Below are 57,671 nucleotides of genomic sequence, written 5' to 3' on the forward strand. Positions count from 1 at the left end.
CGATCATCCGCCATCAGGCTGCGCAACATTCGTGCCTATGCTCATGCCCTCGTCAGCGCTGCAGGCCCGCTCCCGCCCTCGATGCCATCGCCGACGTCCTCGGTCGCATCACCGTTGCACCGGAAACGAAACCGCGCCGCTCGATGATGGCTCCCTCGGCCGGCGAGGCTGTCGGCCTGCCTGCGAAAGGGTCGTTCACTGCGTTTCATCCCCGTGCCGGCCAAGCGGGATAGAGCGCCTCGCATCTCTGGAGACGGCAGAGCGCCGCGCCGGTCCGCCAGTGCCGAGTCTCACCCGGTCAGTGTCGGCGGCCGCTCGCCGTCCCGGATCCAAGTGGCTCGCGGAACCGGTCAAAAGATGCAAGAATCGTGATAAAGGTCTCGGCGACGGAAGACGAGACCGGCGAAGCAGGATGAAGCAATGCTGAACACCGATACCCGCCAGGCGAACTGGCGGCGCGCCAATCCGGCAAAATACGATGCTCACCTTGCCGTGCAGCGCGCCGTGAAGGCAGGCGAACTGGAAAAGCAGACATGCGAGGTCTGCGGGCTCGAAGCGGTCGATGCCCACCACGATCAATACGACGAGCCCTTGAAGGTTCGATGGTTGTGCCGGCGCCATCATACCAGGCTTCACCACTATGGCGAGGACATGTTTCCGGTGCGGGATCGTCCGTAACAAGAGGCGCAACCGGGTCGGGGAGGACCCGAGCCCTCCCCTTGGATATCCGATCAGGCCGCCTCCCGGCTGGTCTCGGCATTCGGCTGAAGCGCGTGAAGATAGTTAACCGCACGCTGGGCATGCGCGGCTGCGGCGAAGATTGCGCGCTTGTCGGAGCCGAGGATAGCGGCCCAACTCTGGATGTAGGCGGCGTGGTCGGGACGCGGATCGAGTTCCGGCACGATCCCGAGATCGGCGCAAATCATCGCCGACCCAAGCTCTGCCACCATTTCCTCGAAGGCCCTCTCCCGGCGATCCTTGTGGTAGCGACTGAGGTCCCTGTTTAGCCGGCCAGGAGCCGAAGTCCAATGCAGAGTCTCATGGGATCTGATTGCGACCATTGAGGCCATATCCCTGAACAGTTCCGGCCTCGGCAATTGAATGTGGTCTGTGGAGGGGGAGTAATACGCCTTGTCGCCGCCATATCTAACCACTGCGCCTGTGTTATCCAGGAAACGATCCGCATGTTCGATGCGCTCGAGCGGTTTCGCGACCGGTTCCGGACGACGGTAGTAGTGCTCCGGCAGGGCCTCTATTTGATCGCAATTGAAGACAGTGTATGCCTTCAGGAACGGGACATCGCGCTCGATCTCGCCGCCGCTCGCATCCCTTTCGGTCCTGGTGAAGCGGCTGGCATAGACGACGGTCGCGCCGCTTTCGCCTTTGCGCACGTGGGCGCCGAGCTCATTTGCCTGGCGCAGCGTCATCCATGTCGCCGACTTAAAACCGCTGGCGACGCTCTCGGACCAGAGAAGCAGGACATTCAGGCCGGTATAGGGTTGGCCGTTATGCCGGAGCGGCCGGCTCACGCGCCCGGTCAGATTTTCAGCCCTCCAGGGCCTGACCCAGGGACGCACACCCTTCTCAAGATCGGCAACAATCCTGTCGGTGATGCGCGCGTAAATGTCCGTGCGGATGTGTTCCGATTTCCTGCTCATGGTTCATACCTCCATTTGAGGAGGCCGCGCCGATCGCGGCCCCGTCGCGAAGGGCCAAAAGCAGGAGCGACCGGGCGGCAAGCGCACCGGAACGGCCGGAACGCATGTGGAGGACGGTGACAGCCGTTGCGCCTTGCCGCCGGCTCCTGCAGGACCGGCGCACGGGACGGGCCGCGACCGGCGGATCATTCCGATCTTCTTTTTTTTTCTCTCTCTCTCTCTCTCTCTCTTCACCTGCCTCCTTGCGCCTTGCGATAAGGGCCAAAGAAATAGGCCGCCTTCGGGAGAAGACGGCCTCGATGCGGATCGGGATAGGGCGGAGCCGAAGCTCCGCCGGTACGGCCTCAGTCGAAGGCGGACATCTGCGCTTCGGCCGCCTTGCGGTCGAGCCTGTCGCCGGGATTGTCGACCGGCCGGTCGAAGGGCTTCCACGTCTCGCCGACGATCTGCTCGTAGGCGGCAACCGCGCCTTCGGCAGCCATCCTCAGTGCATGGGCCTGAATGCCCATGTCGGCGGCAAATTCACGCTTGCGTTGCGCGTTGCTGTCATAGCCGACCGGGCCGAGATCGTCTTCGCGGTCGTCGCCCGCCCCTTTGGCGGTGGCGTCGCGCGCCTCGGTGACGGCGCGGGAATAGAACTGTCCGGCGCCATGGGCCGATCCGACATAGGCGCCGACGATCCGCTGGAGATGGATCTGCATCGCCCGTTCGCCGAGCCCCTCGGAGAGACCGGTGGCGGTCGCGACGATCAGGCGTTCATGCATGTCGCGGATACCGTCGCTGTCGAGGATCGCGGTCCCGAAACTCTCGGCGATGCGGAGCGCCTGGCCCTCGTCGGGGCATGTGAGGCGGACCATTTCGAGGGTGGCGCCCTTGCGGAGCTGGACCACGCGCGCTGAAGGGCGGTTGGCCGGGCGGTTCGTTTGACGGGAGGTGCTTGCGGGCTTTGCCATGGCAGTTTCCTTTTCTGGCTTTCCGAAGCGGTTCCGGCCCCCTTGGCCGGTCTGCCCTTCGGTGCGGTCGAAGAGAACCTGCGCCAGCCGGGCGGTTCAGGGTCCGGGCGGGCCAGATCGAGCAAAGACGGTATGCGGGCAAGCGGGACCAACGGTCCTGTGCCGTTCCCGCGTGCCTGCTTTGCGACGAGCGGCATGACCGGCCGCCTCGCGGCGCGCAAGCGGCCTTGAACCAGACGGGCGCCGGTTCAGACCGCAGCAAAACCGAAGGGCAGACCGGAGAGGCGGCCGTGTCCAGATGCCATGGCGGACAAGGAAGCCAGCCATGCGAGCGCTACACCTCGTCATCCCCGACGCCGGCCGCGCCTTGTGCGGGCGCCGCGGTCGCAGCGTTCGCCGAACCAGCGCGGGGGCAGCCGATAGGACTGCAGCCAGGTCGGGCCATGGGAATTGCGCAGACCGCGCAGGATCCCGCCATCGTCATGGGGTGCCCCACCCATCCAGACATTGTTCAGAACGCTCTTCCAGCGCCGGCCGTGTCTTGCGGCATAGGCCTGCAGCGCCGTCTGCTGCTCGGGTGTGAGTGGCGGAAGCCGATCGCGCTTCGGCAGGCGCCGCCGCGTTTCCGGCACGCCCTCGGCACGAGCGACTTTCGCGGCAATCAATCGCTTGAGCTCGGCCACACCGGCGTCGAGGCAGGCCTTACCCTTGAGATGATGGAACTGCCGCCAGAAGGCGGCGCGCTCCTGAGATGTCGGACCGATACGGGCCGCGCGTTCGAGATCTCCGATCGTCGCCATGGCGCTAGACCTCCCCCCGGGTTTGAGGCTGAGGCTTTGCGGCGCAGAGGCTTTCGCGAAAGACGCCGATCGCGGCCTCCTGTCGAGCGAGCTTGCGGGAGAGTGCATCGATCTCCGGCTGGCGCTCGGCGGTGATGGCGGCGAGATTGGATCGATAGCGGGCGAGGAAGGCGTCCGGTTCGGGCGGCCTGCCACGGCGATATCTCGGCCGGCGAGCTCCAAGCGACGGGATCAAGGCCGTCATTTTGCGGATGATCTGGCGCTCGATCATGTCGAGCTGGTGCCGGGTCTGCCGGCAGGCCTCTTCCATGCGGCGCAACCGCGCCTGACGATCGATGGAGGGGATCATGGCGTGCTCCTCCCCGCCCATGTGACGAAGCTCGACCGGCGGTCATAGGCAACGTGCCGCGCCTCGTCGATGACGAAGCCGAACCGCCCGACCTGGTATTCGGTGGACGCAACCAGGAAGCGCCGTTCTTCGACATGAGCATCACGCCTTCCGCCGCGCGTCGCAATCACCTCGGTCATGCCGGGATGATGGTCGGAGTGAAGTGCTGATATCACGACCCAGTCGCCGGCATGTTCGCGTTCGAAGGCGCGCCGGTCCTTCACATGAGATTCACCAGCCGCAAGGACCGTGCCGGTGATCGCTTCCCAGGCATCGGGCTGCCAATCCTTGAGCGTTGCTTCCGCCGAACGCCGCTCGATGCTGGTGAAGAGGTCGGGAAAGGTGATGGCGACGGCCGCCCAGGACGAATCTTCCTCATAGAACCCGTCCTGTGAACGAAGCAGCGGATGGACTTTTTCGTTCCGCTCTGGCGAAAGCGAGAAGCCGCCATGGCCTGCCGTGGTGTGGGCAACAACGCCCTCCGCATAGAGCGTGGCCCCTTGCGACGGTCCCCACGGCGTATTGCAGGCGATGCGCACGGTCCGGCGTGCGAGTGCTTGAAGCTCGCGACTATGCTCGGCCTGCTCGATCATGCGGGCGCTGAAGGCGGCCTCATCCTCGATCGAACCATGGTACGAATAGAAATCGTCGCGGCTGAGCGCGGCAAGCGGCCGCGAAACGCGCCAGGCGCTCGCCAGCAGATGCCGGCCATCGCGGGATGGCAGCATGGCGAAGACGAGATCGCCGACGCGCGCAACGGCCATGCCGTCAGCGGCGCGGTCGAATTCCACGTCAGCAATCTTGTCGGTACAGACCTTGCGAGTTTGCGAGGGGATGGAGATCGGATTCATGGTGCGGTCCTCCGGTCATCAGCCTTTGCGTCTGCCTCGTCGGGCGTCACCGCCTCGAGCACGGCGCTCGGGTAGCGATGCGACCGCAACCAGGTCTCGGCAGCCTGCCGGTCTTCGGCGAGATGGAGCAGCTCGCGCGCTTCACCGGCGCGGTCGAAGATGCGCACCGCGCCGAGCGGCGGGCGCTCGAGGACCTTGAAGGTGAGATCGGAGTCGAGCCCGAAGGTCCGGTGGAGGGTGACGAGGATCATGGACTTGCCGCCGATGTCCTCCTGATGGAGCGTGAAATAGCCGGGCGACGTGTAGCTGCCGAGCTTGCGCGGCCCTTCCTCGCGGATGAGCCGGCCCTGGCTGTTTCTGGTTTGCCAGGCGGCGAGCTTCTTATGGAAACGTTCCGGCGGGCGGGGCTTGCCGTCGGACCAGGACACGAGTGAGCCGATCGGGGCGAGATCGAAGATCAGGGACGCAGACATGAGAAAGCCTCCAGTTCGGGTTCTGCGGTTGATGGAAACGAAAGCGCCGCCGGGGCAGCCGGCGGCGATCGTCATTCGGGAGGGAAATGCGGTCGGGCTATTCCGCCGCGATGCCGTAGGCGGCCTCGAGCTCGTCAGGCGCTTCGTTCGGAGCCTCGCGGGACGGGTCGTCGGTGTCGACGGCAGGGGTCGGCGCGGTGTCAACTCCGCCGGCACCACCATCGGCGGCGCCATCTTCGGCGTCGAGCTCATCGGCATGGCCGATCAGATCGGCGATCTCGCGCGGGTCGGGCGCGAACAGCGCGGCAGGGTGGATGAAGGTCGCTTCGCCCTTGAAGTGCTCGACGAGCGCCGTCCGCGTGTCGCGCACCCGCGGCTGCGGCTCCAGGCTGACCTCCCTGGCTGCGGTCTCGAGCGCCTGCCGCGACAGGCACAGGAGAAAGTCTTCCGTGCCCATGTTCGGAAGGTATCCGTCCGCGCCGATCGCCGCGCCGGCAATGCGCGAGACGACACCGCTGTTCGACATGCCGCGCCGGCACGACAGAACCTCGACTAGCATGGCGCGCGCAGCAACCCGCACCGTCTGGAGGTCGAAGGAGAGGCGTCCGTCCTGGTCGAGGAGTCGCGCCGCATGGCGCTTGAACCGCCTGGGACCGAACACTTGGTCGTTGGCGCCGGAGTCGACCCGGACATTCATGCCCGCGAAGGCGAGCACGAGCAAGGCCATCAGCGTGTCGTCCTCGATCGGCGCGCGGGCCAGCGCCTCGTGCAGCGCGTCGGTGCGGAAATCGCCGATCATGTCTTGGCCCTTCTGGGTGACGTCGGGGCGGGATTTGGCGGCTGCAGCGGCATCATCTCCGTCAGCGGTCGCGTCACCGTCCGCCGAGCCGGTTTGGCCCTTGGCCGCTTTCGGCTCCGGCATGCGGTAATGCACGCTCTGCACCTTGCCGTCGCGGTCGAGATAGAGGCCGGTGTGGTCGCCCTTGCCCGGCTTGCCGTAGACGCGTTCGGCCTTCTTCGGCAGTTCCGGCTGGCCCCAGCTGTTGACCTCGACGATGGCGCCCTTCTTCGGCAGGTTCGCCGTCATCCATTCCTGCTGGGCGCCGAGGAACGCCTCGACATTGGTCGTGTAGCGATTGTCCTCGTCGGCCGGACCGAACAGGTCTTCAGCCCACTCGATGCCGTAGGCCTGCCGCAGGTCGTCGCCGAAGCTCGCGTCACGCGCATACATGCGGGTCTTCGACAGCGCATTGGCGATCTGCCACCAGGCCGCGATGTCGCCCTTCTTCGGCTTGTTGGCCTTCCAGACTTCCTTCTGCTCGTCGATCGAAGCGGCGGCGATGGTGCGAAGCTGCTGTTCGTTCGGCATATCGCCCCTGGCCATCTGGTCGAGCATGGCGGGAAGAACATTGGCGAGCAGGCGAAGTTTCCGGATCTGGCGAACCGGCAATGCCAGCGCCATGGCGATCGCCTCCTCGGTCCAGCCCAGAGCCGCAAGCCGTTCCGTGCCGCGCCATTGGTCGATGGCGTTGAGCGGTTCTCTCGCGATGTTCTCGATCATCGAGCGCATCGCGCCATTGTCGTTGGCGGCATCGGTCACCAGCACGTCGATTTCCTCGAGGCCGGCGGCGATCGCCTGTTTGACGCGGCGGTGGCCGGCCTGGATGATGTAGCCGTTGCCGCCATCGGTTTCGGGCGAGATGACCGGCGGCTGGATGATGCCGACGGCCTTCACCGTCGCCAGCAACAGCGCATCGGCCTGCGGCGAGGACTTCGAGCGGCGGGCATCGTCGGGATTGTCCTTGAGAGCGCGCGGGTCGAGTTTGAGGATCTGCATGGGACCTGCTCCTTTAGGGGTTTCGGGGCGGCGATTGCCGCTCTTCCTGTCTTCAGTTTTTCCGAAGACACTTCCCGGACCGCGAAGCGGGCTTTCCGGTGCAACTGCGCGCGAGCGGCCCTGCCGTGACGCGCAAGCGGGGCTGACAGCCCTGCGCGGCGCGCGCGGCCGGGACGAGGAGCGGGCGGTTGAGCGGTCACGCGTCACCGGCAAGATCGCTTTGCGACCGGTTTTCCCTTCTTTTTCTTTCCCTCTCTTCCATCCCAACCGCTCACGAGCGGCACAAGGCCACCGATCGGCGCACACCCGACAGGAAGATTGTCGCCCGGCGGTTGAAATCATCGCCTTGAGGATGGCAAAAGAACGCGGGCTGATTGCATCGAGAATCACCCCCTCACGGCTCGGATTGTGCGTCTGCGCCATCGGTGATCGCTTGAGAAGGAGATGATGAGGATTGTCTACCAATGGCGATGGCATTGGGCGAAAGCGCGAGCCTCGTGATTGCGCTTCAAGCTCAAGGCGGCCCCTGGGGCTTGCGCAGGCCTACGTGACCATGATGACCAACCAGATCCTTGGCAATCCGCTTGAGGGCGAAACGCCGACGGCCCGCGTCAAGCTGATCGGTTTGATGACGCTGATCGGCGTCCTGCACAGCGAAGATCCAACCATCACGCTGACCCGGATGATGGAATTGACCGGCCTCACCAGGAGCGTCCTTGCTCAGGACATGCACGCGCTCGTGCAAAGAGGGCTTCTGATCGAAACCATGGGGAACAACTCGATGGGGCGCGGATTGGCCAGGCAATTCCAACTATCGCCTGCCGTCATCGAGACGCTCGGCATGATCATGGGGGAGCCGATCCGAGATGGGAGATGAATCCGAGGAATTATCGAAGACGCTTGCCTGGACCTGCGGCATGATCGAGGACTGCCAGCGTATTGCCCTCGCTTACTGCGAGGCGCGCGACCTGGTCGCCAGCATCCCGAAGGATAATGGCGACGCGAGACCACGTATCCTCGCCTGCTTCGCGCGGTCCGATGCCTATCGCGCCGAAGACGACATTGCCTGCGTCGGCTGGATATTGACCGCGATCCAGGAGCGGGTGAACGAACGCGACCTTCGCGACTGGCGCCAGTTGCGTAAGGTCATCAACAAGGCCATCGAGTTGTTGCCGCTGCGGGAAGCCACGATGCATTGAACGGCAATGTCAGGAAGAGCGGCGAACGCTCCGGTCGCGAATGCGTTACCTGGTTGGAGATGAGCCTGAATTCGGCATGGGCAAAAAAAGAGGGCCAGCGGAAGCCGCGGCCCTTGAAGTGTGAAGGTCAATAAACCTCCAGAGGGGAACAGCTGGTGCGGCGGAACTGGGAGGAGCGACCGCCATGTGCATCAGCTATCATCACAATGCCTGTTTTATGACCAATCGCAAACCACTTTTTGTGCAACGCAGCTATGCAAATGCTGCGGCGCATTCAAAAGTGCGTGACGCGGCCCTTCAGGCCGCTTGCAGTTCAGCACGCGCGTCGCCTGCAAGCGCCTCCTCCACCTCCCGCAACGCCTTACGCTTCTCCGCCAGTTCGTCGGCGAAGGCGAAGGCGCCACCTTGCCGCGACTGGTAGGAGGAAAGCCGCCGCTGGTACTCCGCCAACCGCTGGCGATAACGTTCGCGCTCCTCCTCGAAGCCGTCAAGCGCGTGTTCCAGCCTGGAGATGGCGCCAAGCGGCGTGACGGTGACGGCGAGATCGATCTCTTGGGTCGCGCCGGTGCGCTGAAGCAGGGTCTGGTAGTGGTAATTGTCACCCCGGCCAAAACGTTCGCCCTCATAGATGAGATCGAAGCCGCCGATCGAGGCGATGTGATCCTCACCTGGCCTCTGGAGCTGGACGAGGGTGAGGATTTCCTTCATCAGCGCGCGGCCGGCGTCCTTGCGCTCCGAGAATGGCCTGCCTGTCATCATCATCGCGAAGGCGTCGCCTGACGTCGGAACCAGCCGTTCGATGTCCTGGCTGATTTCACCGATGCGGCGGGTCGCCGTTTCGATCTCGCGCTCGGCGTCGCGGATCCGCCGGCGCACGGCGAAGAGGTCGTCTTCATGGGCGGCCCGCAACCGTTCCAGACGCGCGATATCGGCCTCGAGGCCTGCCTTCTGCATCAGCCGCTCGTCGCCACTGGCAATCGCCTTTGCCATGGCGAACTGGTTGGCCTGGCCTTCGTTCAGGTCGTCCAGCCGGCGGATCGAGGTGTCGCCGGAAAGCGCCGCCGCGATGAACCGCGCCTTTCGTTCGTTGTTCTGCCACATCGTGGCATCAAGGCTGCCTTGCGTGGCGTAGGCGTAGATATCGACCTCGTCATGCTGGTTGCCCTGACGGACGATCCGGCCCTCGCGCTGCTCGATCTGCGAGGGCAGCCATGGCACATCGAGATGATGCAGCGCCTTCAGCCTGAGTTGCGCATTGACGCCTGTGCCCATCGTCTCGGATGAGCCGATCAGGAAGCGGACCTTGCCGGCGCGAACGTCGCCGAACAGGCGCTGCTTGGCCTCGGTCTTCTTGAAGTCCTGCATGAAGGCGATTTCGGATGCCGGCACGCCCATGCGGATGAGCTCATCGCGGATCCAGCGATAGGCTGAAAATCCCCTGGTCTTCTCGACATTGATCGTGCCGAGATCGGAGAAGATCATCTGCGCGGCGCCCGGCAGTTCGTAAGGCTTGCCGTCCGGGCGGACATAGCTGTTCTCCGAGGTCTCCTGCCAGATGCGATGCGCGTTGCGGATCAGGAGATTGAGCTTGTTTTCCGGCTCGTCATCCATGTCAGGCGTCACCAGGCGCAGGTCGATCGCTGCATGGCGTCCGTCGGTGATGACGGAAAGCAGGATGTCGTCACCGGGCTCGGCAGGCCGATCACGCTCCTCGATCGCCTTGATGCGGGTTTCTAGGATCTGTTGATAGGCCCTGAAGGCTGGCGTCGGTGCGGCGGTGAGGATCTGCCGCTTGGCCGTCGCGACGTCAGGCACCTTGACGTATTGCCTCAAGTCCTCCGGCATCACCACGTCGGCAAAGGCGCGGAACATGGCAATCAGTTCGGGGACGTTGACGAAACTGGCGAAGCGGCTTACCGGCTTGTATTTGCCGGATGGCTGAAGCTCCAGTTCGGTGCGTTCATCCCCGAAGTTCGAGGCCCAGGCGTCGAACTCATGCAATCCGCGCTCGCGCAACGCCTCGTAGCCGAGCAAGCGCTGGATCGAGAACATTTCTCCGAGCGTGTTGGTGATCGGGGTGCCGGAGGCAAGCACGAGCGCCCGGCCCGGATTCTTCGTCTCGATAAGCCGAGACTTCACATAGAGGTCCCAGGCTTTCTGCGAGCCGTTCGGGTCTATGCCCTTCAGCGTCGACATGTTGGTGGCGAAGGACAGCTTGCGGAACTCCTGCGCCTCATCGACGACGATCTGGTCGATGCCGATTTCGGAGATGGTCAGCAGATCGTCCTTGCGGGTAGAAAGCGCCTCCAGCCGCTCAGCCAAACCTTCCTTCAGACGTTCGAGCCGCTTGCGCGAAACCCGGTCCTCATCATCGACCCTGGTCAGCAGATCCTCGTAAAGCTCCAGCTCGTCGTGGATCATCTGTTGCTCGAAGGCCGAGGGAACGCCGATGAACCTGAAGGCAGAGTGCGTGATGATGATCGCATCCCAGACCGCCGTCGCCGCCCGCGACAGGAAACGCTGGCGCTTGTCTTTGGTGAAGTTGGTCTCGTCAGCGACGAGAATGTTGGCCGACGGATAGAGCGCCAGAAACTCACGCGCCGCCTGCGCCAGGCAATGACCGGGAACGACAAGCATTGCCTTGGCGATCAGGCCGAGCCGGCGTTGTTCCATGATGGCGGCTGCCATCGTCATGGTCTTGCCGGCGCCGACGGCATGGGCGAGATAGGTGGAGCCGGAGGAGATGATTCTCCAGATGCCGCGTTTCTGATGCCCATAAAGAGTGAAGGCGCCTGAGGCGCCGGGAAGTTTCAGATGGGAGCCGTCGAATTTGCGCGGTGCGATGTTGTTGAAGCGGTCGTTGTAGACCCGCGCCAGCCGGTCAGCGCGATCCGGATCTGACCAGACCCAATTCTGGAAGGCTTGCCTCATCCGCTGGAGCTTGTCGCGGGCCGCTTCTGTATCGACGACATTCAGCACCCGGCGCTCGCCGCCTGTATCCTTGATCGTGTCGAAGATCTGCGGCACACGGCTGTTCAGCGCATCGCCGAGCAGTTCGCCGGCATGGCGGCGGCTGGTGCCCCATTCCGAAGTGCCGGTGGCGCTATAACCAAGTTGCCGAGCCTCGACCGTCCATAATCCCAGTTCCGGCATATGATGAATGCGGATCTCCGCCCCCATCATCTCCTTGACGAAGGCGACGACATCGGACGCCGGAATCCACGGCGCACCGAGGCGAGCGGTAATATCGGATGGACCCAGGTCGGCGGGCTGGACTTCCTGTAGCGCCGCGACATTGCGCCCGAAAGCCGGATCAAGCGCAGCCGCGGCTTGAGCAGCAGCAAGCTTGGTGCGGACCGGGCCGGAGAGATAGGCGTCGGACGTTTGCCACGAACCGTCGGTCGGATCGCAAAAGATCGCATCACCCAGTTCGGCAATAACCGCTTGCGCGTCACGATGCAGGAGTTCGGCGATATGCTCGATGTCGACGCGGCCGCGCGCGTTGAGCACCACGGCCAAGGCATCAGGCGCGGACATAATCACCGGGGCGGCAGGAGGCGAGATAACCCGTTCGGAAAAGATCGGACCGGGACGGGCGGTATCGGTTTCGAGGTCGTAATCCTCGATGGAAGCGACCAGCCAGCAGTCAGGATCATCGCGGAAGGGCTGAAGGTTTGGCTGGCGATGGGTTTCGCGCACCTCGACGGTCTCGGCATCCTCCGAGATCGACACCGTCGTGTGGTTGATTGGGCCGAAGTCGCGAACGAATGATGACCAGGCAATGCGGAGCCGTACCTGCAGATCCTTCCACGGGCGATCCTGCTCCTGGGCCTTCAGAACCTCGCGCACAGCATCCCGGACAGGGATCAGCTTTTGGATGATGCGGACATGCTTTCCGGACAGGCATTCGCCTGTCTGCCTCACGGCAGACCGCCCCTTGCGGACCTTGATCGGAACCGGGGAGCCGTCGACCATCTGCATGAGACCATGCCTGGCGTCGATGAAGAAGCTTCCTTCGCGGACCTTTTCAGATTGGCGACGGAGATCTACGACCTCCCCGAGCTCGTCCTCCAGTTCGATGTCGATTGCGGACGGCTCGCCGTCGTAGCGATCTTCCGGCAGGAGCGAGATGGCGGCATTCAGCGCCCCTTCGAGATCGACGCCGGCGCGGGGACGGCAGGTATAGGTCTCGCCGAACGGTCCGGAGGTCAAAGTGTGCTCACCCAGCACGAAATCCGGATGGCGCACAAACCAGCGATTGACGCGGATGGCGCCTTCGTCCTCCGTTGCAGAACGGACTTCATCGACGTCGAGCCAGGAAAGATCCGCCTCGGGCTCACCGGCCTTGCGTTTGCGCAAGAACAGGATGTCGGTCACGACATCCGTGCCGGCGTCGCGGCGGAAGCTGCCCTCGGGCAGGCGGATCGCCGCGATCAGGTCGCCGGATCTGGCGATATGCTCACGGGCGGCCGTATCCGCCTTATCCATCGTGCCGGCACTGGTGACGACGGCGGCGAAGGCGCCGGGCTTCAGGAGATCGATGGAGCGTGCGATGAAGTAGTCGTGCAGCCGCAGACCAAGCGGCCGGTATTGCCGGTCCGAACGCACACTGCGATCGGAAAAGGGCGGGTTCCCAATGACAAGATCGTAGACGGCTGAGAAGTCCGTGCGCGCGAAATCCCCCTCGATGATCCGCGCCTTCGGCTGCAGCAGCTTGACGATGCGTGCGGTGACGGGATCGAGTTCGACGCCGCTGACATGCGCTTTGTCACGATAGTTTTCCGGCATCAGCGCCGGAAACAGGCCTGTGCCGATGCCCGGCTCCAGAATGCGGCCGCCGCGCCAGCCCAGGCGCTGCAATCCCGACCAGATCGCCCGGATGATGAATTCCGGCGTGAAGTGGGCGTATTGCGTGCAGCGGGCAAGGCTCGCATAGTCGCGATCGGTGACGGCCGCCTCCAATGAGGACCCGAGATCGTTCCAGCCCTCGCGGAAATCCACCTCGCCCGGCCGTCGGAACATGGTGTTGGCGAGCTCGCCGGCGCCGAAGCCGGTAAAGCGGGCAAGTTTCACTTGCTCCTCGCGCGTCGCGGGGCGCTCCTGTTTTTCGATCTCATCGGCAAGCAGGATCGCCGCGACGTTGGCCTTGGCTCGCTCCTTCCAGGATGCGGCGAGACCGCGATCCTCGCCGTTGTCGAGATGGAAGTTGCTACGGACGCCGTGTCCAGGAGGAACCGCATTCTTTCGCGGCGCTGCGCGCGCCATCGCCGGGGCGGGCGCCGCCGGCGTAGGATCAGGATCGTCGTCGTCATTGTCCGGTTCAGGGGCGGTTCCGGCGGGAAATCCGCCGAAAGCGGTGACACCGAGGCCAAACCCGGAGGACAACCCGCTTGAGCCGAACATGTCGAGGGTGAAGGGGTCATCATGCGCCATAAAAAATTCTCCTGTTTGAAGGCGCGCGCCGGCTTGCCCGCCGGCAATGCAGGCGGTTCGGTCGCACGAGATTGGATGGGGAAGGGAAAGCGCCGTGGTCAGCGGCCCATCAGGCGGAGAGACAGGGACGTATCGTCCATGGTGATTGTCAGATGCGTCGCGTCCGGCGCGGCGGCAGTCAGCCGTTCGAGCTCAACGGCGTCGATGAATTCGACCCCGTCATCGCCTCCAAAATATCGGCGCTTGGTGTGCCAGTAGTCGGGATTGGTTTTCGGATTGCATTCCTCGGCATAGACGACGAGCGGGCGCTGGCCCTCGGCGAGTTTGCCGGAGGACATCGCATAAACGCCCTCGTCGCCGACCAGCCACAGGCCGGGTCTGGCGTCTGTTTCCGGCGATATTCCCTGATAGGGAACGCGATATCCGCCATTGGCCCTGGCGTCGGCATGGCCGCACTCGAGCACGGCGCGAATGTCGGTGATGGAGAAGGTGAACATGGGTCTCCTTCCTCACGCCGCGATGGCGTCGGGCAGGTAACGCAGATGCACCGGCAGCTTTGCCGCGATCTCAGCGTCGGTAAGGGTATCCAGCAGCTTCAGCGTCGTGCCGCCTGGCTTGGCGAAGAACATGACCGTGCGCTTGCCGCGATCGGCCTCCGGCCAACGCTCGCTGGCATAGCCGCGATAATCGTCGGCCGTGCTCGACCAGATATGCTCGAGACGCTCCTCGCGCGTCATCGCGCGGACGGGACGGGATTCGCGCTCGACGATTGCGGCGCGCATGCGCTCGCACGACCCCTTGTCGGAAAGGTCGCGATACCCATGGAAGTGCCGGATTCGCCCGTCGATCGACAGTGTGAAAAAGATGCTGGTGATCGAGCCGGTGAGGAATTCGCGCATGGCGAACATCTCGCCGCGCATGAAGAGCGGCGGCAGGATCTCGAACATATAGTCATGTTCGCGCTCACCGATCTCGAACCACTCGCCGCGGTAAAGCGCGCCGTCGTCGCCCTCCCATCGGTTCGGGCGCCCCGCATGGCGATCGAACATGCGGAACATCTGATGCCGGTCGGCGATGCCCTGGAAGACTTTGCAGATGGGAGAGAGGGTCATGAGCGGGCTCCTTTTGGCCTTCGTCGGGGCGAAAGCGCGGCGGAACCTCATGGTCGCCATCTTCTCTTCAGCCCTTCCTGACCCCTCCCCCCAGGCCGCCTCTCCGTCCGGACGGGTCAAGGGCCGGCTTCAGCCGGGCGAAGCTTCACCCTTGACGCGGCCGGCGGGCATGCGGCAGGCCTCTTCCGCTTCTCTCCCTTTTCCACGTCTTCTTTTCCTTCTCCCGCGCCCTGAGCGCGTCGTTCCAGTCCTCGACCGGCGGCATCAGACGCAGCCAGTCGCAACCGGCCGCATCGGCGATGTCGCGCAGCCGCGCGGCGAAGGTCTCGCCCTGGTCGTTGGCGTCCGTCGCGGCGACGAGCCGGGCGGCGGGACGTGCGGCGAGCATGCGTAGCGCGGCATCTGTTGCCGGCGACCATCCCCCGCCGGTACTGAGATATTGACTGCCTTCCCGTGCCCCTTCAAAGGCGGCCAGGCTCATGGCGTCGATCGCCGCCTCCGTCACGCACAGTCGCAAGGCGCCTATTGGACCGAACCGGAAGAGGACCTTCGACCCGCCGGTTGCAAAACCACGCCAGTCGGGGCCACGTTCCTCCCAGCCGGTGACGACACCGTCATCATCGACATGGGCCGCCCACATGCTGCCATGCGGGCCTTCCCGCAGCACGTTGAGCCGCATGGCGTCGCGAATGATCGCCTCGGACAGGCAACGCTCCTCCCGCAGATAGCGCCAGGTCATGGAGCCTCGCCAGGGTTTGCGGCGTTGCTCCCATCGGTCCTCAATGGATCTGAGGGACAAGGGCGCGTCCGCGGATCGGGTCCAGACCGGCTCCCTGGACACGAACCCGACCAGTGAGGCGACGCGGTCAAGTGCATCGACGAAAGCGACGCCGTCGAGGTGTCCGGCGAGGCTGAAGACGTCGCCCTTCGCGTCGGAAAGGGGATCGAACCATCCCCGCCCCTCATGGATGACGATGACGATTTCCGCACCGCGCCGGTATTTGAAGGCTCTGCGTGTGCTTTCCTGCCTGTCCACCGCAAAGCCCGCCTGCTCCAGCAGGGCGCCGCACGGAACCCGGTCCCTGAGGTCCTCCAGCTCTTCTTTTCTCATTCGTTTGCCGGCGCTCCCGCGTCCGCCTTTCTTGTCCGATTTCTCTTCCCGCAGTTTGCGGGACCGCCTGCCCCGGGCCGCGAAGAGCAAAGGAGGCAAGGGCGCGCCTTGGCAATCTGCAGATCTGTACCTTCACGCCGACAGTTCGTGCCAGGCGCGGCGAAGCCTCCCTTGCCGCCTGCCGCTCGCAAGCGGCACCCAAAAAGGGAAATGCCGGCTCAATGAGCCGGCCGGCGATCGTGCGGGTCGAATTCGTGAATGATGTCGAGATCGTCGTCGGCGTCGATTTCGTCGCTGACGACGACGCCGAATTCATCGCCGGACCTGAACAGCGTCACCGGGACCATGAGGGTGCGGGCAAGTGCGAAAGCCTGAGACTGAGCGAGTGCAAGATCCTGTGCCATGTGAGAAACCTCCGTCCGGAGCAGGCCGATCCCGCTCGATGGCTCCTCGAAGGACCGGGGACGGTCGCGATCACCGCGAAGGCAAAGCCGAGTGGCGGCAGCTTGCTAGCCGACCCCGACAGAGGGTTGATCGACGCAGATCCGGACCTGGTCCAGGACGCCATCATCTGAGAGCGGGATTGGTTTGCTTCGGATGGCCGGGTGGAGTTCCGGCACAGTTGCTCGCTCGCGGCACAGCTATCGCCCGAGTGTTCTCCATTTTCCGTCATGCAGCTGTTCAGCCGCGACCGGCGGCTTCCTGATCGGCGATGGCCTTGAGGACCTCGAAGTCCATCGCGGCGCGCGGCTCGATGCGGGCGACTTCGCTGGCGACCTTGGCCCAATGCCAGGATTCGGCAACGTTTCTCTGCGCCCGGCTGCGTGCAGCTCTCGGCTGCGCTTCATAACAGGCATTGACCGGATCGGTTGCTGCCAATTGCCTGGCGTCTTCCTGCCAGCGGCGGCGGATTTTGCGGCGGCGTTCGATCCATTTGCCACAGTAATCCGATCATCGCCGACCCCGCCGCGACGCCAGAAGATCCGATTGGGGTATCCAGATCGCAGACGCGTCGTCGCCGAACGGCACGGCGGTTCCCTCGAAAACGCATATGCCGACCCACGCGCAGATGACCGCGTCGAGCATGTCTTCAAACGCCTTCAACTGCCATGATGGAGCCTCGAATTGGGGTAGCCGCAATATCTCGGATGCGCCTTTTATTTCCAGGTCGAGGCTGGCGACGATCGCACGCCAGGTTTCGAAGAGTTTGTTGCGCCGGCTGACGGGGGTTTCCATTGGCCAATAGTTGCGCGTCTTCGCCTGCTTGTAAGGCAGCCGCTTTTCGGCGCGCATCAGTTCGACCAGGGCGGGATGCGGGTAGACTTCCAATAGGCCCGGCGCGCTAACCTCTCTCGTCAACAGTCCGTACCCGCGGTGCCCGAAGCCGCTCCTGAAGTCGTTGCTGATCTTGCCGGGCCTACTCGCACTCGGTGTGTGGGTGCTGCAGTGACGGGCGCCGTAAGCTGCCGAAACCAGATTGTCCGACACGCGCCGCGCTGCGATCGGCTCACGAGACAGAGGCATATCCACAGCAACGAGATCGACAGGCGCTCCAGCGATTTTTCCAGCTGCGGCGAGAAGAGCCACGGGTTCTGCGATCGAACCTGAAGGGCGGAACGTGGAGATCAGCCCCTCGTCGGCATGGGCCAGGAGGTGACGATAGGACGGTCCCGCGAAGATCAGGCGCCAATCGTCGCCCATGGAGGAAACCAGCGCGACACCGCTCGGCTGTGTCGACGTCCAGGCCGCATCAATGCCCACAATGGTCGTCATCGCCTCCCGACTATTCAAGCCGCCCGGAAGCGATCGAACGCCGTCAAATATTTGACGGGCAGGTCGGCGTCCCAGCGATAGATCTCTGTCCGAAGGAAATGCAGTTCCTCGTCGTGCTTCTCTTCCGGTAGTTCAACCCACCAGGATTTCGGGCGCCCGTCGGAGCCGTCCGACCAGCGGTAGCCGCGCGCCTTGAGATGATCCTTCATGTCGAATGGGGAATTCTCCGCATAAATACGGACCCGTGACCGCTGGCTGGCTTGATAGAGCTCCGCAAATGGCGTCGCGGTGGAATCAAGCGGTGTCTGCCCGAGCACTTCCAACAGCGCGAAACAATCGTCGACAGCACGATGCCCGTCGTGAAAATATCCTGACTGCCCAGTCAGGTAACCGAGCTTGCTTCCCTCGAAGCCACGTGCCGCCCAGTCGATCTCGGAAACCGAACAAGCCCATGCCTTGTTGCAAAACATCGGCGAGAAGGCTTCGCAAAAGGGCCGATCGAAACCGGCGTTGTGAGCAATGATCATGTCGGCCGGCTCGATGAGGGATTTGAGGCGGGTAACGTCGATCACCTGACCGGCGACCATGTCATCGGTGATGCCGGTCAGGCGTATGATGTCGGCCGGAATGGGAACGGTTGGCTGCTGAAGTCCCCCATAAACGCCGGTGACATCGCCAATCTCGCCCGCGTCACTGAAGGTGAAGGCGATTACGCCGATTTCGATGATTTCGTCGGTGCGGTAATTGAGGCCTGTGGTTTCGGTGTCGAGGATCACGCCCTGCCGTGGAAATTCGGGCCGAGCACGCTCAACAACTGATCGGGGCGAGAGCCTTCGCAGAATGCGATAGTTGCCGGTCGCTTCCAGATGGCAGGCCATGGCCTCGTCATCCGAACCGAAGCCGCCCTGCCCCCTTCCAGCAACAGCCTGCGGTTTGGTCACCTTCGTGGTAGCCGGCAAAACAGCAGCTGCAAAGAAGTCGAGTTGCGAGGTCATTGTATTCCGATCCGATTGCGGCATGGCCGGCGCACAATACGCATCGGCATAGGCGCAAGCAACGACGCCCCCGATCGGGTGCACGTCGCACGGAGCCTGCGGTCGAGGAACTGCGGACAAGCACTATTCAAAGCAAAGAACTACTTTGGGTACTGACGTCGAAATCGTAGGATGCCGAACAACGATTTGACGCTTTTGAGAACAGCCATGAACAATCAGCCGCAACAGCCGATCCGAGAACATCATTTTTATGTCTCAACCGCGAAATTCCTGTTCCACCACCCTCAACACGGCATTGTGGCTGTCCGCGATCCGATACGACTGACGGACGCTAAACGGTATGGGCTGTGCCCCATCGCACTTTACGGGCTCACCGTTGCCGGCCTACCAATCCGCTGGTTGACATTCTCCACGATGGAGAAGCGCAAATCATTGCGCGACGTGCTGCTGACGGCATGGGGAAACGCCGAGGGTTTACGCGGCCTGCCAGATGTTTTGCGTGTAAACCGCTACGTGGAACGGGCCGACCCATCATTGGCGAGGGATATTGCCAAGTTCGGGATCCGGCTTGAGGTTGCCGACCCCAAGGACAAAGCGGCTCCGGCATCGTTACGCTCGGCTCACGATGCCTCTCTGTGGTTGTCGAAAAGGCATAATCCGGTCGACCTGTCTGTGGCCACGTCCGTCGAAGCCCTTTGTCGTGATGCACATGACGATCACGATTGGCGGGCAGTCAGCGGCCCTCGCGGGCTTGGCAATCGAAAAATCGAGGACAACATCGAGCGGTGGCTGGGACTGCCGATGCGACCCCCGGCAGACATTCTTCCCGATAACGTGGAGTGGGAAGCCGGTCCATGGCTGTCGTCCTGGGAAACCTCACTCCCACCCGATCGGCCGCGCTATTTCAAACACGACGGATTTACCGGCAGGATGTGGCTGTATTCGGGAGAGGACCCATCGGAAGACGTCGATGACGATGACGACATCCCAGCCTACGACGAGTATGACAACGTAGCGGAAGTCGCCAAGAACCTGGTCGCCTGCTGGCCCAATCCGCCGAAGGAGATCGCTGCGGCCACTGGAATCACCCTGCGCCAGCTCCAGTGGTTTATCTCGGAGCGTTCCACCCTCGACAGGTCGGCGCGCTTCGACCTCGAACGCCTGTTGGGCATCGAATACGACGAACGGATGGGCGGCTACACGCCTGCGGGGCCCTATGTCCTTATCGCCAGGAAGGCTCAGGCGCTCGAAGCGGTCTATCAGGAGATTTCCGGCGGCGGTGATGCCTGTCCTTGCGAACTCGTTCCCGCCCAGGGACAGGCCGACCCGAGCTGGAGATACGTCTTGATCAATGCGTTTGGGACGCCGCCGACCCTTGTCATGGCGCCCCGTGGCGAGGCGATCACGGACCGCCTTCCCGACCTGATCATGAACTACGAGGGCATCCGGCCGGTTTCGTCGGCCTTTTATCGCGACGTGGTCACGACCTGCGCCCGCGCTTGCCTGACACCTGGGGCCAATGCGCGGGAGATGCGGGATTTTGCAAAGCGCTACGAACGGGAATGGGTCGATTGCGCATGGCTGCCGGACTGAATTTGCTAGTAGTGCGTGAGCCCTGATGTCTGATCGCGTTCAAACATACCGGCCTGGATTCTTTGCACGGTTCCTTCCTCAAGGAAAATGGAAGATGACGCTGACCGCGTCCTCGCCCGCATCCATACGTCTTGGAGTCGGCGACGCTGTTAAACTTCCCTGTCTGGATGTCGTCGCCATTTCCGTGTGCAAGGCATTGCTATGGCACACCGTCGAAGTCCGGTCGCGCGATCGGATCGATAACCTGTCCTGCCTTGGAGAAGAAGCCGCCACACAGTTGGCGGCCGATCTACACAGCTTCATCAACAACCACCTCTTCGCATTGATCGGCGCAGACATTAGTCGATTGAGCGAGGTGGATACCAAACTGCGGGCGATCATTGAGGGTAACCGACAATATCTGGCCCAAGCCGACCTCGGCCGGGTCATTGCGGGCGTGACCGGTGACGCCGCCGCAGCGCTCTCGCATCCTCTGTTCGATCTGGAACTGATGCCGGCCGCGCTGAAAGCAGCACTCCCCCCGTCCCTCGCCTTCATCACCGATCCGGATGTGCGTCATCGATACAATGACGCGTTCGTTTCGGCAGAACTGCCGAGATATCGCTCGTTCTTCGACAATCTGGATGACCGATCACTGTCCGACCAACAACGTCAGGCATGCATTCGCCTGGAGGACAACAATCTCTTGGTCGCCTCAGCCGGATCGGGAAAATCCGCCACGATGGTCGGCAAGGTCGCCTATGTCCTCGACAAGCAGCTCTATCGGCCGGAAGAGATTCTCGTGCTCGCCTTCAACAAGAGCGCCGCCGACGAGCTGCAAGAACGGATATGCAGGCAGCTCGCGATCGATCCGGGAAATCCGGAATGCAAAGTGACCACGTTTCATGCGCTGGGTCGCGGCATTATCGAAGAGGTCGAAGGTCGGCCGCCGCAACTTGCCGATTGGGTTGAGCACCCCGCCGGCGAAGCGAGAATCATCGAACGGATCATTGAGGAACTGCTGCGATCAGATGCAGAATTCACCGATCTCTGGGTCAACCTCCTCGTCCTTCATCCCAAGGCGGATATCCCGGTCGACGTGTTTGGTTCTGAGGCTGACTACGAGCGCTATCTTTCGGTGCGCCGGCGGAAAGGCAATGCGACCATCGGCACGATTGCCGGGATCCATGTGAAGTCGCTCCAGGAGCAGACGATCGTCAACTGGCTGTGGCTCAATTCCGTCGAGTTTGAGTACGAACGCCAGATTCCGATCGAAGAAAAAAACGGACAGATCCGGTACGTCCATCCCGACTTCTATTACCCCGCAAGCAAGACGATCCACGAGCACCTGGCTATCAATGCCGATGGCTCGTCACCCTTCACAGACTATGTCACCCATGCCGAAAACAAGCTGGCCGCCTACCGAAAGGCCGGGATGGACATCTTTCAAACCACCTCGGCGCAGGCGAATAATGGAACGCTGATTGCGGAGCTCGAGGCAGAGCTTGCAAAACGGCGCATTCCGCTCGAACGCAAAAGCTACACGGCGATCGTCAAAGCCCTCGAGCCTGTTGTCATCAAGCACTATCACAAGCTGATTGCCGTCTGCATCAAGCACATCCGCGCCAGCCACCTCACTCTGGACATGCTGCTGGAGCGGGCCAAATCGCTCCACGACCGGACCCGCGCCAGGGAGTTTGCGCAGGTCGTCTGGAAGATCACCGAGACCTATTCCCGGAAGCTGGAAGAAGCCGGCCGCATCGACTTCGACTCGATGATCGTCAATGCCACGCAGTTCGTGGAGACCGGGCAGTATAAGAGCCCCTATTCCCTGATCCTCGTCGACGAGTTCCAGGATATTTCCGAGCCGCGCGCCAAGCTGATCAAGGCGCTGAAGCACCAGAAGCCCTTCACCAAGCTGTTTGCCGTCGGCGACGACTGGCAATCGATCTATCGCTTCGCCGGATCGGACATTACGATCTTCACGCAGTTCGATGCGAATTTCGGGGCGAGCTGGCAAGGCCGTTTGGAGCAGACCTATCGCTGCAACCAGCTGATCGCCGAGACCGCCGCCAGCTTCGTGCAGCGGAACTCCGCCCAATTGAAAAAGTCGGTGCGCTCGACACGTCCGGCGATTGCGCGATCGATCCGGGTCGTTCCGATCGATGGTGATCGAGACAAGCCAGATTTCACGGACGCCTGTCACCGACTGCTGAAGCGGCTCGACATCTTCCTTGGCGGGATTTCAGGGCAATGGCGGAGCGACGGGCGCGAGAAGCTCAAGGTCATGGTGCTGTGGCGCTACAACCAGCTTGAACCGTTCAGGGGATCCGTGCCAAGATTCGACAACATCGAGGTTTCTGGACTGTCCTTCCATCGCGCCAAGGGGCTTGAAGCCGACTATACGATCCTGCTTGATGTCAGCGAAGGTGATTACGGGGTGCCAAGCCGGATCGAGGACGACGAGCTGCTCAACCTGGTCATGCCGCAGCCTGAAATGTTTGAGTATGCCGAGGAGCGCCGCCTATTCTACGTTGCGTTGACACGCGCAAGTCGTGGCGTGTTCCTGCTCACGAACAGCCGTGACCCATCCAGATATATCCGGGAGCTTTCGGAAATCGCCGGGGAAAATCTGCGTTTCGAGACCGTCGATGGCGGTCCGCTGCATCAATGTCCCGCATGCCGCGTAGGTCAATTAGTCGAGAGGAATGGTCGCAACAACAGCCGCTTTCTGGGGTGCAACCAGTATCCCGGCTGTGACCACACGCAGCAACTTAATCGACGAAGCGCCGAATGACCGGGTCTACGTTGCCTGCACGGCTGCGCGACGCCTGCAGTCGCTCTCCCAGAGGTTGATCGTGTCGCCCGGAAACAATTGCTCTACCGGCGCCAGGTCGCACGATACCGAACGCGTTTCGCGTCGAAAGTTATGCGCCCGGATTCCGGTCCAGAAAAGCGCCAATGCCCTGTCGGCGGTAAAAATGGCAGGATGCTCCTTAGGAAACAACGCCAGAAGGTGAATCAAGATCTCAAGCGAACGAACATCCGCGAGCGCGTTGTACGCGTCCTGCTCAGAGTATCCTTCCCGAAACTTCAACATCCTCTTTGCGGGGCTGCCAGAGTTTGGAACCGCCACTGCACTCAGTGCCGCAAGGACGATGAGAGAATAGCGGGCCACACCGTAGCGATCGGCCGCATCCATCACATCGGTCCATCTCTTGTCGAAAAGCCTGCGGCTCGTAGGAGCAGTGAGGAAAGGCGCGAGATGAAGGAGGAAGTTGCGTTTTCGCTCAAACCCTGCCCGGGTGTCGTCGATCAGGCCCAGAGCGCCCCTCAGACTGTCGCTGCCGACAACGAGCTCTGCCGTCGGCAGCGCTTTGCGGAGAAAGGCCATCACCTCCGTCAGCTGCGCTTCCACAATCGGACGATCTGGAATACTCCGGTCATTGCCTTCGATCGCGTATAGAAGGGGGTTAAGTCGCACCTCCTGCCCGGCAAGCAAGTCCAGAAAGTCCTGGCCCGCGCCGATAACAGAGCCTTCCTCGAAACGTCCCTTGATCTGGCTGATGACATTTCTATCCGGCAGAACCGTAACGCCTGCATTGGCGAGCGCGAGACCAGACGGAAGCCACCCGCCACGCTGTAGGCTGATGACCATCGAACTATGAGTGCTATCGAGCACTGCGTTTCCGCGTGCCAGCCCATTGATCTCTACCCCTTCGATGTTCGTCTCAAGAATTCTAGCGAACCGCCAATTGAGCGGGACGGACAGAGGTTTATGCAGTTGCGCGCCTGCCAGCTCGTCGTAGTTCAGCGGTTCCAGCTCCAGGCCACCGACGCTCACGGAACGAGGCGGCTGACCGTCTTGCCCATCAAGCTCCACGAATTTCATGATAAGGCCTGCATTTGCGGGGTTGGGCGTGGACTTGTCAGACACGACCCCGGTCATCTACTCGCCGCCTCGAATTTTTCGAGCAGGCATGTCGCCAGGTTCGGGCCTTCCAGGTAAAGGCCGATTTCGTCCAGCGGGTTCTCCTCCAACCCCGATTGCGAGCCCCAGTTCAAGCTGCTGACGACGATATGGTCCTTGTCCCACGCCAGGAACTTGGCATGCAATTGCGGCTCTGGGACGCCGGTCAGCACGACGAGGCCATTCAGACGTTCGCGGTGTTCCGCGACATGCCCGCGTTTGACCGGCCCGGACCGCCGCGAGTAGTACACGCGCACGTCACTCAGTCGCCGGCCTGCGACCTCTGCGGGGTCGAACAGGGCCGGGACCATATTGGCTCCGACCTTGTTCGTACAGCAGATGAAACGCTCCTGGGCATCGTGCGCCGCAACTCGCAGAAGGCGCTCGTGGTCGTCGGCCCGAAGAATGGTGAGCCGGGCGGCCGGAGGAGCGGTTTCCGAAGCCGCTGAAAGTCGGCTACGCTGGCGCCGCAGTTCCGACGCCATGAACAGGAGCGTTTCCACGGATCGGCTGGCGCCGGAGAGTTTGGCGATGATCTCGCGGAGAAGATCCATCCCGGTCGCGACAGCGTTGTTTTCCCTGAGCTCCACTGAAACCTCGACAGCCGAAAATGGCGACGACAGCCAGTTGCAGGACCCCATGACCGCAATTGCGCCACCATCGCCGTCATCGGCGAGGATGAACTTTGCATGGCTGCCGACAGGCTCTCTCTGTACCAGCAGGTAGCCTCTCGTTTGCCGAACTGCCGATAGCCGAGTGTAGAGTTCCTGCATGGCTGCTGCATGCTTAGCGCGGTCGAGCGACGTTCCGAAGAACAGGTGGCATTTGACCCCGCGTCTGCAAGCCTGCTCCAGGGCCTGCCATATCCTCTCGCGCTTCTCTTTGCCTTTCTCATCTGACTGCGAGGCGACAAAAGTTGAAAGGACAAAGATATGGGACTTTGCAGCGCCCACGATTTGCTCGAAGCGCTGCAAGTGCTGTTCAGACCCAACGACAAGCTGGTCAGTGGCAAACGACGTGTTGATCACCACGGGCTGGCTGACTGGCGGTGCGGCGGTCGTCGGCAAGATGCCGGTTTTTATCGTCGCCGTTAGCGCTTCCACGAGCTGGTCACTTGCCCCCTGTGGCAGAATCCCGTCTTTCACATCATCGAGATTGAGAACGAGGAATTTTCGCTCCAGGAATGAACTGTTGGCCTCCACACCCCGAAGCCACTCCCCTGGGCGAAGTGTACCGGCTGTGAACTGGCTGACACGCTGCATCATAGAATAGTCCGTCTCCGGCACTTCGTCCGCGGGAAAAGCGACAATCGCTCCACTGGCCGGGAGCTTAGACACGGGAATCGTGTCCACATCTCGCGTCCTGAAGACCGATTGCCCGACCTTTTCATAGACGACACTGATACCGATTTCGCGGTCCGCGGTCCGTTCTGGAAGCGCGCGCCCGGCGCGAATGAAGCCATGCCCGACACTGCTTGTCGCGAGCACCGGCTGTGGTGAAAGCCGGACTTCAACGAGGCCGAATTGCATCAGACGGGCGACCGTTGAGCTCACAACCTGTCGCGGGATTTCCAGGTGTGCCGCAACGGCATCGATTGTTCCCGGATCGCGATCAAGCGACAGCAGCACCATTTCCTCGATAGGGCTCCAGCCCCACGTGCGCTGAACGATGCCCGGCGCACGATAATGCCATGCCGGAATGTAGATGTTGTTCATCGGGAGAGCTTCCCATTCTCATCGACCATGACGATGGAAGCGCCCATGTCACCCCCCGGAAACTCTGTCTCTGCAAGCCGCGCGATTCCGTCGAGCATCCTTCGCAAGAAGCCGAGCTCGTCGTTCAGCCCGTCCGGATCGATTCCGTTTACGGTATTGCTGATAAACCTCCGGCTGGTGGCAAGTATCAGCTTATGCTTGGCTCGACTGAGGAGAACATTTAGCCGCTGCGGATTTTTGATGAATCCCAGGGCTCGCGTGCCAACGAGCACGTTGTTTCGGACAAGGCTAGCGACGATCACGTCCGCCTCACCCCCCTGAAAACTGTCGCTCGTATAGAAGAACTTTCCATCTCCGCGCGGGCTGGCGAAGCCAAACAGGGTCTTCTCGGCCGTGTCGATCTCGGGTTTGAGCAAGCGCTCGAAATGACTAACTTGGGCGGAGTAGGGCGACAGCACCGCCAACGTTGGCCGACGCCCGTCTGCCGACACGATTGGTCGCAGCCTTTTCATGGCGCTCACGATCGCCGTTGCCTCGGACTCGTTGCGATACGAGCGCTTGATCTTCTGCTCGAATGCCCGGCGTTTGACGACACTCAACGAAGGCATGTCGAGGATGACGATAGGCGAAGCGGGGAACTCTTCGACAGTGTCCACTGCCTTCTTGCGCTGTTTCACGCGCTCCGACGAAACGAGTTCTCCTTTGTAAAAGGTATCGGAGACAAGCTCGCCGATTGCCGGGTGCATCCGGCTCTGTTCCCGTAGCGTGTTTGCGATCGAGCTCGGACGTTTCGTGTCCGCGGTTCTCAAGGCCTCTCGCTCGACGATTGATCGGAACGGCTCCTCAAGACGAGCGGCGATGGCGAGTACGTCGCTGAGCAAGAACTGGTCCGCCTTCAGCGCGTCGAGGGCGATTTCCACTTCGCCAGGCAGATCGGGAATAGCAGAAAGCTTTTCTTTGGCATCCCTCAACAGTTCGTTTGCCCGCTTGCCGTCGTAGAACTTTTGGCGTTCAACCACGTCGAAAGGCGATAATTGATTATGATCGCCGATCATAACCCGCCGGTTGCCGAGAAGAAGGGCGCCAATCAGTTCAGCACCGTTTGCACGCGCGGCTTCTTCGATGAAGACCCAGTCGAACTGTTCACCATCGGCAATCATTTCCTCGAGAACGTGGGATGAGGTGGTGGCCAAGGTGACATCGGACGAGCGAAGCATCAGATTGTCGGTGTCGCGCAAGGCGCGTTCGGCAACCGACTTTTCCGACCTGTCGACGGGATTGAGCGCCTGAGCGATCTGATGGAGCTGGCTTGCCATGACCGCCGCGCGCTCAGCGTCGGGCTTGGATACGGATCGCAACAAGACGACCGAGTTCCGACGCAAGGTGCTCTCTTCTTCGCTGACGCGAGATCGTTCGACGCGAACGACAATGTTCGATTGCTTCGGCAAGAACTTTCGAAGGTCGTCCTCCATATGGACGAGAGTCTCATGGTTCTGGGCAGACACCAGAATGCGGGCATCGGGCGTTTGATCGAGGATGCTTTTCACGAGATGTGAAATCAAAAAGGTTTTTCCCACACCAGGGGGACCGACGACGACATTGATCGACCTTCCCGCGACGATCGACTGCCAAGCCTCGATCTTCGAAGGCTCCATATCCGCATCTGCCGGCGGTGAACCTGGAACAGCAATGTCGCGCAGCATGTCGTCCATCGCCACCTGCGCCGGGTCATCCAACGCTCTTAGGAGCTCGACATTGGCCCTGGCCGCAACAATGTTCTGCAGCCGTCGCCTGATAGCGCGCTCGGTTCCGGTATCCTTGCGTGGCCGCAAATAAAGAGACTGCCCTGCCGGAACCGCCAGGTTCGTTGCAAAGGCGAACGCCAGTTTTCCATCGACCAGATTGCTTCCCTCATAGCTCAGTTCCGGCACTCGCTCACGGCCGGTTGCGAGTCTGGCCGACTTCGAAACGGTCCAATTCACCTTTCCGTCGTCATATTTGAGTTCGCGTCGCATTGCCTCCGCTGTGGGGCGCAATCCCATTATTTCGCGCTGATCGTCCCGTATCGAATCGTCGCGAGGTGCGAGCCACACCACGTTCTGCTCGCTGGCGGGCAACGAAAGAACTTCGACGGGATACAGACGAAACTGCTCCCTCAGCAGGGTAAATGCCTCAAGCAGGATCAGAGCGAACCACATCGGAACATCACTCGTTACCCCGGCTACTCGGACGCGTTCCGCGAAATCTCGCCATCGTCGTGCACCTGGACCAAGGTTGCGCACGCGCTCTTCGGCACTCGCGCGATTTCTCGCCAAATGCAAACGGTGAACGACATCCTCCGCGCCTTGTATCCAGTCGTTCGGTCGCCTTTTATGCGCCGACTCAATCATGCCAATCGCGTCGTGGACGATCTTCACGTTGTAGATCGCCAGATCAGTGAGAATGCGCAGGCTATCTTGACCGGCGGGGACAAGGCGAACCCCGGCGGAAAGCAGATCTTCCGCGACGAACTGCATGAGGGCAACGCCGTCATGCGCGGGTATCGTCCCGGACGACAGAGTCGGTAAATCGCTCTGGAGGGCGTTGCGCGAGGGGTAAAGGATGAGTTCTCCATCTGAACTTGACCCGACCCTGTCGAGTTCGGCGACAACTTCCCTCAACTCCCCGAGCACGATGCTGCCGTCAAAGAGCTGAAACTGCGGTGGGTTCGCCAAACGATCCAGCATTCGGCGTTCGATCGAGAGCAGCGAAGGGGAATTATCTCCGTCCACGCCGAGGATGGCAGCGGCCACTCCGGCAAGATCGATCCAATCCTGCCGAAATGAAATCGCGCCAGAAGCGCGCAGAAGATGGCCGGAGGCTCCAAGATTGCTGTCAGCAATGTGGACGCATGCTTCAAATCCCCCGAGACGATAGTCGTCGCTATCGTCTGAATGCGAGAAGATCGTATGGGTGCTCACACCGCCATGCACGATACCGGCATCGTGGCACAGGGTAAGCGCTTCCGCGATGCGGACGATATTGCGCCAGAAAACATTCCGGCTGGTACTCGCCAGAAAGCGGTTCTGTCGTGCTCTCCTTCTATGGGACGATCCGGAGATCGGGCTGCCGGGATCAACCATGACGATCGCGATTTCCTGCCCGTCCTCAACGACATCGAGTACTTCGACCAGGACTTCACGCGCCCGCCGTGAGGAGAGAACACGTCGAATTCGTCGCAATCCTCGAGTGATAATCGCCTTCAGGTCGTCATCCAGCGGCGTGCCGGTCTTTCTGAAGAGCCGCAGCAAATATCGCTCACCATCGTCGAGCCCGGTCGCGGATCGCAGGTCCGAATCCCAAGCACCGCTCACACGGGCGAGAGAGTCCTCGGCAAACGTAAACCGGGACTCCAGCGACAATTTTCTATGTTGTTTGACCGTATTGACTGTCGTCATGCCGTTCCAGCCCGCCCGATTTGCTTTTGACATAGCAGATTCGTCTGGTGGTTGCGTCGTCAATCCAATCTGAAGCTGGTATTCTCCCAAACATTGTGGCCCGTAGACTTAGCCAAGAACGCGCGTGTTCAATTCGGCATAGGATGGGAGGGCGGTGTCCCGACGTCCCGCGGCATAAAGCCTTCTGACACCATCTTCGATCGAGGCGACATCGGCTTCAAAAAGTTGCGGCATTACATCGATCAGCCTGGGAAGTTCGAAGATGCGGTAAGCAGCAAGTTGGGAGATTGCCATTTCTCGTACTGAACTGCTCGTCCAGTTGCCGCCTCCCGCCTTCCAAAAATGGCTTTGGTCGACGATGCCATTGATCCAAAGCCAGGGGGCGAGCCGCTGAACTCGATCCTCGGAAATTCCCCACATCGGAAAATAGTCGCGGGAAAAAATGACTTCAGACCCGTCCTTCAGTTTCCAGACTCCATAGGGGAGCCACAGGCGGGACGGGACGAAATCAGAAAGGGCGGTGCGCGGGGTCACGACCTCAAAATCCGCGCGTTCGCCAAGACCCGTGTCGAAATGCAGATAAGTCGGTCGGCCAGCGCGGCGAAGATACGCCGGCGTGTTGGTACCATAAGCCTTGTCTTTCACGACAGTCCCCGCCTTCCCCCCGCCCCGGGCGACCAAAAAGACGTCGCCGCCAGATCGAGGTTTGCAAGGTCATCTGCTCGTCAAGCGACAGAGGTGTTTCACGCAAAAGACGTGCCTTGGACACGGCGTACTGAACCTCGGCATAAGGAAGACCGAGAGCATAGGCTATCGAGAGAATGATATGCAGCGCATCATCGAAACCCACGTCGCCGGGCTGTGTTTGTCGATGATGATCGCAGCTGCAGGAAAGATCGTGCCAATCGCGGTAGCCCAGCACACGTGCGAGCGCTCTCATGCACATAGGAGAGCTGTAGATTGGTCGCGGCACGTACAAGATATTTGGCGGCCTGTTTTGACCGATCAAGGTCGGAAACGTGAATTCGCATGGAACCACTCCGGCGGTGCAATCTATGGCGTGTCCACTCGGCCCGTGCACCTTGGAAAGAGGTTCTTGCGGGTTGATGCAGTCGTTCCTGCCCTGAGGCTTCGCCTCTGTGGACGGCATGGCCGGAGAAGCCATGCGTTCAACGTAGGTGATTCGAGTCATTTGACCAATAAGGCGCGGTGAGCGCTTTGCGCGAAATAAGATATCGCCGTCCGACAGGGCCTCACGCACCGGACAGATCGGCCGGTCCCAGATAGGTGATGTCGATCCGACCGACGTCTTGAGCAACCTGAGCGCGCAACAGGCCCGCTCTCCCCGGGTTAAGCGCTGCCTGCAAATTGCCGAGCACTGCACCGTCGGCGGCGAACACCCGAGGCTGACCTCCCCAATGGTGAACCTGCACGGGGGTGCCCGGTGCTGGCGGCGCGCCGAGCCATGTGACGTTTGCCCAATATCTTCGATCAGCCCAGGTGCGGTTTTCAGGCGGCGTAAAACTCTGCACGAACTCCGTCCACATTGCCTTGGTCTCTGGCGTCGGCCAATCGGGCTGCGCACTCCAAGCCGAGACGGCTTCCGAACTTAGCCATTGCCGAAGCTCCTGGCCGGTGTGGAAGGCGGCGCCCGTGTCGACCACCGCCTTGATGGCGGCAAGCCTTGAATTGAAGCCGGCCTGGATGAGGATCGATGCGGAGCGATTTAGCGTGCCGGTTTCGACAGCAGGAACAGCGAGACCCAACTCATGGTCTTCGAGAAGAGCATCAAAGACGCCAACCGTGTCACCATTCGCGGCCGCGCGCACGCGGACCGCCTCCATGGCCCATGGTAGGCGATAAACCAGACCGCCCTCGATGAATTGAAGCGTTTCGGATTCCTGACCCGCCGCCACGCCGGCTAGCGGCTGACCCAAAAGCCATGCCCGCAGGATATCTCGCCAGTTTGCCGGCATGGGGTCGGGCGTGAAAGGAAAGAATGCGAAAACCCGCTCAGCAAGCGCCGTGATCGCTGCAATTGCGGCCTCTGCGTCACCTTCGAGGATCCCACCATTGGCCTGAATCAGTAGCAGGTTGGCCTCTGCCGCTATCGCATCCAAAGCATGCCCGGTCGTCAGTCCAACGCCTGCAAGGAAATAACCGCGTCGGCGCGCCGCCGTCGATTGGCTCCAAATAAGTCGGCCTCTGGACAGAAGGCCCGCCTTCAGAACCTGCTGGACCTGTTCATTCTGGCGCAGGATGCGCCTGTGCCAGAGGGACGACTGGAGGATGTCATCCAACGCCGCTTCGATGCTTTCGTCAGGAACGTCATTTTCGCCGATCAGGCTGAGGATCGCCGTGTCGAGGGTGGCGACATGCCGCTCCCAGTCCGCAAGCGCACGTTCCCGATCCTCCGGTTTCTCATTGGCGATCTCCGGGAAGGCCCAGGCCGCCGCATTGTTGAGTACATAGTCCACGAGCTGATTGAAATCGCCGCCGATACGCGCGTGCATCCGAGACAAGAGCGTCCAAACCAAAAGCGCGAGACCGCTTTCCATGTTTCGGGCACCGAGATCGTTGATGAGCTTCTCCCAGTTGCGCCGCTTCTTCACGATATCGTCGAACATAGGGAAGAGCACAATGCCTTCGACATCGACATAGGCTCGGCCGGCGCGACCGATGACGTTCTTGAATTCGGAAATCTCAATCATCTCCCCACTGCGGTGAAGCGAGTGCATCACGACCGCGGTTGCTGATAGGTTGAGCCCCTGCGCCAAGGTCGGCGAGGAGATGGTCACCTTGAGCACATTGTCTCGAAGCAGCCGTTCCACCTCTTTGCGGTAGGCTGTCGGCAGGGCGCCGTGATGCAGCGCGACGCCCAGGCGAAGGCACTTGAGAATCGCGCTGTTCGGGCCCAGCCACTCCTCTCCGAGCGCAATCGCGGTGTTGAGCACCGCTGGATCGGCTTCAAGCAGGGAACGCAACGCTCCACGCTCATGAAGATCGACGATCACGTCTGCGAACGGCTCAACACTCCGCCGCTCCGGGCAGAAGATCAAGACAGTCTGTCCATCGTCCGCCAGCCGCCATGCAGTCGCCAGGCAGAGCTCGCGTTGGTTGTCAGGGAAAAGACGGGTTCGGCGACGTTTTGGTGGGACCCACCTCGGGGGCTCGGCACCCGTGAGGAAGCGTGCCACCCATGGGCGCTCGTCGCCGACGCGCATGTTCAATCGGGCATTGGGCGAGGTCCATACCACTTCGCCAAACCGCAATCGGGTCGGGCGCCAGTCATTTTTAATCAGTCCGCCGGGGTGATCGCGTCGAAGCCAGGCTGCGAAGTCGTCGAGCTGATCCCCATCAGGTAAGATAGCTGACAGGCACACAATCCGACGCTGGTGTGCATCCGGACGTCGTAAGAGCCGCTGGATCTGGACTTCATAGCGAACCTCGCGCTCGTTGAGACCGATCATGTGCCCTTCATCGAAAACTAGCAGGCCGACGTCATCGAGAAGTGAGGGATCGTTACGTAGCGCGAAGTCAAGCTTCTCGGGTGTTGCCACCACGATGTCCCGCTCCCGGATTGCGTCCTCATCGAATCCGCTCACCCCGATGCTGCCGTAAAGCGCAGAAATCGTCTTGCCGAGCGGGCCGAAGCTTCTCTGCAGGGTCGTTTCCGTCTGAGCCGACAGGGCACGCAAAGGCGTGACAAAGACCACGCGCTTGCCGCCGGCAAGGCATCGTAGGATGCACAGCTCAGCGACGCGCGTCTTGCCAGCACTTGTAGGTAGCGAAACCACCAGGTCGTCAGACTGGTCGACGGCGCGCGCCGCGGCTTCGATCTGCGACGGCCAAAGGTCGATTTCCGATTTGTGGCGCCGTTGAAGTAACGCGATGAACAGCTCTCGAAGACGCGGCCAGTCGGCTGCTTCACCCCCCGCCGGCTGCAGTGGCACTCGCTCATGGAAGGTGCTTGACCACAGGTCCGACAGGAGATGGATCGCAATGCGATGAGCCCACCATTGCGGTAGCAGATTCAGTTCGCTGCAGACCGAGAGGCTCATTCGGAGCCGTTCCAGCGCCTGATCGAGCAATGGCCGTTCGCCCCGCTCCAGTGCGAGGAGGAACAGGGACATCGCTGCAAGAAAACCGTCGGTCAGTGCGGTATCCAGACCATCGAAGATGAATTCGTTGCCGCCGTCATCCAGGTCTGCTGCGGCCTCCGCCTGATCAAGTCCGGCCTGAATCGCGGCCGCAATCCGAGCATCGCTGCCATCGCCGGCAGCCCTGTAGTCGAAGACGACGGTTCGAAGAGCGCTCAAGTCCCTTTGCATCAACTGCGCGAGCACCCGTTCGATCAATGAGAAATTTTCGTCTGCACCAACGATCGCGAGCAGGGAATAGGCGCGGGCGGAAAGATGCGCAAGATGATAGCTCGCTGCCGCCATGACAAAATGGAAGTCGCGATCGATCTCGTCGGGATTCCCCTTTCCTATAACCGCCTCAAGGGCGGTCGCCGCCTGTTCGAAGGCGATGCGCGCTTGTGCGGCGTCCCCGCCGAGTTCACGCAGGCGAAGACCGAGACCGAGAAGTGCGTAACCATAGGAATGAAGGTCATAACTCAGTTGGGGAGCGAAGGCCGGTGCATCGGGAGGCAACACACCATCGCGCCAGATGATTGCTCTCGCCTGGCCGCGGGCGATCAGGCGGCCACGAAATCCCGCGGTTGCGGCTTCATTAATGTCGGCGATAATCGCTTCAGGCGTTGTTGGCATTGACGATCACCTGATCATAGACGGCGCCGATAAAGGCGGCATGGCCGTCGACGCGAAGTCCGATCCCCCATTGGTGAAACTCACCGGGGTAGGCTTGCAGCGAGGCGGTCAGCATGGCCTCCGGCGAGTTTCCGGAGAAGGTGAAAAGAAGGTGCTTCACGCTGGCGGGCGGAATTCCATGTTTCAGAAGCGCGTCGTCGATCGCATCGGCCAAGGGCTCGTTGCCGAGTTCGAGGAGACGGGCTGAAATGAACGAGAGAGCGTGGCCCGAAGGTAGCCCACTGTCCTTGTTCAGATTCTCGCGCGCTTGCGCGACCACCTGCGCGGTGAGGGTTGCCCGGCTCTTGGCCTCGGTTTTCAGGAACCGCAACTGCTGTGTGTCCGCATCCAGGAGTAGCGCGATGACATCCTCACCACGCATTGCCATGTTACGATGGTCTTTCCAACGCAATCTTTTGATCGGCGCGTGGTAGCCGCCGCTATGAGCGTCGATCCACTCGGTTGCGTAGATTTCACCAAGATCGCCCGAGCGAATGGCTTTGGTCGTCGGAAGCTTGCCCTCGATCAGAGCCGCAGCAGCAGGCTTTCCTAGTCGGCGGAGGGCTCGGGCGACGTGTTCTTCAGAAGCGTAATGGCGGGGAACAACGGTCGCTGTTGCTTGTATTCCCGTGCCGAGATCGGCCGCCCTGCCTGTTATCACTCTGCGAAAATGCGGTCCTACCTCACCATCGGCAGAATCGCACCAATCGTTGAACTGTACCATTCGCGCCCTCCCCGCCGGTCAACCTGGAAAAAGATCGCGAACACGGACGAACGGGGAGCCGGTCTCGGCGGCGCGGCGAACCTTGCGTTCGAGAACCTGAGTGAGCGGGAGCTCGCGATCCAGCATCTCATAGAGATCGAGACCATCCATGCAGATGACGCGCTTGCCTCGTCCGAAGGCGACAAGACCATCTTCGGTAAATGTGCTGTTGCTGACAAATAGGCCTCGAGTCCACGCCGCCTTCTGCTCGATCTTGCCGTGAAACGTGTGCAGCTCGGCGACGCCAATCGGTTGACCCTGCCATTTCGCTTCGACGAGATAGATTTCATTGCCGAGCTGGAAGCTGCCGTCGATCTGCTCGCCACGCAGGCGAAAAGGTTCCTGGGCGGCTAATCCGAAAGCGTTGAACAGATCCTTGAGGAAACCCTCGAAGGCATAGCCCCGCGCCTGTGGCGCGAGCGCCGTGATCTGCAGGAGATCCGACTTGGCCTTGGCAATCTTGTTCCGGTCGGCGGCGGTGGCCGCAGCACTCGGCGCAGCTGGTGGCGGAGCGTGATTACCCGAAAGTCGATTGATCAGACCCAGGTAGCGGGTTTCAGCATTGACGACCGGGTCTTTGCCGGCGGTGCGCGCGAGATATTCTGAACGATGCTCCCAAAGGGCCGCAAGGGTACGAACAGCGGTGGCGTCATCGCAGTGCTGCAGGAAGTAGCGGAGGCGTTTTCCTTTCGACCCTCCGTTCACGGCATACTTGGGGTCATCGATGTTGACCTTAAGCTCTGAGGCGAAGAACTCGGAAAAGCTTTTGTCAGAAAAGTCCAGCACGAAGCCCTGCCCCCGGACAAAGTCAACGAGATCATCCACCAGGCGCAGATCGATGGACCGTATCGAACTAATGGGCTCCCCCGGAATGCAGCGTTAGATCAGCTGTTAATTGTTTCTTGGAGTTTTTTGATTTTGGCAAGAATGTCGTCGAAAGACAGCGGCTTTTCATCAAACATCATGGGTGCCATGGCGCGATAGTCAGCGCGCAAATCTTTGATACGGGACTCGCTCGGCATCAGTCTCAAAGTACCAGGCCTCGCTGTATCGTAGCTGGCCCAACTGGACCGGAAGAAGGTCGCCTTGTGCTTTGCCACTGTTACTAGAAGGTCGAAATCGCCGGCCGCGGCTTTTCCTTCCTCGGTGTCGAGGAGCATCGCGAGATCATAATAGTGGCGGGAGAAATACTGCGGCGTTGCGGTCTCGGCGGGACGGTGCGCCTCGGCGTGCAGCGCGGTCGCCTTTTCCCAGAAGGTCCGTTGCGCGGAGAGAACAGTCACGGTGCATTCCGGATCTTTGAAGAAATCCGGAAAATCCTCCGCCGCGTAGGGATGAATAAACTTCTGCTCGGTCGGCCATGGATCGCCGCGCGCACCGAGCTCAAGCTTCACCCGCGGCGTGATGTAGGCCATGCTTTCATATTCAGAGCTCGCAAGCGCAGGCGGATAGTGGAAGTTCACTGTCTGCGCGTCGTTGGCATCTATTTCCAGCGACCACTTGCCTTCGCTCGGCTCGCCCAATTGCTCGACGATCGCGGACCTGAGCGCCGGAAGAAGCTTCTCGGCAATATGCCGCTCGACGTCACTCACCAAGGCTTCAATCAGTTTGTTCGCTTGTTTCTTGCTGATGCCTTCCTTTTCCGGATCGCGGTCGCCGGTGTAGCCGAGCTCCGCTCGATCGAACGAAAGGTCGATGTCCTCGGAAAAGCGGCGGATGGCGCCGAATGCCTTGGAAAGGGATGTACCACCCTTGAAAACGAGGGTGGCTGCATCTTGTTTCTGCAGGCCGAAAAGACGCTTCAAAGTCCAGCAGACCCAGAAGTCCTTTTCGACGATCGTGTTGTCAACTCCTCGAAGGGCGCCTGTTTCGCCAAACAGGGCGGCTCGATCATCAGCCGGAAGGAGAGCCACCCTATCCATCGATCTCACCTGACGCGTTGGCGATCGATACGAGTGTCGGCCTCATCCAGGCTGGGGCCCGAACCGCAGAGGACGCAAGCATCTTCTTGTCGTTGGCTGACAGGCGGCGCACTGCGACCTGCGCAACGTCGCCGGCACGCATCGCTCCCACATGGCGAAGCGCTTGCACGACCGTGCCAGCCGCACTGCCAGGAGCGATCAAATGCTTGGGCGAGGCATGTCGCAGATCGACGACGCGCTTTCCCAGGACGACCTTGCGGGAGGGACCGTCGGTCAGATAGGTGGTCTTCGCCGGCACCTGCGTGGTAAGCCCAAGTGCGTTCGCCGCACGGGCGCCAGCAATCTGCAACTGAGAACCGGTCTCCCGTGCCAGCGCCTGGGCGATATCGTCCGGAGCTGGCGAAAGCAGCCCAAGCTGCGGATGGACCTTCGGGAAATCATAAAGGCCTCGCGCGAGGCGCCGGAGTTTACCACCCTTGACCAGTCGGGACAGCGCCTGATCGACTGCGGCGCGTCCAGCAATGCCCAGGAAATCGCTAGGCGTGAAAACGCCGCCGCGCCCGCCAGCGCGGGCGCGTTTCATAATCTTGTCTGGTACCGATGTCGAAGTGCTTTTCATATGTCAGAAAATAGTGCATCTTTTTCTGACATTCAAGCTCCGCATTCAACGCCTGCGGCGGAGCGGAAGCTCCGGCCACACTCACTTTCGGACACAGAGGAAATTGATGAACAACAATCCTCCACGCTGGAGCCAACTCAAGAAGATGCGTCGCGCACTCCAGGGACGAATGCCGAAGGACAAATTCTTCGAGACCGTACTCGAAGGCTGCTTCCGCGTCGCTCGAGATCGGGATAACCCTCTGCGAGGAAACTTCGCGGCAAGCGGCCTGCGGGAAGCGATCGGCCATGTGCTGCACAGCCTCGCTCCTGATGAGGACGTTCGAGCCTGCGTTTGGTTCGTGCAGGCCAAGGATACCAAAACCGTCACTCGCCATCAGCGCGCAAGTTACATCGTAAAGGCCGGGTTGCCGGACGATTTCGTCAGCGACACTCTCGGCATAGATGTGCGCGAGTTCACAACGCCCCTGATCGAAGTAATGGATGGACTCAACAGGGCCACACATGTTCGCGCCGATACCATCCTCTCCAAAGGATGGGAGATTCGCGTGATGATCCAGGACGTCTTGCGCGGCCTCGACCAATTGCTCCAAGCCGCAAATGAAAGCCGAGAGGCTATCACCCATGCCGTAGCTGACGCGATGCAAGAAGCCGTCTTCGAGAAACTCATCTCGGAGACGATCGATGAACTTGATGAGCTTTCGACGCATACGACCGTCGATGGACACAACATAGACAATGTGAGCGTAACCAAGTTGGATTCGCAGGACATTAGCTATCGTGTTGAAGGCGAGGTTGAGGTCGAGCTGCAATACGGGTCTAATTCAGACGTCAGAAACGAAATCGGGTTCCGGCAGGATGATTCCTACCCCTACGTCGTGACCGTTACGTGCGCCGTCGCTCGGCTCATGGCAATTCGGGCTGATGATCTCAATATCAGCGTCGACAACCGGAGCTTTTATGAATGACCGATGCTGAACGACTGATGCGTGGTTTTATCCCGTCACTCCGGGAAAGCCCATTTAGAATTGCGCCGGAGCGCGTCCATGAGCTGTTGGCGAAAATGGGAGGAGAGACATGGGTCCTCGAGATTGTTGATGGGCCGGCAAACTTCGAGGCATTTCCGACTACCAAGGAGATTGAGGGCACTTACGCCGCGTTGCTGAGCCTTTGGGCTGTAGCCGCCTCCGTACGTGTCCTATCCGTCCTTACGCAGACGGCCGCCGAAATGAACCTTTCGCAGGTCGTCATCACATCGGGCGGTCCGGACTCTGTTGCAATCGAACTGAAAAATGCCGCCCTGGCGCTTATACGAAATGAAGAATTTTCTTGGGAACATCCTCATTTAGAGCCAGATTCAGCGGCCGATCCCTCGTCCCAAGATGGCCTGACCAACAATCTGTTCCTCGCAGCGGCAAGCTTCATAGTCTTGCATGAATGCGGGCATCTTGTACTCGGGCATCATGCATATACCGCGCTGATGCATCAACAGGAGCACGAGGCAGACGCTTGGGCGGTGTCGTGGATCCTCGATAAAGGGGCCAGAACAAGAGCAGTCCGAAATCGTACGCTAAGGGCGAACAGATTGAGAACTTATGCGACCCGCCGCAGCCCGGCTGGCATACGAAGCGATCGAAATCCGTTCGGCATCTGATGTTCGGCATCCCAAGTGTAGATGCCGGTAAGGTTGATGTGTTCCCAACTGAGCGGCGAGATGTGCTTCGACAGAGTATCAGGAATGTCTCGACCCGCTCGCTTCAGCTGTGTGATTGCACGGTCGAGATAGACGGTATTCCAATGGACGATCGCACTGACGACGAGGTTGAGACCAGAGGCGCGGAACGCTTGGCTCTCGAACGACCTGTCGCGAATCTCGCCTCGCTCGTGGAAGAAGACAGCGCGTTTGAGCTTATGGGCGGCCTCACCTTTGTTGAGACCCGCTTGGCATCTCCGCCGTAGTGCCGGACTTGAGTACCATTCGATCATGAAGAGCGACCTCTCGATACGGCCGAGTTCGCGGAGCGCCCTCGCAAGATGGCTTTGCTTCGGAGATGCGGACAGTTTCTTGAGTATCGTAGACGGGACCACGGACCGCGTCGTGATCGACGCCGCGAGATGGAGCAGATCGTCCCAATGATCGATGATCAGATTGGCATTGATCGGCGCCCCGATGTGGTTCGACAGCGCCGGATGTGCATCGCCCTTGTCGAACGTGTGGAACTTCCGGTCTTTGAGATTACGCAGTCGCGGTGAGAACCGCTTTCCGATCAAGGCGAACAGCCCGAAGATATGATCACTGGCACCGCCCGTGTCGGTAAAGTGCTCCTGGATGTCTGGGACCGTGTCCTGATCGAAGAGCCCATCGAGCACATAGGCCGCCTCGCTCTCGGTTGGACTGATGGGCAAAATACTGAAGTAGCCGTACTGGTCTGACAGATGGCTATAGAATTTCGATCCGGGCACGCTGCCGTAATGCAAGTTGATGTCGCCGCGCTTTGCAGCTCGATCGCTCGCACGGAAGAATTGGCCATCGGACGATGACGTTGTGCCATTGCCCCAAAGGCGGGAATGTGGATGCTGGGTGTGGGCATCGGTGATGCATGCTTGCGCCGCGCGGTAAGTCTCCGATCGAGCATGGAATGTGCGCATCCACCCAATCTGATGAGCGCTGATCCCCTTGGATGCGCCAGCCATTCGCTTCGGCCCGAGATTGGTCGCATCCGCCAGGACGCCCGCCAGCATGGCAGAGACATTTTTCGGAACGTCGCCGGTGCGAACATGCGTGAATGTATCTGCAAAGCCGGTCCATTCATGCACCTCCCTCAGCAAGTCGGGAACCTCCACCAACGGATACATGTCGCTGATCTCGGCATTCAGCTCCTCGGCGGCTGCGGGGACTTCGCTGGCGGTTGGTGTGACAATCAAGGTTCCTGCCTCGAGACGAACTCCCTCGAGCTTTCCAGATCGTGCTCTGTGCGCCAGACGCGTCAGGTTGAAGTCGAGCATCTGACGCGCTTCGGCAAGCCACTGCGCGCCGTCGCTCTGGACCCCCAAACCGAGACGATCGTCTTCCTTCATCGAGATGAATGTCGACCGCGGCATCAGATGCTCATCAATGGGCCGGAAAGATCGGCTGCCATCGACCCAGATCTCCGCAGATCTAAGCCGGTCTCGCAAAGCCGCGAGCGTGGCGATCTCGTAGAGACGGCGATCGGGTTTACCCTGTTCGAAGATAAGCCGTCGATCAGTTTGGCTGAGGTGGGTGATCGGCAAGCGATCCGGGAGTGTCCGCCGCTTCTCGGTATAAAGCCGTTTCAGTAGCGCAATTGCCGCCAGAAGCGGGTCGTGGCGATGCGCCGAGCGGAACGTGAAGGCCTGAAGGAATGCACCAACGTACTTGTGGACGGTCGAATATTGCTCGGCTGCTACGATCAACGACGGCGCCTCGTTGTCGTCGACCATCGACTCGAGCTCGGGCTTTATCCGAAGCAGCCGGTCCCAGCCGACTCTTTGGTCGAGAACATCTAATGCGTTCCGACCATAGTCGTTGGCAGACTGCAGGGCCGTGATCGTATCCAGAAACATGCGCAGCGCTTTGGCGGTGTTCGCTCTGCAGTCCATCTGCCGCTGCTTCTTCCGATTATTGGCTTGCGAGAACAACTTGCCCATCAGCTTGATGAACATCGTCACAGCATCGTCCGTGATCTTCTGGCAAAGCTTGATGACTTGAGCCACGATCAGAGCGTGGCGACGGCTGGCGTTGAATTCGTTGGCAAGCCAGGCCGGCGTTGCGTTGCCCTCCCGGATCATCTGGTCCCACCGTCCGGATGATACCCGCGCCTGCAGTTCCGGATGGATCTCCAGCCGCCGCAGAAAAGCTATTCGCTCGGTCAGCCCGACGAGGTTCGACGCAGCCGGCGCTTCTGGCGCCGAGCGCAGCCAGTGGAAGCGCGTCTTGCCGATCGACGGGTCAACCTCTAACAGCCTATCCAGTGATTGAAGCCTATCGAGCGGGATTTCTTCAATCAGAGTTTTTTCTGCCCGGCGACGGGCTATGGCACGGCCGGCAAGGCCAATGCGTTCGATCGTGTCGATCGCCGGCAGAAGAACTCCGCGTTCGCGAAATGCGGCGACAGCCGAACTGGCTATCGCAGCACCGTCGTCTGACATGGTCGCCGCTTGAATTGCCGCTAATAGCGCGGCGCGGCGATCTGGCGGCGTCGCGCTTCTCGTATCCAGATAGACCATTAGCCGCGCCATATGATCCCGACGAGTTTCTTCACGACGTGCATAGAGAGCAAATTCGTCTGGAGCGGCGCCGATCTGATCAGCAACATACTTCAGCATGGCGCGAGGCGGAGTTTCTTCTGCTCCAAGCACTCGACCTGGGTATCGCATCAGACATAGCTGGATGGCAAAGCCGAGCCGATTGTGATTACGTCTCCGCAGTTCGATCTCCAGGCGATCCGCCAATGACAACGAATAGTGGCGGATTAGGCTGTCCTCGTCGACCGGGATATCGACAAGCTTCCGGCGATCTTGATCTTTGAGAAGCTTGCGCTTTGCCATCGCCCGACCCCATTCATGACCAATCTGCGTGAAGCGTTGTCGAGTCGGGCCGGACAGAGAAATCAAAATTGGCGCATGTCGATGGCAATCCACAGAGATCGGATGTTGCACATCCGATCTACGGCATCGTTCCGGATTTGTTCGACCTTAGCGTACGATTTCGGCCTGCTCTTGTTCTGACCCCATAAAGTTCCGAGCGATATGCACCGTGAGTTCCGGACCTTGGCGATCTGCGTCGCGTTCATCTGGATCGGGCTCGTCGATGAAGTTCGGCAAGCCACGTCAACGCACCCGCCTGCCGCCCAACGATTTGCCGACGCTTTCGACAGTTTTGAAAATGTCCCGATGGAGAGCCCGGCACTGGAGATCAGCTATTATGTGCTGAAGGCGTTTTTTGACCCGACCACCGAACTTTCACAGCCTGACTGCGCGAAGAATGGTTTCATCGATCAGCTAATAGATCATTCTCGGAGTCGGTGAAAAGCACAGAGCCGAATGACGAGAGTTGCCAACGACAGACAATCACGAGCGGCTATGGGTGCCGGAAAACAGCAAACGCTGATTGGCACGCAAAACTCAATCCTCCGAAACGTCACCAGGTTCATCGGTGACGCCTTGTTCCAGCGCCTGCCGGCTGAGCAGTCCCGCGTCCTCCAACAGTTCGAGGTCGGGCAGATCGCGTAGCGTCTCGAGACCGAACGCCGACAAGAAATGCCGGCTGGTCACATAGGTGTAGGGCGCACCGGGTGTCGGGCTGCGCGGACCGGAGCCGAGGAAGCCGGCGTCGCGCAAGCTGGCGATCGTGTCGCGGCTCACCTCCTTGCCGAAGATTTTCGACAGCTCGCCGCGCGTTACCGGCTGCTGATAGGCGATGGCCGCCAGCACCGCGGCTTCATGCTCCGACAGCGACACCGAAGAGGACCGCGTCGGCGCCTGCGCGGCGCGGATCGCGGACGCATAAGCCGAACGGCTACGATGTTGCCAGCCGCCGGCGACAGCGACGATGTCATAGGGACGCGACCGCAGTTCCTCGCGCAAATCATCGATGATGAGATCGATGATGCAGCTCTTTCCGACCACCCGCGCCAGCGTTTCGCGGCTGACCGGTTCGGCCGAGGCGAAAATCACGGCCTCGACGCGCAACATCCATTCCCGCCAGCGCAGGTCCGGCGGCAGATCCTCCAGTTCCCGGTCATAGAGGATTTCATCCTCCGATCTCGATTTGCTTCCACGAAGTCTCTTGGTTGCGCTCGTTCCGGCCATCGTTACAACCCATAAACTCGAAACGACGATCGTCCGGAGAGCTCGCGCACGACGCCAAATCCTTCGAGCCGTTCGAACAGCCGGGTCGCGGCCCAGCGCGACAGATTGCTGCCGGGCGCCGAGGCCGGCACGGCATCCTCCTCAAGCAGTCTTGCGATGACCGCGCTGGCGCCCTTGGTCCGCACCTTCGGCGCCACGGCCAGAAGCGGATCGGCTCGCCGGGCAATCTCATTCGCCGAGCGCAAGGCGGCCCCCGTTCCTTCGACCAGCGCCAGGCAGACCGCGCGCGGAAAGCCGGGCTCGCCCGGGCGCACCCGTCCCCTGCCGCCGAGCGTCCGGAAGGCAGGACCGTAACGCTCGGCCATCAGCAGCGGCACGGGCCGCTCCCATTTCAGCAGGGCCGCCATCAGCATGTCGGCGAGCGCCCAGGCGAGCGGCTCGGCATCCGGACGGTCGCGATAGATCCTCGAAACGAGATCCGCCGCGGCAAAGGGCGCCGGCCGGTCCGACTGCAATGCGTCTTCGGCATGGCCGATGGTTGCCTTCAATCGATCATCCCACGCAAGACCCAGCAGCTCAGCCAGTTCGGCAATGGTCTTCGAGAAAAAGCCGGGTTTTCGATTGGCGAGCCTTCTGTAGGCGATAAACACCCTTCCGGCGGGGCCGGGATCACCGTCGGCCGAGGTGAGCAGAACCGCGTCACGGAGTGCCGCCTCGTCGTCGTTTCGCCCCGTCAGACGGATAGCAGATACCGCGCATTTCAGGGCTTGTCGCGCGCGCCAGCAGCCCGACCAGACAGGACTGGCTCGAATAAGATCATCAAGCGTTTTCAAGGCGATGCCGGCGGTAAACGCAGCATCCGCCTCTGTCAGCTCGCGCCCGCGCGGAAGCGCCCAGGCGGGGAGGTGGGCCGGCGGCATAGAGGCTGAAACGACGGTGCGGGCGAGCGAATCCATGCCGGCAAGGCTACATCGCTTGTGCACTTTTATCCAGTCAATTCACGTTTAACCGCACACCTTGTCTTGCACGAGTAATGACCGATAAGATTGCATTATCGTTCGTTTTGCTCTTTATATAAAGAATGAGCCAAATCATCGAACAGAACACTGAAACTGGTCTCGAGCAGAACGCTGCTCCGTCTGAGAGCAGGGCTGCGGAGGGCGAGATTTCTAACGGCGCGATGGCTGGGCCGGCTTCCCCTGCCCTGCCCGCTCATCTGCAGGATCTCACCGATCGCGCCCGCGGTTATGTCGAGGCCGCGAGCTCGGCGAATACCCGCCGCGCCTATGCCGCCGACTGGAAGCATTTTACGGCCTGGTGCCGGCGCCAGAACCTTTCTCCCCTGCCCCCCGATCCGCAGGTCGTTGGCCTCTACGTCACCGCCTGCGCCTCCGGCAGTGCTGTTGGCACGTCAGCACGCGGCAGCACGCCGAACAGTGTCTCGACCATCGAGCGGCGCCTCGCCGCCATCGGCTGGAACTGCGCCCAGCGCGGCATGTCGCTCAATCGCAAGGATCGCGCCATCGCCACCGTGATGGCCGGCATCCGCAACAGGCACGCCGCCCCGCCCCGACAGAAAGAGGCTCTTCTGCCGGAAGATCTGATCGCCATGCTCGAGACGCTCGACCGCGGCTCCCTGCGCGGCCTGCGCGACCGCGCGATGCTGCTGATCGGCTTTGCCGGCGGCCTGCGCCGCTCCGAGATCGTCGGCCTCGACCTCGGCCGCGACCAGACCGAGGATGGACGCGGCTGGATCGAGATATCAGACAAGGGCATGCTGGTGACGCTGCGCGGCAAGACCGGCTGGCGGGAGGTAGAGATCGGCCGCGGTTCGTCCGACGCCACCTGTCCGGTTGTCGCCGTTGAGACTTGGATCAAGTTTGCCAAGCTCGCTCGAGGCCCGCTGTTTCGGCGCGTGACCGGCCAGGGGAAAAATGTTGGGCCCGATCGGCTCAATGACCAGGAAGTGGCTCGCCTCGTCAAGAAGGCGGCGCTGGCGGCCGGCGTGCGCGGCGATCTTCCGGAGATCGAGCGGGGGCTGAAGTTTTCTGGTCACTCACTGCGTGCCGGCCTCGCCTCGTCGGCCGAGGTCGACGAGCGCCATGTCCAGAAGCAGCTCGGCCACGCCAGCGCCGAAATGACCCGCCGCTACCAGCGTCGGCGCGACCGTTTCAGGGTGAATCTCACTAAAGCGGCCGGGCTCTAAAACACCCCTCCCCTACCGGTGGCACGGTCAGACCTTTGAACCGTGTCGGGAGCGCTCTGCGATGCTGGAAAGATCGACTTTCTTGCCCGCCACATCCGCGACGATCTTCAACGTGCCGCCGAGGGATTCGACATAATCGCGAAGCGTCGACAGCTTCATGTCGGCGCGCTTCTCCAGCCTCGAGACGTTGGTCTGCTTGAAACCGGTCCCGGCAGACACGTCTTCCTGCGTCCGCCCGGCGAGTGCCCGCAATTCACGCAGATTGTGCGCCGTGACAAGCTCGTCGGCACGCTTTGCAATGGCGCGCTGTTCGTCCTCAGGAAGCGTCTGTATCAGCTTATCGAGATCATCCATGTTTCTTCTCCAACTCGCTCAAATGCTCGTCGTACCGTTTGTCCGCCAGATCGATCAGGCGTTTGTAGAAGAGTTTCTGACTCACACTGCTCTTCGCGCCACCGCAGAGAACCACAGCCTTCCGCTCCGGATCGAAGGCAAAGGCGAACCGCCATTGCACCTTCAAGACCTTGACGCGCAGCTCTTTCATGTTCGCGTGTTTGGAGCCTTCGAGCGTATCGACCTCAGGTCGTCCCAGTCGAAAGCCCTTCTCGCGAAGCAGCACCAAATGCGCGAGCAACTCGACCCGAACATCGGCTGGAAGGTCTGTGATCTCGCCTTTGAAGCGGTCATGAAACTCGACCTTCCATTCCGTCATTTCATATCCTGAATGATATAGATACTTTGGGATATATAATCCACGTCTCCGCTCAAGGCAATAGCGGCTTCAGAAGCGCCAGCAACCGATCGGTTATCCGTATCCTCTTCATTTGGAAACCCGCTCAACTAACGACCTCTCAGACGCTCCAAATGACCGCTGACACGCAAAATCGCATTTCTCGTCGACCACAGGGCCGCCTGATCGGCTACGCACGCGTCTCGACGGAGGAGCAGGCAACGCACGCGCAAGAAATGGAACTGCGATCGGCCGGCTGCAGCGAGATCATCCAGGAGCACGGTTCGGGCGCTTCGCGAGCCAGACCAGCTCTTGCAAAGCTGCTGCGCGAGATCGTCGCCGGCGACACGCTCGTGGTGGTTCGGCTCGATCGTCTGGTACGATCCGTTAGCCATCTGCTCGAGGTGATCGAGGATCTGACTGCGAAGAACGCGCATTTTCGGTCGCTCTGCGATCCGATCGACACATCGACCCCGCAAGGAATGTTTTCGCTCCAGGTGCTCGGCGCCGTGGCGCAGCTCGAACGTGCCCTGATTTCCGAGCGAACGAAGGCAGGAATCAAGGCGGCAAAATCCAAGGGAAGGCTGCCCGGCAATCCCGGCATCCGGGAACGGCGTCCCAAGGCGCTGGCCAAGATGACTGCGGCGCAAAGAGCGGCGTACGGAGAACGCGTACAGGCAACGGCCAATCAATGGCTTCCTACCGTTCGGCGCATGCGGCCGGATCACACCTGGGACGACATCGCCCGCGTTTTGAACCAACGCGGCCTCGACTGGACGCCGGAGCGTCTTCGCCGCGCCGTGAAATGGATGGTCGCGGAGCGGATGGCCGATGCCGCATTGCTCCGCAAATCCCCTCCCCGCCTGCCCGAGGATCGGTTGATGACGCTGGTCGCCGGTATCCATTCGTCGAACCCGAACCTGACACTTCGCGAAATCGCGACCCAACTCGAACGATTGCACGAGCGCACCCCACGCGGCGGCTCGAAATGGTCGCCCTCGTCCGTGAAGAACCTCATCGATCGTGCACGCCGATCGGGACTGATCTCCAGCGCCGGGTAGCAGCGCGGCCTTCATCGCGATTTTGGCCTCTGCAGGCCCTTTAAGCTCTTCAACAGCGAATCCGACACCTGCAGCCGATCTCTGGCTTCGGCCGCATCATTCGATCGGTCCCTTTCCAAACTGCGATCATCGCTGGAGTTCTGCGCATCGAGCTTTGCCCGCAGCAAGGCCATGACCATCGGCCAGGTCGAGAACTGCCCCTCTTTGGCTCGATCCGTCAGGCTGCGCAAATAGCCGCCGGCGTTGTTGATCTGGCCGGCCTTCTGGTAGATCGCGGCAAGGGTGATCGCCGCATGCTGCTCGCCCATGGCTTCGCGGGCTTCCCGCCAAGCGCTCGGGCTGATCCCCAGCATCGGCCGTGCGATATCCGCCGCCGCCAGCAGGTCGCGCCAGTGCCGGATTGCCCCTCCTTGTGCCAGCTCCCTAATTTCCGGGCAGGCGTCCAGCACGATCCCTAATGGCAACTCCCGTTTCGGCAGGCTCCGCACATTGTCGATTTCTGCAACGGTGCCGCCCGCTTCTGCTCTTTCTCCAAAGCAGTATTCAGATTCAAAAGTAGAGTCTGGTTTTGAATTCTGTATGTGGCGACCGCAATGGGACTCATTGGCGTCCGCATTCTGAACTTTTGCGAAAGATTCCAACACGTCACGAATTTCTGAGCATAGGGCGTGAAGTTCAACGCAAATATCCTCGACGACCTGTCTGGGCGCTGACCGCGGCAGTCGGCTGACAATCGCCTGGTAGGCTAGCTGTATCCTACTCCAATTACCTGGAACTCGCTCCTCGACGCCAACTTCGATGAGCTTTACGATGTCCCGGCGAAGCAGTGTTAGCTGCTCCTTGGCAACCCGGAAAGCCTTCTTCTCAGCAAGGACGGCGTCAGCAATTTCGCGAAATTCTTGCGCACGGGCGACGATCGGCGAAAGATCGAAACCAAAAGCCTGCTCGATTTCTCCCCCCCTGCCCTTGCGGGCGAAGCGCTTGCCGTTGGGGCTGTCGCGACGAATGATCAGACCGCAATCTACTAGGACGGCGATGTGCCTGCGAAGCGTCGTTGGGGGCATGCCATTCGCCCGGGCAGCTAGTTGCTCATTCGACGGCCAGACGACAAGTTCTGCGTCAACGGCGAGTGTGGTTTCCGGATGGAATGACAGCAGGGCGTTGAGGATCGTGAGCGATCGGTCAGTCGCCCCGAGAGGCTCCTTGGCCTCTCGGATGCTTTGGAACACTTGCCACTTTTGGACAGCTGCTTCCGGCTTGACCGCTCTTACTGCGATTTGCCTTGAAATTTGGCCAAGCGTCATCGGCCGCCGCCCAAAAGGCGTCGTTACAACAGTCTCTCTCATGCCTTCGCCTTTAAGCGACGGACAAAGTCGGTTTGGACCGCGAGCTACGATGTTCGGATTTGACAGCCGAATCAGAGAGGGCTATTGTTTCTTCGCTACAAGGAACAAGGGCTCTCGAGTTGGTTTGCCGCTCGGGGGCCTTTCGCTTTTGTCGTTCTTCGCTTCCTTTCCTCTTTTATCCCGATCGAGCGGATCGGCACGCATGCACGAACCTTGGCAGCTGCCAAGATTTTATGAATCTCGACTCGCTTTGTAGCGCTCTACAAGAGCGGGTAATTCACTCCGAACAAACTCAGCGAATCCCGGCGCATGAGTGGGATCCACCGTTATCCGCACTTCGGATGACGTGAAATTCGCGGTCCCGAGTTTACTGCCGCTCGCATCCACAACGTTCACAGTTTCCAACTTTTTCCGCGTTTTCGCGGCAGCTGCGTTTAATGCCAGCACAAATCGGTCATCGGATTTAGAACCCTTGGCATCTGCCAAGGTTTTGCGCACTCGGTCGACAGCGTCGTCGTCAGAGCAGGCCTTTGCCAATGCAGTCCATCGTGTCCGTCCCGCCTTCGGCGCCCGGCCGATCGCTCTCATCACATCTTCCGGTACTATCCGGCAAACCGTTCTGAACCTTGCCAGTTCAGGGTCATCAACGGCCAAAGCCGCACGGATATCGCGAGCTTTGACGCCTGCCGTTTCCATCCCAGCCGCGAACAATGCTTTCTCTGCCCAGGTGAGATCCTGGCGCGCCGAATTCTCCATGCCTTGCGCGATGACAAGCTGCCGATCATCAAGACTTCCAACCTTGGCCTTGACCTTCAATCCAAGCTCGCGTGCGGCGCGCAGTCGTCGGTGTCCATAACTCACCTGATATCGAGCCGGGTCCGCAGGATGCCGCCGCACCAAAATAGGCATCATTTGTCCCTCTGAAGCGATAAGCAACTTGAAGGCTTCGAACGCCTCTTCATCGTCGTCAATCAGCCGGTCAGGGAATGGGGAAGGGTCGACCAATTCCGGATCGAGTTCCAGCTCGCCGCTCGCCTCGAGCTGGGCCTTCAACTCTTCCCTCTCCTCCCGCAATTCTGCGAGCGTGCGCTGTGTCGCACCTATCACCCCAGCAACACGCGAACTCGACGTTGTCGGCTCACTCGGAGCATTTTCTTGCTCTAACTCCCTCTGCTGTGGAGTGTAGGAGGCGAAGTTTGCGAGAATTGATTTCCGTCCGGGTTGCTTGCTCATGGCCTGCCCCAGCTTCGTTCAATCAAATCGACAATTCGCTGATTGACGGAGTCGATCGATTCTCTTGCGCGCTTGACCGTGTTCGCGCCAATGTTCCCTGGCTCCAGTTCATAGAGTGTCCGTTTGGCCAATCCCGCGGTCTCGACAGCACTGCTCTCCACAGCGGTTGGTGTCAAAACATCGTCTCCAAACAAGCTGCGCATCATACCGACGACATGCACCTGTGACTGGTCGTTAGGATCATGACGAGTGATGAGATAGCGAAGGAAGTCCTGCTGCATTTTCGCACCGGCGTCGCGAATGACGCCAATCAGGTCACCCATCATCAACAGGAACTGGCTCATCGACATGACGTCGAGCATGGCGGGGTGGACGGTCACGATGAGCCCTGTCGCGGCATAAATGGCGCCGAGGGTGAGGAACCCGAGGGAAGGGGGGGTATCCAGTACCACTACGTCGTAGTCGCTCTCCACTTCCTCGATGGCAAGCCGGAGCCGTTCAAAGAAGATTTCACCAGTGCCGATACGACGGTCAGCGAGAGCCCGAGGGGTCTCATGCTCATACTCCATCACCTCGATGTTGCCCGGAATCAGATCAATTCCCGCAAAATATGTCGGCCGAATGATGTCACGCATTGCGCGCCGATGCTCGTCGTAGCGCAGCGCTCCATAGATCGTCTCATTGTCATCGACGTCCATCTCCGGCTGGGCCCCAAACATCGCGGACAGTGATGCTTGAGGATCCAGGTCGATGGCGAGGACCCTGAACCCGTGTAGCGCGAGATAGTGCGCCAAGTGGGCGCTGGTTGTCGTCTTCGCGCTACCGCCTTTGAAGTTTGCAACCGCCAGCACCTGCAAATGTTCACCAGTGCGCCTGCGGGGCAAGAAGCGGCGGGCGTCGGACGGACGAGAATGCGCGAATATCTCGCGCAACTCGTTGATCTGCTCCAAGGTGTATGCTCGGTGATTGTTTTCAAGCCGCGCCGGGACTGGACCCTTGCCCTCGATTGACATCGTTCTCAGAGTCGATTCCGGGATGTTCGTGAGCTTGGAAACTTCATTTGTCAGGAAGTAGCGGAGCTGCTTCTGGGCGTTTGGCGGATACATTTGTTCGCGCCGGGCCTGCAACTCGGACGAGAGAGTTCTCGCGTGACGAATGATTTTGTCGGCGGGATCCTCGCCGATTTGTGCTCTCGCTAAGTTCGACATTGTTGCTACTGGACCTTTCTGACGGGCAAAGGCCGATCTAATGCCCTTTTGCCGTCAAAGATAGCGCATGATTCCAGCCGCGCGTCCAGCAGTTTAAGGTTAACGAAACCTTAACACATTTGGCTCTTACCCGTTTGAAACAGCGATTCACGTAACGATTCCCGTAGGTTAGCTAAACCACAGGGGTTAGCACCAATTTTCTCGATCTGCAGATCTGCATGTCTCATCCACATGTGCGAGGGCCTCATCAGCGTCACTAAACCGCGATTCGGCAGAATCACCGATATGCAGATCTGCACATAGCCACAGCCGAACCGTGGTGATTTCTATCGGCGCAAATCGATTCTCACGGAGGGGATCATGCGCTTGATTGCCGTTACGCCGGACCTCCACGGGCAGTATTCCGGCCTGCTCAAAGAGATGCATTGCCTTCGGGCAAATGTCTTCGGATCGCGCCTCGGCTGGGAGGTGACGACCACCGGCCACGGTGAACGGGACGAGTACGACGATCTTAGGCCCACCTATATCCTCGCCACCAAATCCGGCACGGTCTGCGGCTCGGCACGTCTCCTTCCCGCAACCGGCCCCACCATGCTGCAGGACACGTTTCCCCAGTTGCTGGAGGAGGGAGATTTGAAGGCCCGTGCCGGGATGATCGAAAGCTCGCGCTTTTGCGTCGACACCTCGCTTGAGGCGGGGAGGGAAGGGCACCTTCACCTTGCGACGCTAACCATGTTTGCCGGCATCATCGAGTGGTCGATGGTAAACGGCTACAGCGAGATCGTCACCGCGACCGACCTTCGCTTCGAGCGCATCCTGAAACGCGCCGGCTGGCCGATGACGCGACTGGGCAAACCTGTGGCGATCGGCAACACGATGGCGGTCGCAGGCAGCCTGCGGGCCGACTACGCAAGCTTCGAGCGCGTCCGACCGGCCGGTTACCGATCCTCCTTCTCCGGAATCGGTGCCGCCTCGGCCAGGAGCGCGGCATGACCCAGCTTCGTTCTCATTCCCGGCTTGTCCGCAAACTCCAGGACGCGCTTGGCGACCAGCTTTGCGTGGCCCTCGACGACGCGACCGTCGTCGAGATCATGCTGAACCCGGATGGGCGCCTGTTCATCGAACGGCTCGGCCACGGTGTCGCGCCGGCCGGCGAGATGACGCCCGCGGCCGCCGAGGTGGTCATCGGCAGCGTGGCGCATGCGCTGCAGTCGGAGGCCGATCACGAGCAGCCGATCATCTCCGGCGAGTTGCCGATCGGCGGCCATCGTTTCGAAGGCCTGTTGCCGCCTGTGGTTTCCGCACCAATGTTCACGATCCGCCGCCGCGCGTCACGGCTGATCCCGCTCGACGACTATGTGAAGAGCGAGATCATGACCGAGGCGCAGGCCTCGGTGCTCAGAAACGCAATCGCATCGCGCTTGAACATCGTGATCTCCGGCGGAACAGGCTCCGGCAAGACGACGCTTGCCAACGCCGTCATCGCTGAGATCGTCAAAACCGCGCCTGACGATCGCATGGTGATTCTCGAGGACACCGCCGAAATCCAATGCAAAGCCGAGAATGCGGTCCTGCTGCACACCAGCGACAGTGTCGATATGGCGCGGCTCCTCAAAAGCACGATGCGGCTCAGACCCGACCGGATCATCGTCGGCGAAGTGCGCGACGGGGCGGCGCTGACGTTGCTCAAGGCCTGGAACACCGGCCATCCCGGCGGCGTCACCACCGTTCACTCCAATACGGCGATGTCAGCTCTGCGGCGTCTGGAGCAGCTCACGGCCGAGGTGAGCCAGCAGCCGATGCGCGAGGTGATCGGCGAGGCGGTCGATGTCGTTGTCTCGATCGAGCGGAGCGGACGAAGCCGACGCGTCCGCGACGTCATCCATGTTGAGGGGTTCCGGGGCACGACCTATCAGACTGAACATTACGCCCAGATCGATGAGGATATCCATGCCGCCTAAGCGTCATCATGCATTGACCACATGCTTTACCGTTTTCCTGTTGTCGCTGATGCTGGTTTCGCCCGCGCTTGCCTCATCGGGCGGCGGCGGACTGCCTTGGGAAGGTCCGCTCCAGCAGATCCAGCAATCGATCACCGGCCCGGTCGCGGGCTTCATTGCGCTGGCCGCCGTCGCGATCGCCGGCGGCATGCTGATCTTCGGCGGCGAACTCAACGATTTTGCGCGGCGCCTTTGCTACATCGCGCTCGTCGGCGGCGTGCTGCTTGGGGCCACCCAGATCGTCGCCCTATTCGGAGCGACCGGCGCTTCGATCGGAAGCCTCGAGCCGGTGACGTCGGAAACCCCAACCACGCAGACCGCCGTCCTCGGCCGGGAAGGGGAGGGGGCTCATGGCTGAGACCGGCTCCAACCTCGTCCGCTCGCGCATCCACCGCGCCCTGTCGCGCCCCAATCTCCTGATGGGCGCCGATCGTGAACTCGTGCTGCTCTCGGGTCTTGCGGCCGTGATCCTGATCTTCGTCGTGCTCACCTGGTATGCGGCGATCTTCGGGATGGCGCTGTGGCTCGTGGCGATCGGCGGACTTCGCATCATGGCGAAAGCCGATCCGCTGATGCGCCGGGTCTATCTCCAGCACATATCCTACAGGTCCTGCTACCGCGCCACGTCGACGCCGTGGCGGCGCTATTGAGGCCGCGACCATGGTAGCTTTGAAGCCTTTCCGTCCGTCCGGACCCTCGTTTTCCGACCTCGTTCCCTATGCCGGGCTCGTCGACAATGGCGTCATGCTCTTGAAGGACGGCAGCCTAATGGCGGGCTGGTATTTCGCGGGACCGGACAGCGAAAGCTCGACGGAGGCCGAGCGAAACGAGGTCAGCCGCCAGATCAACGCGATCCTTGCCCGTCTCGGCTCCGGCTGGATGATCCAGGTGGAGGCGGTGCGCGTGCCGACGACCGATTATCCGGCCGAGGAGGATTGCCATTTCCCCGATGCGGTGACGCGCGCGATCGACGCGGAGCGGCGGGCGCATTTCGAACGAGAGAAGGGGCATTTCGAAAGCCGGCATGCGCTGATCCTGACCTGGCGGCCACCCGAACCGCGACGCTCCGGACTGACCCGCTACGTCTATTCGGATGCCGCCAGCCGCTCCACCACCTATGCTGACGGAGCGCTCGACGCGTTTTCGAGCTCGATCCGCGAGGTCGAACAGTATCTCGCCAATGTCATTTCCATCCGCCGCATGCTCACGCAGGAGGTCGAGGAGCGCGGCGGTTTGCGGACCGCGCGTTACGACGACCTCTTCCAGTTCATCCGTTTCTGTGTAACCGGCGAAAACCATCCCGTCCGCCTGCCCGACATTCCGATGTATCTCGACTGGCTGGTGACGGCCGAGTTGCAGCACGGGCTGACGCCGACCGTCGAGAACCGGTTTCTCGGCGTCGTGGCGATCGACGGCCTGCCGGCGGAAAGCTGGCCGGGGATCCTCAACGCCCTCGATCTAATGCCTCTCACCTATCGCTGGTCGTCCCGCTTCGTCTTCCTGGACGAACAAGAAGCGCGCGCCCGGCTGGAGCGCACCCGCCAGAAGTGGCAGCAGAAGGTTCGGCCCTTCTTCGATCAGCTCTTTCAGACGCAAAGCCGCTCGCTCGACCAGGACGCCATGCTGATGGTGGCCGAAACGGAGGACGCGATCGCGGAAGCGGCCTCTCAACTCACCGCCTATGGCTACTACACGCCCGTCATCGTCCTCTTCGACGACGAACAGACGCGTCTGCAGGAAAAGTGCGAGGCCGTCCGCCGCCTGATCCAGGCGGAAGGGTTCGGCGCCCGGATCGAGACGCTCAATGCGACCGACGCCTTTCTCGGCAGTCTTCCCGGTGTGTCCTATGCCAATATCCGCGAGCCGCTGATCAACACCCGCAATCTCGCCGATCTCGTGCCATTGAACTCGGTCTGGTCGGGAAGCCCGGTTGCCCCTTGCCCCTTCTATCCGCCGGGAGCACCGCCGCTGATGCAGGTGGCATCCGGCTCGACCCCGTTCCGGTTGAACCTGCATGTCGACGATGTCGGCCATACGCTGGTGTTCGGTCCGACCGGCTCGGGCAAATCAACGCTGCTCTCGCTGATCGCCGCACAGTTCCGCCGCTATGCCGGCGCGCAGGTCTTCGCCTTCGACAAGGGTCGCTCGATGTTGCCGCTCACCGAGTCGGTCGGCGGCAATCATTATGAGATCGGCGGCGATACAAGCGGAGAAGGGGAGGGGGCTTCCGCGAGCCTCGCCTTTTGCCCGCTCGCCGGGCTCGCAACCGATGGCGATCGCGCCTGGGCGGCCGAATGGCTGGAGACGTTGGTGGCTCTTCAGGGGGTCACGGTGACGCCCGACCACCGCAACGCCATTTCGCGACAGATCGGATTGATGGCGAGTTCGCGCGGCCGGTCGCTGTCGGATTTCGTGAGCGGCGTACAGATGCGCGAGATCAAGGACGCGCTGCATCATTACACCGTTGACGGGCCGATGGGCCAACTGCTCGACGCGGAAGAAGACGGCCTGACGCTCGGCGCCTTCCAGTGCTTCGAGGTGGAAGAGCTCATGAACATGGGCGAGCGCAACCTGGTGCCGGTGCTCACCTATCTGTTCCGCCGGGTCGAGAAGCGGCTGACGGGCGCCCCAAGCCTCATCATCCTCGACGAGGCCTGGCTGATGCTCGGCCATCCACTCTTCCGCGACAAGATCCGCGAATGGCTGAAGGTGTTGCGCAAGGCTAATTGCGCGGTGGTGCTAGCCACCCAATCGATCTCGGATGCGGAACGCTCCGGCATCATCGATGTCCTGAAGGAAAGCTGCCCAACCAAGATCTGCCTGCCGAACGGGGCGGCGCGTGAACCCGGCACGCGGGAATTCTACGAGCGGATCGGCTTCAATGAACGGCAGATCGAGATCGTCGCAACCGCGCTTCCGAAGCGCGAATATTACGTCTCGTCACCAGACGGACGCCGGCTCTTCGACATGGCGCTCGGTCCGGTGGCGCTCTCCCTCGTCGGCGCATCCGGAAAGGAAGACCTGAAGCGCATCCGTGCGCTTCGCCTCGAACACGGGGCCGACTGGCCTCTTCACTGGCTGCAGCAAAGGGGGATTGCCCATGCGCAAACATATCTTCACAGCGCCTGACCGGCGCATCACCGTTGCCGCCCTGGCGATGGCTGTCGTCGCGTCGGTCTCGATGCCTGTCCCGGTCCGGGCGGGTGGTGTGACCGGCGAGGCGACGGAGTTCACCCAGCTCGCCAACAATGCCGAGCTGATCTCGCTGGTCGGCAAATCGGCCGAGCAGGTGAACAACCAGATCACCCAGATCAATCAGCTGGCCGAGCAGATCCAGAACCAGCTGAGGATCTACGAAAACATGCTGCAGAACACGGCGCAGCTGCCGACCCATGTCTGGGGTGAGGTCGAAAGCGATCTCAACAGTCTCAAGAGCATCGTCGGGCAGGGGCAGGGGATCGCATTCTCGATGGGCAATATCGATGACACGCTCAGGCAACGGTTCCAGAGCTATGCCGAGTTGAAGAGCGGCCTGCCCGACCAGGCGAGTTTTTCCACCACCTATCAGTCCTGGTCCGACACCAACCGGGACACGATCGCCGGCACGCTGAGGGCAGCCAATCTGACCGCCGAGCAGTTTTCCACCGAAGAGAGCACGATGTCCTCACTGCGGTCCATGTCCGAAAGCGCCGACGGCCAGATGAAGGCGCTCCAGGTCGGCCATGAGATCGCCACCCAGCAGGTGGCGCAGATGCAGAAGCTGCGCGGACTCGTCTCGCAACAGATGACCATGATGGGGACCTGGTATCAGTCGGAACAGGCGCAAAAGGACTTGGCCCAGGCGCGGCGCGAACAGTTCTTTAACGCGCCCGAGACCGATATCCGCGGCGGCCAGACGATGGAGCCGCGCTGGTGAGCCCGCGTCTGATCATTGCCCTTGCGCTCGCGGCCATCGTCGCGCTTGGCGCCGGAGTGAGCTGGATCTTGATCCAGCCTCGGGCCGTCGCCCAGTCTGGCGTCGGAGCCGGCGCATCCGCCACGCATCCTGTCTCCGACGCCGATCGTCGGAAATATCGGGAAAAGTTCTTCAGCATCGATCCGGAGCGCGACGTGCGCGGCGGGCAGGAGATGAAACCCCGATGGTGATCGTCCGACCCTCCCGCAGACTCGAACTCGTCTTTATCGCGATCGCCATCGTCCTGCTGGCGACCGCGCCGGCCTTTGCGCAGCAGGGCGCGGTCCTCACCACCCTCGAGAACCAGGTTTCGGCCGCGGCCAAGGGATGGGAAACGACGATCATGAACGCCGCGCGGTCGCTGTTCTGGATTCTCGCCGGCATCGAGGTCGGGATTGCCGCCGTCTGGCTTGCGATCAACGCCGCCTCGCTCGATGCCTGGTTTGCCGAACTCGTCCGTCGCATCCTGTTCATCGGGCTTTTCGCCTTCATCCTCGATCAGGGGCCGGCCTTCGGCAAGGCGATCGTCGACAGCCTCTACCAGATCGGCGCCGGCGGTGGATCGGCATCGCCGGCGAATATCTTCGACGCCGGCATTCGCGTCGCCTCGAAAATGTCGGAACAGGCGAAGTTCGGCGTCTTCGAGGACAATGCGCTGGCGATCGCCGCCGTCTTCGCCATGATCGTGGTCGTCGTCTCCTTCTCGCTT

Annotated in this window: 51 protein-coding genes (1 of these 51 running past the window's edge); 20 read left to right on the forward strand and 31 right to left on the reverse strand. The window is 61.1% G+C overall.

Going from position 1 to position 57,671, the window contains the following annotated elements; genetic code table 11:
• Both PIB16_RS21960 and PIB16_RS21965 read left to right on the forward strand, forming a co-directional pair.
• On the forward strand, positions 1–233 hold a 233-nt coding region (locus PIB16_RS21960), incomplete at its 5' end, for a hypothetical protein (protein WP_271046326.1).
• Between the two features lie 187 nt (positions 234–420).
• Complete coding sequence (locus PIB16_RS21965) at positions 421–678, forward strand: hypothetical protein (RefSeq protein WP_192321135.1); 258 nt, start codon at positions 421–423, stop codon at positions 676–678.
• Positions 679–731: 53 nt separating this feature from the next.
• On the opposite strand, the gene PIB16_RS21970 is transcribed toward PIB16_RS21965, so the two are convergent.
• The 7 genes from PIB16_RS21970 to PIB16_RS22000 all read right to left on the reverse strand — a co-directional run bounded on the left by PIB16_RS21970 (position 732) and on the right by PIB16_RS22000 (position 6,960).
• Positions 732–1,658 carry an ArdC family protein gene (locus PIB16_RS21970; protein WP_192321137.1) on the reverse strand — a complete coding sequence of 309 codons (927 nt, stop codon included), beginning with the start codon at positions 1,656–1,658 and terminating at the stop codon, positions 732–734.
• Positions 1,659–2,002: 344 nt separating this feature from the next.
• Positions 2,003–2,611, reverse strand: coding sequence for a hypothetical protein (locus PIB16_RS21975; protein ID WP_192321139.1), 609 nt, complete (start codon positions 2,609–2,611; stop codon positions 2,003–2,005).
• Between the two features lie 344 nt (positions 2,612–2,955).
• On the reverse strand, positions 2,956–3,411 hold the full coding sequence (locus PIB16_RS21980; protein WP_246765504.1) for a hypothetical protein: 456 nt from the start codon (positions 3,409–3,411) through the stop codon (positions 2,956–2,958).
• 4 nt (positions 3,412–3,415) lie between these two features.
• Positions 3,416–3,760 (reverse strand): hypothetical protein, encoded by a 345-nt coding sequence (locus PIB16_RS21985; protein ID WP_271046327.1) that lies wholly within the window; start codon positions 3,758–3,760, stop codon positions 3,416–3,418.
• Positions 3,757–4,650 carry a DUF7007 domain-containing protein gene (locus PIB16_RS21990; RefSeq protein ID WP_371746609.1) on the reverse strand — a complete coding sequence of 298 codons (894 nt, stop codon included), beginning with the start codon at positions 4,648–4,650 and terminating at the stop codon, positions 3,757–3,759. Before PIB16_RS21990 ends, PIB16_RS21985 begins: the two co-directional genes overlap by 4 nt.
• The gene (locus PIB16_RS21995; RefSeq protein WP_192321140.1) at positions 4,647–5,123 is read right to left on the reverse strand and encodes a hypothetical protein; all 477 of its coding nucleotides are present in this window, start codon (positions 5,121–5,123) and stop codon (positions 4,647–4,649) included. The genes PIB16_RS21990 and PIB16_RS21995 overlap by 4 nt, the downstream gene beginning before the upstream one ends.
• A 97-nt stretch (positions 5,124–5,220) precedes the next feature.
• Positions 5,221–6,960, reverse strand: a complete 1,740-nt coding sequence (locus PIB16_RS22000; protein ID WP_192321142.1) for a ParB/RepB/Spo0J family partition protein — start codon at positions 6,958–6,960, stop codon at positions 5,221–5,223.
• Between the two features lie 553 nt (positions 6,961–7,513).
• Here PIB16_RS22000 and PIB16_RS22005 point away from each other — a divergent pair.
• Positions 7,514–7,837, forward strand: coding sequence for a hypothetical protein (locus PIB16_RS22005; RefSeq protein ID WP_271046339.1), 324 nt, complete (start codon positions 7,514–7,516; stop codon positions 7,835–7,837).
• The gene (locus PIB16_RS22010; RefSeq protein ID WP_192321144.1) at positions 7,827–8,159 is read left to right on the forward strand and encodes a hypothetical protein; all 333 of its coding nucleotides are present in this window, start codon (positions 7,827–7,829) and stop codon (positions 8,157–8,159) included. Before PIB16_RS22005 ends, PIB16_RS22010 begins: the two co-directional genes overlap by 11 nt.
• 297 nt (positions 8,160–8,456) lie before the next feature.
• Here PIB16_RS22010 and PIB16_RS22015 read toward each other — a convergent pair whose 3' ends face one another.
• The 4 genes from PIB16_RS22015 to PIB16_RS22030 all read right to left on the reverse strand — a co-directional run bounded on the left by PIB16_RS22015 (position 8,457) and on the right by PIB16_RS22030 (position 15,815).
• A complete protein-coding gene (locus PIB16_RS22015) occupies positions 8,457–13,592 on the reverse strand; it encodes an N-6 DNA methylase (RefSeq protein ID WP_192321146.1) in 5,136 nt (1,711 codons plus the stop codon).
• Between the two features lie 98 nt (positions 13,593–13,690).
• Complete coding sequence (locus PIB16_RS22020) at positions 13,691–14,089, reverse strand: DUF3085 domain-containing protein (RefSeq protein ID WP_192321148.1); 399 nt, start codon at positions 14,087–14,089, stop codon at positions 13,691–13,693.
• Between the two features lie 12 nt (positions 14,090–14,101).
• A complete protein-coding gene (locus PIB16_RS22025; RefSeq protein WP_192321150.1) occupies positions 14,102–14,704 on the reverse strand; it encodes a DUF1419 domain-containing protein in 603 nt (200 codons plus the stop codon).
• A 145-nt stretch (positions 14,705–14,849) separates the two neighbouring features.
• Positions 14,850–15,815, reverse strand: coding sequence for a DUF3991 and toprim domain-containing protein (locus PIB16_RS22030; RefSeq protein WP_192321151.1), 966 nt, complete (start codon positions 15,813–15,815; stop codon positions 14,850–14,852).
• Positions 15,816–16,036: 221 nt separating this feature from the next.
• Here PIB16_RS22030 and PIB16_RS26720 point away from each other — a divergent pair, with 221 nt between their 5' ends.
• On the forward strand, positions 16,037–16,390 hold the full coding sequence (locus PIB16_RS26720) for a hypothetical protein (RefSeq protein ID WP_192321153.1): 354 nt from the start codon (positions 16,037–16,039) through the stop codon (positions 16,388–16,390).
• A 106-nt stretch (positions 16,391–16,496) separates the two neighbouring features.
• Here PIB16_RS26720 and PIB16_RS22040 read toward each other — a convergent pair whose 3' ends face one another.
• The 3 genes from PIB16_RS22040 to PIB16_RS22050 all read right to left on the reverse strand — a co-directional run bounded on the left by PIB16_RS22040 (position 16,497) and on the right by PIB16_RS22050 (position 18,583).
• Positions 16,497–16,694 carry a hypothetical protein gene (locus PIB16_RS22040; RefSeq protein ID WP_246765506.1) on the reverse strand — a complete coding sequence of 66 codons (198 nt, stop codon included), beginning with the start codon at positions 16,692–16,694 and terminating at the stop codon, positions 16,497–16,499.
• 72 nt (positions 16,695–16,766) lie between these two features.
• Positions 16,767–17,588: a DUF429 domain-containing protein gene (locus PIB16_RS22045; RefSeq protein ID WP_192321155.1), complete on the reverse strand. Its 822-nt coding sequence runs from the start codon at positions 17,586–17,588 to the stop codon at positions 16,767–16,769.
• Positions 17,589–17,602: 14 nt separating this feature from the next.
• Positions 17,603–18,583, reverse strand: coding sequence for a 3'-5' exonuclease (locus PIB16_RS22050; protein WP_192321156.1), 981 nt, complete (start codon positions 18,581–18,583; stop codon positions 17,603–17,605).
• A 171-nt stretch (positions 18,584–18,754) separates the two neighbouring features.
• Here PIB16_RS22050 and PIB16_RS22055 point away from each other — a divergent pair, with 171 nt between their 5' ends.
• Together PIB16_RS22055 and PIB16_RS22060 are read left to right on the forward strand one after the other, a co-directional pair.
• On the forward strand, positions 18,755–20,176 hold the full coding sequence (locus PIB16_RS22055) for a hypothetical protein (protein ID WP_271046328.1): 1,422 nt from the start codon (positions 18,755–18,757) through the stop codon (positions 20,174–20,176).
• Between the two features lie 94 nt (positions 20,177–20,270).
• Complete coding sequence (locus PIB16_RS22060) at positions 20,271–22,952, forward strand: UvrD-helicase domain-containing protein (protein WP_271046329.1); 2,682 nt, start codon at positions 20,271–20,273, stop codon at positions 22,950–22,952.
• Positions 22,953–22,958: 6 nt separating this feature from the next.
• On the opposite strand, the gene PIB16_RS22065 is transcribed toward PIB16_RS22060, so the two are convergent.
• From PIB16_RS22065 to PIB16_RS22105, 9 genes are all read right to left on the reverse strand, one after another.
• Positions 22,959–24,104: a hypothetical protein gene (locus tag PIB16_RS22065; protein ID WP_192321160.1), complete on the reverse strand. Its 1,146-nt coding sequence runs from the start codon at positions 24,102–24,104 to the stop codon at positions 22,959–22,961.
• Positions 24,101–25,840 (reverse strand): phospholipase D-like domain-containing protein, encoded by a 1,740-nt coding sequence (locus PIB16_RS22070; RefSeq protein ID WP_192321162.1) that lies wholly within the window; start codon positions 25,838–25,840, stop codon positions 24,101–24,103. The genes PIB16_RS22065 and PIB16_RS22070 overlap by 4 nt, the downstream gene beginning before the upstream one ends.
• Entirely contained in the window at positions 25,837–29,277 is a 3,441-nt protein-coding gene (locus PIB16_RS22075; RefSeq protein WP_192321284.1) for a DEAD/DEAH box helicase, read from the reverse strand. Before PIB16_RS22075 ends, PIB16_RS22070 begins: the two co-directional genes overlap by 4 nt.
• A 108-nt stretch (positions 29,278–29,385) precedes the next feature.
• On the reverse strand, positions 29,386–29,922 hold the full coding sequence (locus PIB16_RS22080; RefSeq protein ID WP_271046330.1) for a hypothetical protein: 537 nt from the start codon (positions 29,920–29,922) through the stop codon (positions 29,386–29,388).
• A 608-nt stretch (positions 29,923–30,530) separates the two neighbouring features.
• A complete protein-coding gene (locus tag PIB16_RS22085; RefSeq protein WP_192321164.1) occupies positions 30,531–34,049 on the reverse strand; it encodes a DEAD/DEAH box helicase in 3,519 nt (1,172 codons plus the stop codon).
• On the reverse strand, positions 34,033–34,812 hold the full coding sequence (locus PIB16_RS22090) for a Hachiman antiphage defense system protein HamA (RefSeq protein WP_192321166.1): 780 nt from the start codon (positions 34,810–34,812) through the stop codon (positions 34,033–34,035). The genes PIB16_RS22085 and PIB16_RS22090 overlap by 17 nt, the downstream gene beginning before the upstream one ends.
• Positions 34,813–34,830: 18 nt before the next feature.
• Positions 34,831–35,676 (reverse strand): restriction endonuclease, encoded by an 846-nt coding sequence (locus tag PIB16_RS22095; protein ID WP_246765508.1) that lies wholly within the window; start codon positions 35,674–35,676, stop codon positions 34,831–34,833.
• 59 nt (positions 35,677–35,735) lie between these two features.
• Complete coding sequence (locus tag PIB16_RS22100) at positions 35,736–36,773, reverse strand: nucleotidyl transferase AbiEii/AbiGii toxin family protein (RefSeq protein ID WP_192321167.1); 1,038 nt, start codon at positions 36,771–36,773, stop codon at positions 35,736–35,738.
• The gene (locus tag PIB16_RS22105) at positions 36,766–37,356 is read right to left on the reverse strand and encodes a DUF6088 family protein (RefSeq protein WP_192321169.1); all 591 of its coding nucleotides are present in this window, start codon (positions 37,354–37,356) and stop codon (positions 36,766–36,768) included. Before PIB16_RS22105 ends, PIB16_RS22100 begins: the two co-directional genes overlap by 8 nt.
• Positions 37,357–37,498: 142 nt before the next feature.
• Between PIB16_RS22105 and PIB16_RS22110 the strand changes: the two genes are divergently transcribed.
• Together PIB16_RS22110 and PIB16_RS22115 are read left to right on the forward strand one after the other, a co-directional pair.
• A complete protein-coding gene (locus PIB16_RS22110) occupies positions 37,499–38,359 on the forward strand; it encodes a hypothetical protein (protein WP_192321171.1) in 861 nt (286 codons plus the stop codon).
• Positions 38,356–39,045 (forward strand): phage exclusion protein Lit family protein, encoded by a 690-nt coding sequence (locus tag PIB16_RS22115; protein WP_192321173.1) that lies wholly within the window; start codon positions 38,356–38,358, stop codon positions 39,043–39,045. Before PIB16_RS22110 ends, PIB16_RS22115 begins: the two co-directional genes overlap by 4 nt.
• Here PIB16_RS22115 and PIB16_RS22120 read toward each other — a convergent pair.
• Positions 38,985–41,960 (reverse strand): Tn3 family transposase, encoded by a 2,976-nt coding sequence (locus PIB16_RS22120; protein WP_065653655.1) that lies wholly within the window; start codon positions 41,958–41,960, stop codon positions 38,985–38,987. The genes PIB16_RS22115 and PIB16_RS22120 overlap by 61 nt on opposite strands.
• A 222-nt stretch (positions 41,961–42,182) precedes the next feature.
• On the opposite strand from PIB16_RS22120, the gene PIB16_RS22125 reads away from it, so the two are divergent.
• Entirely contained in the window at positions 42,183–42,440 is a 258-nt protein-coding gene (locus PIB16_RS22125) for a hypothetical protein (protein ID WP_192321177.1), read from the forward strand.
• Between the two features lie 96 nt (positions 42,441–42,536).
• Here PIB16_RS22125 and scpB read toward each other — a convergent pair whose 3' ends face one another.
• Together scpB and PIB16_RS22135 are read right to left on the reverse strand one after the other, a co-directional pair.
• Positions 42,537–43,223 (reverse strand): SMC-Scp complex subunit ScpB, encoded by a 687-nt coding sequence (scpB, locus tag PIB16_RS22130; protein WP_192321179.1) that lies wholly within the window; start codon positions 43,221–43,223, stop codon positions 42,537–42,539.
• Between the two features lie 2 nt (positions 43,224–43,225).
• Positions 43,226–44,179, reverse strand: a complete 954-nt coding sequence (locus PIB16_RS22135; RefSeq protein ID WP_192321181.1) for a DUF1403 family protein — start codon at positions 44,177–44,179, stop codon at positions 43,226–43,228.
• Positions 44,180–44,304: 125 nt separating this feature from the next.
• Between PIB16_RS22135 and PIB16_RS22140 the strand changes: the two genes are divergently transcribed.
• A complete protein-coding gene (locus PIB16_RS22140) occupies positions 44,305–45,429 on the forward strand; it encodes a site-specific integrase (RefSeq protein WP_271046331.1) in 1,125 nt (374 codons plus the stop codon).
• Between the two features lie 27 nt (positions 45,430–45,456).
• Here the strand turns inward: PIB16_RS22140 and PIB16_RS22145 are convergent, their stop codons facing one another.
• Positions 45,457–45,783, reverse strand: a complete 327-nt coding sequence (locus PIB16_RS22145; protein ID WP_192321189.1) for a helix-turn-helix domain-containing protein — start codon at positions 45,781–45,783, stop codon at positions 45,457–45,459.
• On the reverse strand, positions 45,776–46,141 hold the full coding sequence (locus tag PIB16_RS22150; protein WP_192321191.1) for a type II toxin-antitoxin system RelE/ParE family toxin: 366 nt from the start codon (positions 46,139–46,141) through the stop codon (positions 45,776–45,778). Before PIB16_RS22150 ends, PIB16_RS22145 begins: the two co-directional genes overlap by 8 nt.
• A gap of 152 nt (positions 46,142–46,293) precedes the next feature.
• Here PIB16_RS22150 and PIB16_RS22155 point away from each other — a divergent pair, with 152 nt between their 5' ends.
• Positions 46,294–47,220, forward strand: coding sequence for a recombinase family protein (locus PIB16_RS22155; RefSeq protein ID WP_192321193.1), 927 nt, complete (start codon positions 46,294–46,296; stop codon positions 47,218–47,220).
• 11 nt (positions 47,221–47,231) lie between these two features.
• Here PIB16_RS22155 and repC read toward each other — a convergent pair whose 3' ends face one another.
• From repC to repA, 3 genes are all read right to left on the reverse strand, one after another.
• Positions 47,232–48,566 (reverse strand): plasmid replication protein RepC, encoded by a 1,335-nt coding sequence (repC, locus tag PIB16_RS22160; RefSeq protein WP_192321194.1) that lies wholly within the window; start codon positions 48,564–48,566, stop codon positions 47,232–47,234.
• A 231-nt stretch (positions 48,567–48,797) separates the two neighbouring features.
• Positions 48,798–49,799 (reverse strand): plasmid partitioning protein RepB, encoded by a 1,002-nt coding sequence (repB, locus tag PIB16_RS22165; protein WP_192321196.1) that lies wholly within the window; start codon positions 49,797–49,799, stop codon positions 48,798–48,800.
• A complete protein-coding gene (repA, locus tag PIB16_RS22170; protein ID WP_192321198.1) occupies positions 49,796–51,007 on the reverse strand; it encodes a plasmid partitioning protein RepA in 1,212 nt (403 codons plus the stop codon). The genes repB and repA overlap by 4 nt, the downstream gene beginning before the upstream one ends.
• 360 nt (positions 51,008–51,367) lie before the next feature.
• On the opposite strand from repA, the gene traI reads away from it, so the two are divergent.
• The 8 genes in view from traI to trbL are tightly spaced (at most 28 nt apart) and all read left to right on the forward strand, a layout consistent with a single transcriptional unit that may run on beyond the window.
• Complete coding sequence (gene traI / locus PIB16_RS22175; RefSeq protein ID WP_192321199.1) at positions 51,368–52,000, forward strand: acyl-homoserine-lactone synthase TraI; 633 nt, start codon at positions 51,368–51,370, stop codon at positions 51,998–52,000.
• Complete coding sequence (trbB, locus tag PIB16_RS22180; protein ID WP_192321201.1) at positions 51,997–52,968, forward strand: P-type conjugative transfer ATPase TrbB; 972 nt, start codon at positions 51,997–51,999, stop codon at positions 52,966–52,968. The genes traI and trbB overlap by 4 nt, the downstream gene beginning before the upstream one ends.
• Complete coding sequence (trbC, locus tag PIB16_RS22185) at positions 52,958–53,365, forward strand: conjugal transfer pilin TrbC (RefSeq protein WP_192321203.1); 408 nt, start codon at positions 52,958–52,960, stop codon at positions 53,363–53,365. The genes trbB and trbC overlap by 11 nt, the downstream gene beginning before the upstream one ends.
• Positions 53,358–53,657: a conjugal transfer protein TrbD gene (locus tag PIB16_RS22190; protein WP_192321205.1), complete on the forward strand. Its 300-nt coding sequence runs from the start codon at positions 53,358–53,360 to the stop codon at positions 53,655–53,657. The genes trbC and PIB16_RS22190 overlap by 8 nt, the downstream gene beginning before the upstream one ends.
• A 10-nt stretch (positions 53,658–53,667) precedes the next feature.
• Positions 53,668–56,136, forward strand: a complete 2,469-nt coding sequence (locus tag PIB16_RS22195; protein WP_271046332.1) for a conjugal transfer protein TrbE — start codon at positions 53,668–53,670, stop codon at positions 56,134–56,136.
• Positions 56,137–56,164: 28 nt separating this feature from the next.
• A complete protein-coding gene (gene trbJ, locus PIB16_RS22200; protein ID WP_244713402.1) occupies positions 56,165–56,923 on the forward strand; it encodes a P-type conjugative transfer protein TrbJ in 759 nt (252 codons plus the stop codon).
• Positions 56,920–57,153 carry an entry exclusion protein TrbK gene (trbK, locus tag PIB16_RS22205; protein WP_112592696.1) on the forward strand — a complete coding sequence of 78 codons (234 nt, stop codon included), beginning with the start codon at positions 56,920–56,922 and terminating at the stop codon, positions 57,151–57,153. Before trbJ ends, trbK begins: the two co-directional genes overlap by 4 nt.
• Positions 57,147–57,671, forward strand: the start of a protein-coding gene (gene trbL, locus PIB16_RS22210; RefSeq protein WP_112592694.1) for a P-type conjugative transfer protein TrbL. Its footprint extends 669 nt past the window's final position; 525 of the gene's 1,194 nt are visible here — the first part of the coding sequence; it begins with the start codon at positions 57,147–57,149; its stop codon lies off the right edge, out of view. Before trbK ends, trbL begins: the two co-directional genes overlap by 7 nt.

Origin of the sequence: Agrobacterium sp. ST15.13.015 (assembly GCF_027871645.1) — a bacterium.
In the GTDB taxonomy this organism is placed as follows: Bacteria; Pseudomonadota; Alphaproteobacteria; order Rhizobiales; family Rhizobiaceae; genus Agrobacterium; species Agrobacterium leguminum.

Coding starts and splice junctions, on each gene's coding strand:
- PIB16_RS21965 (WP_192321135.1), top strand. CDS start 421: ATGCTGAACACCGATACCCGCCAGGCGAACTGGCGGCGCGCCAATCCG.
- PIB16_RS21970 (WP_192321137.1), bottom strand. CDS start 1,658: ATGAGCAGGAAATCGGAACACATCCGCACGGACATTTACGCGCGCATC.
- PIB16_RS21975 (WP_192321139.1), bottom strand. CDS start 2,611: ATGGCAAAGCCCGCAAGCACCTCCCGTCAAACGAACCGCCCGGCCAAC.
- PIB16_RS21980 (WP_246765504.1), bottom strand. CDS start 3,411: ATGGCGACGATCGGAGATCTCGAACGCGCGGCCCGTATCGGTCCGACA.
- PIB16_RS21985 (WP_271046327.1), bottom strand. CDS start 3,760: ATGATCCCCTCCATCGATCGTCAGGCGCGGTTGCGCCGCATGGAAGAG.
- PIB16_RS21990 (WP_371746609.1), bottom strand. CDS start 4,650: ATGAATCCGATCTCCATCCCCTCGCAAACTCGCAAGGTCTGTACCGAC.
- PIB16_RS21995 (WP_192321140.1), bottom strand. CDS start 5,123: ATGTCTGCGTCCCTGATCTTCGATCTCGCCCCGATCGGCTCACTCGTG.
- PIB16_RS22000 (WP_192321142.1), bottom strand. CDS start 6,960: ATGCAGATCCTCAAACTCGACCCGCGCGCTCTCAAGGACAATCCCGAC.
- PIB16_RS22005 (WP_271046339.1), top strand. CDS start 7,514: ATGATGACCAACCAGATCCTTGGCAATCCGCTTGAGGGCGAAACGCCG.
- PIB16_RS22010 (WP_192321144.1), top strand. CDS start 7,827: ATGGGAGATGAATCCGAGGAATTATCGAAGACGCTTGCCTGGACCTGC.
- PIB16_RS22015 (WP_192321146.1), bottom strand. CDS start 13,592: ATGGCGCATGATGACCCCTTCACCCTCGACATGTTCGGCTCAAGCGGG.
- PIB16_RS22020 (WP_192321148.1), bottom strand. CDS start 14,089: ATGTTCACCTTCTCCATCACCGACATTCGCGCCGTGCTCGAGTGCGGC.
- PIB16_RS22025 (WP_192321150.1), bottom strand. CDS start 14,704: ATGACCCTCTCTCCCATCTGCAAAGTCTTCCAGGGCATCGCCGACCGG.
- PIB16_RS22030 (WP_192321151.1), bottom strand. CDS start 15,815: ATGAGAAAAGAAGAGCTGGAGGACCTCAGGGACCGGGTTCCGTGCGGC.
- PIB16_RS26720 (WP_192321153.1), top strand. CDS start 16,037: ATGAGCCGGCCGGCGATCGTGCGGGTCGAATTCGTGAATGATGTCGAG.
- PIB16_RS22045 (WP_192321155.1), bottom strand. CDS start 17,588: ATGACGACCATTGTGGGCATTGATGCGGCCTGGACGTCGACACAGCCG.
- PIB16_RS22050 (WP_192321156.1), bottom strand. CDS start 18,583: ATGACCTCGCAACTCGACTTCTTTGCAGCTGCTGTTTTGCCGGCTACC.
- PIB16_RS22055 (WP_271046328.1), top strand. CDS start 18,755: ATGCCGAACAACGATTTGACGCTTTTGAGAACAGCCATGAACAATCAG.
- PIB16_RS22060 (WP_271046329.1), top strand. CDS start 20,271: ATGACGCTGACCGCGTCCTCGCCCGCATCCATACGTCTTGGAGTCGGC.
- PIB16_RS22065 (WP_192321160.1), bottom strand. CDS start 24,104: ATGACCGGGGTCGTGTCTGACAAGTCCACGCCCAACCCCGCAAATGCA.
- PIB16_RS22070 (WP_192321162.1), bottom strand. CDS start 25,840: ATGAACAACATCTACATTCCGGCATGGCATTATCGTGCGCCGGGCATC.
- PIB16_RS22075 (WP_192321284.1), bottom strand. CDS start 29,277: ATGACGACAGTCAATACGGTCAAACAACATAGAAAATTGTCGCTGGAG.
- PIB16_RS22085 (WP_192321164.1), bottom strand. CDS start 34,049: ATGCCAACAACGCCTGAAGCGATTATCGCCGACATTAATGAAGCCGCA.
- PIB16_RS22090 (WP_192321166.1), bottom strand. CDS start 34,812: ATGGTACAGTTCAACGATTGGTGCGATTCTGCCGATGGTGAGGTAGGA.
- PIB16_RS22100 (WP_192321167.1), bottom strand. CDS start 36,773: ATGGATAGGGTGGCTCTCCTTCCGGCTGATGATCGAGCCGCCCTGTTT.
- PIB16_RS22105 (WP_192321169.1), bottom strand. CDS start 37,356: ATGAAACGCGCCCGCGCTGGCGGGCGCGGCGGCGTTTTCACGCCTAGC.
- PIB16_RS22110 (WP_192321171.1), top strand. CDS start 37,499: ATGAACAACAATCCTCCACGCTGGAGCCAACTCAAGAAGATGCGTCGC.
- PIB16_RS22115 (WP_192321173.1), top strand. CDS start 38,356: ATGACCGATGCTGAACGACTGATGCGTGGTTTTATCCCGTCACTCCGG.
- PIB16_RS22120 (WP_065653655.1), bottom strand. CDS start 41,960: ATGGCAAAGCGCAAGCTTCTCAAAGATCAAGATCGCCGGAAGCTTGTC.
- scpB (WP_192321179.1), bottom strand. CDS start 43,223: ATGGCCGGAACGAGCGCAACCAAGAGACTTCGTGGAAGCAAATCGAGA.
- PIB16_RS22135 (WP_192321181.1), bottom strand. CDS start 44,179: ATGGATTCGCTCGCCCGCACCGTCGTTTCAGCCTCTATGCCGCCGGCC.
- PIB16_RS22140 (WP_271046331.1), top strand. CDS start 44,305: ATGAGCCAAATCATCGAACAGAACACTGAAACTGGTCTCGAGCAGAAC.
- PIB16_RS22145 (WP_192321189.1), bottom strand. CDS start 45,783: ATGGATGATCTCGATAAGCTGATACAGACGCTTCCTGAGGACGAACAG.
- PIB16_RS22150 (WP_192321191.1), bottom strand. CDS start 46,141: ATGACGGAATGGAAGGTCGAGTTTCATGACCGCTTCAAAGGCGAGATC.
- PIB16_RS22155 (WP_192321193.1), top strand. CDS start 46,294: ATGACCGCTGACACGCAAAATCGCATTTCTCGTCGACCACAGGGCCGC.
- repC (WP_192321194.1), bottom strand. CDS start 48,566: ATGAGAGAGACTGTTGTAACGACGCCTTTTGGGCGGCGGCCGATGACG.
- repB (WP_192321196.1), bottom strand. CDS start 49,799: ATGAGCAAGCAACCCGGACGGAAATCAATTCTCGCAAACTTCGCCTCC.
- repA (WP_192321198.1), bottom strand. CDS start 51,007: ATGTCGAACTTAGCGAGAGCACAAATCGGCGAGGATCCCGCCGACAAA.
- traI (WP_192321199.1), top strand. CDS start 51,368: ATGCGCTTGATTGCCGTTACGCCGGACCTCCACGGGCAGTATTCCGGC.
- trbB (WP_192321201.1), top strand. CDS start 51,997: ATGACCCAGCTTCGTTCTCATTCCCGGCTTGTCCGCAAACTCCAGGAC.
- trbC (WP_192321203.1), top strand. CDS start 52,958: ATGCCGCCTAAGCGTCATCATGCATTGACCACATGCTTTACCGTTTTC.
- PIB16_RS22190 (WP_192321205.1), top strand. CDS start 53,358: ATGGCTGAGACCGGCTCCAACCTCGTCCGCTCGCGCATCCACCGCGCC.
- PIB16_RS22195 (WP_271046332.1), top strand. CDS start 53,668: ATGGTAGCTTTGAAGCCTTTCCGTCCGTCCGGACCCTCGTTTTCCGAC.
- trbJ (WP_244713402.1), top strand. CDS start 56,165: ATGGCTGTCGTCGCGTCGGTCTCGATGCCTGTCCCGGTCCGGGCGGGT.